At 54.4% G+C, this 56,907-nt stretch carries 56 protein-coding genes and 1 pseudogene (1 of these 57 cut by a window edge); 39 read left to right on the forward strand and 18 right to left on the reverse strand.

Features of this window, described 5'->3' with window-relative positions; all coding sequences use genetic code 11:
• The 3 genes from SPI6313_RS22480 to SPI6313_RS17255 all read left to right on the forward strand — a co-directional run.
• The gene (locus tag SPI6313_RS22480; protein ID WP_139276489.1) for an IS1 family transposase occupies positions 1–105 on the forward strand (it extends 724 nt beyond the left edge of the window). Within the gene, positions 1–105 belong to an annotated coding region that runs on past the window's edge; the region does not span the whole gene.
• Positions 105–1,145: an RNA-guided endonuclease InsQ/TnpB family protein gene (locus SPI6313_RS17250; RefSeq protein WP_072622104.1), complete on the forward strand. Its 1,041-nt coding sequence runs from the start codon at positions 105–107 to the stop codon at positions 1,143–1,145. The genes SPI6313_RS22480 and SPI6313_RS17250 overlap by 1 nt, the downstream gene beginning before the upstream one ends.
• An 87-nt stretch (positions 1,146–1,232) precedes the next feature.
• Positions 1,233–1,787, forward strand: a complete 555-nt coding sequence (locus SPI6313_RS17255) for a Uma2 family endonuclease (protein WP_072622105.1) — start codon at positions 1,233–1,235, stop codon at positions 1,785–1,787.
• A gap of 9 nt (positions 1,788–1,796) precedes the next feature.
• On the opposite strand, the gene SPI6313_RS17260 is transcribed toward SPI6313_RS17255, so the two are convergent.
• Positions 1,797–2,204, reverse strand: coding sequence for a Fur family transcriptional regulator (locus SPI6313_RS17260; RefSeq protein WP_072622106.1), 408 nt, complete (start codon positions 2,202–2,204; stop codon positions 1,797–1,799).
• A gap of 116 nt (positions 2,205–2,320) precedes the next feature.
• Here SPI6313_RS17260 and purS point away from each other — a divergent pair, with 116 nt between their 5' ends.
• Together purS and purQ are read left to right on the forward strand one after the other, a co-directional pair.
• A complete protein-coding gene (gene purS, locus SPI6313_RS17265; RefSeq protein WP_072622107.1) occupies positions 2,321–2,584 on the forward strand; it encodes a phosphoribosylformylglycinamidine synthase subunit PurS in 264 nt (87 codons plus the stop codon).
• Between the two features lie 48 nt (positions 2,585–2,632).
• The gene (purQ, locus tag SPI6313_RS17270; protein ID WP_072622108.1) at positions 2,633–3,316 is read left to right on the forward strand and encodes a phosphoribosylformylglycinamidine synthase subunit PurQ; all 684 of its coding nucleotides are present in this window, start codon (positions 2,633–2,635) and stop codon (positions 3,314–3,316) included.
• 62 nt (positions 3,317–3,378) lie between these two features.
• Here the strand turns inward: purQ and SPI6313_RS17275 are convergent, their stop codons facing one another.
• Positions 3,379–7,500 (reverse strand): EAL domain-containing protein, encoded by a 4,122-nt coding sequence (locus SPI6313_RS17275; RefSeq protein WP_175551173.1) that lies wholly within the window; start codon positions 7,498–7,500, stop codon positions 3,379–3,381.
• 155 nt (positions 7,501–7,655) lie between these two features.
• On the opposite strand from SPI6313_RS17275, the gene SPI6313_RS23675 reads away from it, so the two are divergent.
• On the forward strand, positions 7,656–7,826 hold the full coding sequence (locus tag SPI6313_RS23675) for a hypothetical protein (protein WP_217650643.1): 171 nt from the start codon (positions 7,656–7,658) through the stop codon (positions 7,824–7,826).
• A gap of 26 nt (positions 7,827–7,852) precedes the next feature.
• Complete coding sequence (locus SPI6313_RS17280; protein ID WP_072622110.1) at positions 7,853–8,179, forward strand: peptidase; 327 nt, start codon at positions 7,853–7,855, stop codon at positions 8,177–8,179.
• Positions 8,180–8,406: 227 nt separating this feature from the next.
• On the opposite strand, the gene glpK is transcribed toward SPI6313_RS17280, so the two are convergent.
• A complete protein-coding gene (glpK, locus tag SPI6313_RS17285) occupies positions 8,407–9,903 on the reverse strand; it encodes a glycerol kinase GlpK (protein WP_072622111.1) in 1,497 nt (498 codons plus the stop codon).
• Positions 9,904–10,061: 158 nt separating this feature from the next.
• Here glpK and SPI6313_RS17290 point away from each other — a divergent pair, with 158 nt between their 5' ends.
• Complete coding sequence (locus SPI6313_RS17290; RefSeq protein WP_072622112.1) at positions 10,062–10,331, forward strand: TIGR02450 family Trp-rich protein; 270 nt, start codon at positions 10,062–10,064, stop codon at positions 10,329–10,331.
• A gap of 58 nt (positions 10,332–10,389) precedes the next feature.
• Positions 10,390–11,562 (forward strand): glycosyltransferase family 4 protein, encoded by a 1,173-nt coding sequence (locus SPI6313_RS17295; protein WP_084669090.1) that lies wholly within the window; start codon positions 10,390–10,392, stop codon positions 11,560–11,562.
• Between the two features lie 2 nt (positions 11,563–11,564).
• Here SPI6313_RS17295 and SPI6313_RS17300 read toward each other — a convergent pair whose 3' ends face one another.
• Positions 11,565–14,243 carry an MGH1-like glycoside hydrolase domain-containing protein gene (locus tag SPI6313_RS17300; protein ID WP_072622113.1) on the reverse strand — a complete coding sequence of 893 codons (2,679 nt, stop codon included), beginning with the start codon at positions 14,241–14,243 and terminating at the stop codon, positions 11,565–11,567.
• A 145-nt stretch (positions 14,244–14,388) separates the two neighbouring features.
• The gene (gene gltB / locus SPI6313_RS17305) at positions 14,389–19,137 is read right to left on the reverse strand and encodes a glutamate synthase large subunit (protein ID WP_072622114.1); all 4,749 of its coding nucleotides are present in this window, start codon (positions 19,135–19,137) and stop codon (positions 14,389–14,391) included.
• Between the two features lie 265 nt (positions 19,138–19,402).
• Here gltB and SPI6313_RS17310 point away from each other — a divergent pair, with 265 nt between their 5' ends.
• From SPI6313_RS17310 to SPI6313_RS17360, 11 genes are all read left to right on the forward strand, one after another.
• Positions 19,403–20,608, forward strand: coding sequence for a phosphodiester glycosidase family protein (locus tag SPI6313_RS17310; RefSeq protein WP_072622115.1), 1,206 nt, complete (start codon positions 19,403–19,405; stop codon positions 20,606–20,608).
• 222 nt (positions 20,609–20,830) lie between these two features.
• Entirely contained in the window at positions 20,831–21,229 is a 399-nt protein-coding gene (locus tag SPI6313_RS17315) for a phosphomannose isomerase type II C-terminal cupin domain (RefSeq protein ID WP_084669091.1), read from the forward strand.
• A 9-nt stretch (positions 21,230–21,238) separates the two neighbouring features.
• Positions 21,239–21,586, forward strand: coding sequence for a HesB/IscA family protein (locus tag SPI6313_RS17320; RefSeq protein WP_072622116.1), 348 nt, complete (start codon positions 21,239–21,241; stop codon positions 21,584–21,586).
• Between the two features lie 107 nt (positions 21,587–21,693).
• On the forward strand, positions 21,694–22,068 hold the full coding sequence (gene rpsL, locus SPI6313_RS17325) for a 30S ribosomal protein S12 (protein WP_072622117.1): 375 nt from the start codon (positions 21,694–21,696) through the stop codon (positions 22,066–22,068).
• An 87-nt stretch (positions 22,069–22,155) separates the two neighbouring features.
• Positions 22,156–22,626 (forward strand): 30S ribosomal protein S7, encoded by a 471-nt coding sequence (gene rpsG, locus SPI6313_RS17330; RefSeq protein ID WP_072622118.1) that lies wholly within the window; start codon positions 22,156–22,158, stop codon positions 22,624–22,626.
• Between the two features lie 147 nt (positions 22,627–22,773).
• Complete coding sequence (gene fusA, locus SPI6313_RS17335) at positions 22,774–24,855, forward strand: elongation factor G (RefSeq protein WP_072622119.1); 2,082 nt, start codon at positions 22,774–22,776, stop codon at positions 24,853–24,855.
• Positions 24,856–24,961: 106 nt separating this feature from the next.
• Complete coding sequence (gene tuf, locus SPI6313_RS17340) at positions 24,962–26,191, forward strand: elongation factor Tu (RefSeq protein WP_072622120.1); 1,230 nt, start codon at positions 24,962–24,964, stop codon at positions 26,189–26,191.
• 94 nt (positions 26,192–26,285) lie between these two features.
• A complete protein-coding gene (gene rpsJ, locus SPI6313_RS17345; protein ID WP_072622121.1) occupies positions 26,286–26,603 on the forward strand; it encodes a 30S ribosomal protein S10 in 318 nt (105 codons plus the stop codon).
• 308 nt (positions 26,604–26,911) lie between these two features.
• On the forward strand, positions 26,912–27,874 hold the full coding sequence (locus SPI6313_RS17350) for a pentapeptide repeat-containing protein (RefSeq protein WP_072622122.1): 963 nt from the start codon (positions 26,912–26,914) through the stop codon (positions 27,872–27,874).
• 18 nt (positions 27,875–27,892) lie between these two features.
• Positions 27,893–28,618 carry a YkvA family protein gene (locus SPI6313_RS17355; protein ID WP_072622123.1) on the forward strand — a complete coding sequence of 242 codons (726 nt, stop codon included), beginning with the start codon at positions 27,893–27,895 and terminating at the stop codon, positions 28,616–28,618.
• A 12-nt stretch (positions 28,619–28,630) separates the two neighbouring features.
• Entirely contained in the window at positions 28,631–28,879 is a 249-nt protein-coding gene (locus SPI6313_RS17360) for a hypothetical protein (RefSeq protein ID WP_072622124.1), read from the forward strand.
• A gap of 18 nt (positions 28,880–28,897) precedes the next feature.
• On the opposite strand, the gene guaD is transcribed toward SPI6313_RS17360, so the two are convergent.
• Positions 28,898–30,229, reverse strand: coding sequence for a guanine deaminase (gene guaD / locus SPI6313_RS17365; protein ID WP_072622125.1), 1,332 nt, complete (start codon positions 30,227–30,229; stop codon positions 28,898–28,900).
• A gap of 101 nt (positions 30,230–30,330) precedes the next feature.
• Here guaD and SPI6313_RS17370 point away from each other — a divergent pair, with 101 nt between their 5' ends.
• From SPI6313_RS17370 to SPI6313_RS17390, 5 genes are all read left to right on the forward strand, one after another.
• The gene (locus SPI6313_RS17370) at positions 30,331–30,798 is read left to right on the forward strand and encodes an EVE domain-containing protein (protein WP_072622126.1); all 468 of its coding nucleotides are present in this window, start codon (positions 30,331–30,333) and stop codon (positions 30,796–30,798) included.
• A gap of 68 nt (positions 30,799–30,866) precedes the next feature.
• Positions 30,867–31,256 (forward strand): hypothetical protein, encoded by a 390-nt coding sequence (locus tag SPI6313_RS17375; RefSeq protein WP_072622127.1) that lies wholly within the window; start codon positions 30,867–30,869, stop codon positions 31,254–31,256.
• 45 nt (positions 31,257–31,301) lie between these two features.
• A complete protein-coding gene (locus SPI6313_RS17380) occupies positions 31,302–32,759 on the forward strand; it encodes a hypothetical protein (RefSeq protein ID WP_072622128.1) in 1,458 nt (485 codons plus the stop codon).
• A 16-nt stretch (positions 32,760–32,775) separates the two neighbouring features.
• The gene (locus SPI6313_RS17385; protein ID WP_245788856.1) at positions 32,776–33,681 is read left to right on the forward strand and encodes a hypothetical protein; all 906 of its coding nucleotides are present in this window, start codon (positions 32,776–32,778) and stop codon (positions 33,679–33,681) included.
• Positions 33,681–34,391 (forward strand): hypothetical protein, encoded by a 711-nt coding sequence (locus SPI6313_RS17390; RefSeq protein WP_139276688.1) that lies wholly within the window; start codon positions 33,681–33,683, stop codon positions 34,389–34,391. The genes SPI6313_RS17385 and SPI6313_RS17390 overlap by 1 nt, the downstream gene beginning before the upstream one ends.
• Positions 34,392–34,443: 52 nt before the next feature.
• Here SPI6313_RS17390 and SPI6313_RS17395 read toward each other — a convergent pair whose 3' ends face one another.
• Together SPI6313_RS17395 and SPI6313_RS17400 are read right to left on the reverse strand one after the other, a co-directional pair.
• Entirely contained in the window at positions 34,444–35,265 is an 822-nt protein-coding gene (locus tag SPI6313_RS17395) for a helix-hairpin-helix domain-containing protein (protein WP_072622130.1), read from the reverse strand.
• A complete protein-coding gene (locus SPI6313_RS17400) occupies positions 35,266–36,714 on the reverse strand; it encodes an AAA family ATPase (RefSeq protein WP_072622131.1) in 1,449 nt (482 codons plus the stop codon).
• A gap of 542 nt (positions 36,715–37,256) precedes the next feature.
• Here SPI6313_RS17400 and SPI6313_RS17405 point away from each other — a divergent pair.
• From SPI6313_RS17405 to SPI6313_RS17425, 5 genes are all read left to right on the forward strand, one after another.
• A complete protein-coding gene (locus SPI6313_RS17405) occupies positions 37,257–38,456 on the forward strand; it encodes a DUF1688 family protein (protein ID WP_072622132.1) in 1,200 nt (399 codons plus the stop codon).
• 200 nt (positions 38,457–38,656) lie between these two features.
• Positions 38,657–39,184 (forward strand): peroxiredoxin, encoded by a 528-nt coding sequence (locus SPI6313_RS17410; RefSeq protein WP_072622133.1) that lies wholly within the window; start codon positions 38,657–38,659, stop codon positions 39,182–39,184.
• Positions 39,185–39,264: 80 nt separating this feature from the next.
• Positions 39,265–40,038: a ZIP family metal transporter gene (locus SPI6313_RS17415; protein ID WP_072622134.1), complete on the forward strand. Its 774-nt coding sequence runs from the start codon at positions 39,265–39,267 to the stop codon at positions 40,036–40,038.
• 79 nt (positions 40,039–40,117) lie between these two features.
• A complete protein-coding gene (gene dps, locus SPI6313_RS17420; RefSeq protein ID WP_072622135.1) occupies positions 40,118–40,630 on the forward strand; it encodes a DNA starvation/stationary phase protection protein Dps in 513 nt (170 codons plus the stop codon).
• A gap of 691 nt (positions 40,631–41,321) precedes the next feature.
• Positions 41,322–41,753: a DUF2267 domain-containing protein gene (locus SPI6313_RS17425; protein ID WP_072622136.1), complete on the forward strand. Its 432-nt coding sequence runs from the start codon at positions 41,322–41,324 to the stop codon at positions 41,751–41,753.
• Positions 41,754–41,781: 28 nt separating this feature from the next.
• Here SPI6313_RS17425 and SPI6313_RS23680 read toward each other — a convergent pair whose 3' ends face one another.
• Complete coding sequence (locus SPI6313_RS23680; RefSeq protein ID WP_175551175.1) at positions 41,782–41,919, reverse strand: hypothetical protein; 138 nt, start codon at positions 41,917–41,919, stop codon at positions 41,782–41,784.
• A gap of 165 nt (positions 41,920–42,084) precedes the next feature.
• On the opposite strand from SPI6313_RS23680, the gene SPI6313_RS17430 reads away from it, so the two are divergent.
• Positions 42,085–42,537 (forward strand): Hsp20/alpha crystallin family protein, encoded by a 453-nt coding sequence (locus tag SPI6313_RS17430; protein ID WP_072622137.1) that lies wholly within the window; start codon positions 42,085–42,087, stop codon positions 42,535–42,537.
• Between the two features lie 29 nt (positions 42,538–42,566).
• Here SPI6313_RS17430 and SPI6313_RS23685 read toward each other — a convergent pair whose 3' ends face one another.
• The 5 genes and pseudogenes from SPI6313_RS23685 to surE form a co-directional block, all read right to left on the reverse strand.
• Positions 42,567–42,710, reverse strand: coding sequence for a hypothetical protein (locus tag SPI6313_RS23685; RefSeq protein WP_175551176.1), 144 nt, complete (start codon positions 42,708–42,710; stop codon positions 42,567–42,569).
• Complete coding sequence (locus SPI6313_RS17435; RefSeq protein ID WP_072622138.1) at positions 42,680–43,168, reverse strand: hypothetical protein; 489 nt, start codon at positions 43,166–43,168, stop codon at positions 42,680–42,682. The genes SPI6313_RS23685 and SPI6313_RS17435 overlap by 31 nt, the downstream gene beginning before the upstream one ends.
• Positions 43,169–43,172: 4 nt before the next feature.
• Positions 43,173–43,814, reverse strand: a complete 642-nt coding sequence (locus SPI6313_RS17440; protein WP_072622139.1) for a tetratricopeptide repeat protein — start codon at positions 43,812–43,814, stop codon at positions 43,173–43,175.
• Between the two features lie 68 nt (positions 43,815–43,882).
• Complete coding sequence (locus SPI6313_RS25190; RefSeq protein WP_342751674.1) at positions 43,883–44,638, reverse strand: formylglycine-generating enzyme family protein; 756 nt, start codon at positions 44,636–44,638, stop codon at positions 43,883–43,885.
• 105 nt (positions 44,639–44,743) lie between these two features.
• Positions 44,744–45,532 (reverse strand): annotated as a pseudogene (surE, locus tag SPI6313_RS25195) (5'/3'-nucleotidase SurE); the annotation flags it as partial.
• Positions 45,533–45,618: 86 nt separating this feature from the next.
• On the opposite strand from surE, the gene pheS reads away from it, so the two are divergent.
• Complete coding sequence (gene pheS / locus SPI6313_RS17455; RefSeq protein ID WP_072622140.1) at positions 45,619–46,611, forward strand: phenylalanine--tRNA ligase subunit alpha; 993 nt, start codon at positions 45,619–45,621, stop codon at positions 46,609–46,611.
• A gap of 154 nt (positions 46,612–46,765) precedes the next feature.
• On the opposite strand, the gene SPI6313_RS17460 is transcribed toward pheS, so the two are convergent.
• Genes SPI6313_RS17460 through SPI6313_RS17470 form a run of 3 tightly spaced genes read right to left on the reverse strand, consistent with a single transcriptional unit; the run spans position 46,766 to position 48,403 of the window.
• Positions 46,766–47,047: a DUF2470 domain-containing protein gene (locus SPI6313_RS17460; protein WP_072622141.1), complete on the reverse strand. Its 282-nt coding sequence runs from the start codon at positions 47,045–47,047 to the stop codon at positions 46,766–46,768.
• Positions 47,048–47,054: 7 nt separating this feature from the next.
• Positions 47,055–47,819 carry a cobalt-precorrin-6A reductase gene (locus SPI6313_RS17465; protein ID WP_072622142.1) on the reverse strand — a complete coding sequence of 255 codons (765 nt, stop codon included), beginning with the start codon at positions 47,817–47,819 and terminating at the stop codon, positions 47,055–47,057.
• Complete coding sequence (locus SPI6313_RS17470) at positions 47,819–48,403, reverse strand: hypothetical protein (protein ID WP_072622143.1); 585 nt, start codon at positions 48,401–48,403, stop codon at positions 47,819–47,821. The genes SPI6313_RS17465 and SPI6313_RS17470 overlap by 1 nt, the downstream gene beginning before the upstream one ends.
• A gap of 33 nt (positions 48,404–48,436) precedes the next feature.
• On the opposite strand from SPI6313_RS17470, the gene SPI6313_RS17475 reads away from it, so the two are divergent.
• The 6 genes from SPI6313_RS17475 to SPI6313_RS17500 all read left to right on the forward strand — a co-directional run bounded on the left by SPI6313_RS17475 (position 48,437) and on the right by SPI6313_RS17500 (position 54,082).
• Positions 48,437–49,540, forward strand: a complete 1,104-nt coding sequence (locus SPI6313_RS17475) for a YihY/virulence factor BrkB family protein (RefSeq protein WP_072622144.1) — start codon at positions 48,437–48,439, stop codon at positions 49,538–49,540.
• Positions 49,541–49,595: 55 nt separating this feature from the next.
• Positions 49,596–50,246, forward strand: a complete 651-nt coding sequence (upp, locus tag SPI6313_RS17480; protein ID WP_072622145.1) for a uracil phosphoribosyltransferase — start codon at positions 49,596–49,598, stop codon at positions 50,244–50,246.
• Positions 50,247–50,322: 76 nt separating this feature from the next.
• The gene (locus SPI6313_RS17485; protein ID WP_072622146.1) at positions 50,323–50,592 is read left to right on the forward strand and encodes a ssl2009 family thylakoid membrane protein; all 270 of its coding nucleotides are present in this window, start codon (positions 50,323–50,325) and stop codon (positions 50,590–50,592) included.
• 56 nt (positions 50,593–50,648) lie between these two features.
• Entirely contained in the window at positions 50,649–50,942 is a 294-nt protein-coding gene (locus SPI6313_RS17490; protein WP_072622147.1) for a YggT family protein, read from the forward strand.
• A gap of 87 nt (positions 50,943–51,029) precedes the next feature.
• Positions 51,030–51,965, forward strand: a complete 936-nt coding sequence (locus SPI6313_RS17495; RefSeq protein ID WP_072622148.1) for an NAD-dependent epimerase/dehydratase family protein — start codon at positions 51,030–51,032, stop codon at positions 51,963–51,965.
• Positions 51,966–52,246: 281 nt separating this feature from the next.
• A complete protein-coding gene (locus SPI6313_RS17500; protein WP_072622149.1) occupies positions 52,247–54,082 on the forward strand; it encodes an ATP-binding protein in 1,836 nt (611 codons plus the stop codon).
• A gap of 443 nt (positions 54,083–54,525) precedes the next feature.
• Here SPI6313_RS17500 and SPI6313_RS17505 read toward each other — a convergent pair whose 3' ends face one another.
• The gene (locus tag SPI6313_RS17505) at positions 54,526–54,885 is read right to left on the reverse strand and encodes a DUF1815 family protein (RefSeq protein WP_072622150.1); all 360 of its coding nucleotides are present in this window, start codon (positions 54,883–54,885) and stop codon (positions 54,526–54,528) included.
• A 405-nt stretch (positions 54,886–55,290) separates the two neighbouring features.
• Here SPI6313_RS17505 and SPI6313_RS17510 point away from each other — a divergent pair, with 405 nt between their 5' ends.
• Positions 55,291–56,892 (forward strand): NAD(P)H-quinone oxidoreductase subunit 4, encoded by a 1,602-nt coding sequence (locus SPI6313_RS17510; protein ID WP_072622151.1) that lies wholly within the window; start codon positions 55,291–55,293, stop codon positions 56,890–56,892.
• The last annotated feature ends 15 nt before the right edge of the window (positions 56,893–56,907 follow it).

Below are 56,907 nucleotides of genomic sequence, written 5' to 3' on the forward strand. Positions count from 1 at the left end.
ATCTGGCAGCACAGTCGCTACAAGAGCACGGCGGCACAACGAGCAGGATTGACTGACCATCGCTGGAGTTGGCAGGATATCCTCTCCTTCCCCACAATAATCTAATGCACTACCGGACAATCAATGCCGCAGGGCGTATCTACAACCATTGTGTTGCCCTCCACAAACGGTACTACCGAATGTGGGGCAAGCACTTGAACTGTGCCCGACTACAAAAACACATCGCCAAGCTCCGTAAACGGAACCCCTGGTGGTTGCAAGTGGGTTCTCAAGCCGTACAGGATATCTGCCAACGGATTGAGAAAGCCTATCAACTCTTCTTCAAGCACAACAAAAAAGGCGTTCACCCGCCAAACTTTAAGAAGACCCGAAAGTACAAATCCTTCACCCTCAAGCAAGCTGGGTACAAATTCCTCGGTGGCAACCGGGTCAGGATTGGCAACAAAGTCTATCAATATTGGCACTCTCGTCCCATTGAGGGCAAGGTCAAGACCGTGACGATTAAACGAACTCCCTTGGGAGAACTGTTCATGATTGTCACGGTAGATACCCTGTCAGAACCCCAAGTCAAAACCGAGACAGGTAACATTGCTGGTTTTGATTTTGGACTCAAGACGTTTCTGACCTGTTCGGAGGGGTTCAATCTTGATGCACCCTTGTTCTTCAAGCAGTCACTCAATGCAGTTCGCAAAGCGAGTCGAGAGTTGTCCCGTAAGCAAAAGGGTTCAGCGAATCGAGAACGTGCCCGATTGAACTTAGCCCGCAAGCATGAAGATATTGCCCATCGACGGCGGGACTGGTTTTGGAAGTTGGCTCACCGCCTGACGAATCAGTTTGATGTGCTGTGTTTTGAAACCTTGAACCTCAAGGCGATGCAGCGGCTCTGGGGGCGTAAGGTGAGTGATTTGGCGTTTCGGGAGTTTCTGCAAATCCTGGAGTGGGTGGCGACGAAGAAGGGGAAGCGGGTGGTCTATGTTGACCGCTGGTTCCCTTCGAGCAAGACCTGTTCAAGTTGTGGTCATATTTTGGAGCATCTGGATTTAGAGACTCGCCATTGGCGGTGTCCCAGTTGCTCGGCAGAGAATGACCGGGATGAGAATGCGGCGATGAATATTAAAGTGGCTGGGGCTTCAGCCATTGGGTGAGGTGATGTCAGACAGGCGTTGCCTGCTATTGCTGTTTGATCCCAGAATCCCCCGTTTTCTAAACGGGGGAGTAAGTCAACCAAAGCCCTGCGTCTCTCCGTCACCCCAACGCAATTTGTAGCTCTGGCCGCCAGCAATCGAGAGTTACAACTGGAGAGAAGCGCCACCGGAGAATTAATCGTGAATCCACCCACAGGCTGGAGAACCGGACAACAACATTGGAGGATTGCCGGAGAATTGTATCTCTGGTGGCGAAATTGTGGTGAACCCGGTCAAGCGTTTGACTCTTCAAGTGGATTTATCTTGCCCAATGGTGCGATTCGCTCGCCTGATGCGTCTTGGATCTGTCAAGAGCGCTGGGATGCCCTGACTGAGGCCCCGCTCCAGACGTTTCCACAGATTTGCCCGGATTTTGTGGTGGAATTCCGATCCGCTTCCGATCCGCTGAAGGAATTGCAAGCCAAAATGCACGAGTATCTAGACAATGGTGCAGCGTTGGGTTGGCTGATTGATCCACAGACTAGAACTGTGGCACTGTACCGAGCGGGTGCAGACGTTGATGTTTTGGTGAATCCGCTGACGTTATCAGGTGAGCCAGTCTTACCAGGCTTTCACTTGGATTTAAACCGAGTTTGGGCTTAAGGGGGCGGGCTACAGGGGGGCGATCGCCTCTTCTTCCTCCTGCCCCTGACAGTCGGCACAAAGTCCGAAAAATTCCAGAGTGTGATAGTACACCTTGAATTGGTGGGAGGCTTGTAATTGGTGTTCGAGTTCATGCACCGGGCATTCTGCAATGGGAATCGAGCGGCCACAATTGAGACAGGTGAGATGGTGCTGATCCTGTTGGACGGGGCTATAGAGGGATTCGCCATTGGTGAGGGTGCGCACTTTCACCAAGCCGTCGAGCTTAAGGCCTTCGAGGGCGCGGTATACCGTCGCGAGTCCCATATTTTGCTGGGTTTGGCGCAGTTCAAGATAGAGGTCTTGGGCGGAAATGGCGTGGTGGAGGGTTTTAAGGAGACGGAGAATTTTTTCTTGGGAGCGGGTGCGGGTCTTCATTCGCTGCGGTTCAGCTTGCGCGGATGCCCTTTAGTATACGAGAAAGCTGAATCCCTCGGAGCGAATCTTCCCGTACCCGAATAGAATGGGGGATGTGCTGTTTTGGTGGGAGTTCCATGGCTCATTTTCAAGCTCGAATCTATGTCACCCTACGCCCTTCGGTGCTTGATCCGGCGGGAGTGGCGGTCTGTTCTGGACTGCATCAACTGGGGTATGAGGCGGTGGAGTCGGTACGGATTGGTAAATATATTGAAGTGGCCCTCGATGCGGTGGATCAAGGGGAAGCGTCCCAGCAGTTAGATCAAATGTGCGATCGCCTTTTGGCCAACCCGGTGATTGAAAACTATCGGTTTGAACTCAACGAACTCGCGTCAACCTAGGCCGCCTCACTCGTTTAGATTCCGCTTTTGTAGGTTGAAACAAAAATCATGAAATTTGGCATTGTTGTGTTTCCGGGTTCTAACTGCGATCGCGATGTGGCCTATGTCACTCGTGATGTCATCGGCCAACCGACGCGGATGATTTGGCATCAAGACACGGATTTGAGTGATCTCGATGTGGTGATCGTGCCGGGGGGGTTTAGCTACGGGGATTACCTCCGCTGTGGAGCGATCGCTCGTTTTTCGCCGGTGATGAATAGCGTCATCAACCATGCCCAACAGGGTAAATGGGTACTGGGCATCTGTAACGGCTTCCAAATTTTGACCGAAGTGGGCTTGCTGCCCGGTGCGCTGACGCGGAATCGGGATTTGCATTTTATTTGCGATCGCGTCCCCCTCAAAATCACCCCCCATCGCACCCCCTGGACTAGTCAATATGACCCCGACCAAGTAATCACCCTCCCCATCGCCCACGGGGAAGGCCGCTACCACGCCGACCCCGACACCCTCAAAGCCCTCGAAGACCACAACCAAATCCTGTTCCGCTACTGTGATCACGAGGGCGCGATCGACGACACCACCAACCCCAACGGCTCCGCCGGCAACATCGCCGGCATCACCAACCCCCAAGGCAACATCCTCGGCATGATGCCCCACCCCGAACGCGCCGCCGATCCAATCCTCAACGCCACCGACGGCCTGGGTTTATTTAAAAGTCTTCTCGCGGCCTAGTCTAAAGCTTAATGGGACGGTGCGTTACGCGGCGATCGCCCTCGGTGACGTTGGCTTGGGGGTTAAAGATTTTTCTGTAAAAAGGTTTCGGCATCGGGGGCGGGCATGGGGCGGGCGAAATAATAGCCCTGGCCGAAGTCACAGCCCCAGCGTTTGAGATAGGCCACCTGCATCGGGGCATCGATCCCTTCCGCCACCACATCCATGCCTAGGATATGGGCGAGGTTGATGATCGCTTGGACAATTTCGGAGTCTTCACCGTCGGCTTTGATCCGCATCACAAAGGAGCGGTCAATTTTGAGGGTATTGACGGGAAATTGATCGAGATAACTCAAAGACGAGTACCCCGTGCCAAAGTCATCAATGCCGAGGAGGATTTGGCGCGATCGCAACTTCATCAGCACCTCTTTCGCTTCTGTGGCATTGTCCATCAGCATACTTTCGGTGATTTCGAGCTTGAGGTGCTTGCTCGCCAACCCTGTTTTTTCGAGGATATAGTCAATCATATCGACGAGGTCGAGTTCTCCCATCTGCCGCCCGGACAGGTTGACATTCATCACTAAATTTTTGGCGGCGGGGTAGTATTGCTGCCATTGGGCGAGTTGGCTGGTGGCGGCTTGGAGCATCCACCAACCCATGGGAATGATCAGTCCCGTTTCCTCGGCAATGGGGATGAAGTGGATGGGGGACACCAGGCCTTTGTCGGGATGCTGCCACCGGATCAAGGCTTCAAAACCGCTGATTTTACCAGAATGCAGGTTCATGATCGGTTGATAATACGCGACAAATTCCTGGCGTTCGACGGCGCGGCGCAGGTCGGTTTCCAGCTCCAAGCGGGCGAGGGCGCGTTGGTGCATGGCGGTGTGGAAGACGGCGTAGCGTCCCTTGCCGAGGGCTTTGGCGCGATACATGGCGGTGTCGGCATCCCGCAGCAGGTCTTCGGGGTAGTTGTAATGGATGCTGTCTTTGGGGGTGTCGGGCAGTTGGCTGAAGGCGATGCCGATGCTGGTTTCGGCGAATACGTCGTAGCCTTGGATGTGGAAGGAGGTGCGCAGGGCGGAATGGATGCGATCGGCGATGGTGAGGGCTTCTTGGCGATCGCTGATTTCTTCGAGCAAGATCGTGAATTCATCACCCCCAAGCCGGGCGAGGGTATCACTGGGGCGCAGATAATCTTCGAGCCGGCGGGCGATCGCAATCAACAGATCATCCCCCACCGTATGCCCTAAGCTATCGTTCACCACCTTAAAGGAATCAATATCCAAGAACAGCACCGCAAACAAATAGCCGCCCCGCCGTCGTGCCCGCCGAATCGTATGCCAGAGCCGATCCATAAAGAGGGCGCGGTTCGGGAGTTCCGTTAACGAATCATAAAACGCATTGCGCCGCAGTTGCGCCTCGGCCATGCGTCGCTCGGTGATGTCGCTACTGATGCCATCAATGCGCACCGGTTGCTCCTGCTCGTCGTACACCAGCCGACTCCGACACAGCAGCCACCGCAGTTCTCCATTGGGGCGCACAATCCGATATTCACATTCACCAACCCCCGTAGATCTGAGGAGATGGAGGTGCTGGGTGAAGCGGGTTTGATCTTCGCCGTGGATCAGGCTCAACCAAAGGCGCGGCGTGGAAAAGAGTTCGGGGAGCGATCGCCCAAACACCACCGCCGCCGCTGGGTTGAAATAAATCGGGGCAAAGGTGTGGGGTTCTGCCGACCACACCACATCTTCAATGGAGCCGAGAATCCCCTCAAGGCGTTTTTCACTGGCGAGCAGGGCTTCTTCGGCCCATTTGCGATCGCTAATATCCACCACCTGCCCCACCTCATGGCTCGGTTGCCCCTCATCGTCATAGACCATCACCACCCGCACCAGGGTATGCACCACCATATTCTGCTGCGAAATAAACCGTTTCTCGATCTGAAACTGATCGATTTCCCCTAAGAGCAATTGTTGGTTAATCGCCAAATCCGCCGCATGATCATCGGGGTGAGTCAGTTCACTGAGATGCAGTTGTTGTAACTGGTCAGCACTGTAGCCCAGCACCGCACAGAGCGCCGGATTGACCTGCTGGAAACGGCCATCCATACCACAGAGGAAAATCCCGATCGGTGCGAGTTCAAACAACAGCCGAAACTGTTCTTCACTTTGGCGCAGGGCGATTTCCGCCTGGTATTGTTCCGTAATATCGGTAATCGACAGCACCGCAGCGGTAATGTTGCCGTGGGCATCCCGCAGGGGCGCACCGTTAATCGAGAGATATTGGCGATCGCCCCGCTCCGTCACCACCGTATGGTGCAGATCAAACACCGGATGCCCCTCCGTCAAAATCGGCGTTACCGGCAGCGCATACCGTTCAATAATCAACCGATTCCCAGGACGGTCATGGGGATCGGCGCTGCGCCCATCTGGGGTGGACGTTTCAGGAATTTCTGGGGTGGAATCCAACCCCAGAATCGCCTCCGCCCGTTCATTGGCAAAGGTTAATTCTCCTGCCTTATTGAGCACAATAATCGCCGCAATACTGGTTTGGAGAATGCCATTCAGTAAATCCCGTTCATTGCGCAGGGTTTCCTCGAATTGTTTGCGCTCGGTAATATCAGTTTGAACTTCAATAAAGTGGGTGAGGGCATTATGTTGATCGTGAACCGGCGCGAGGTTTAATTCCATCCAAAACGGCGTACCATCTTTGCGATAGTAGCGGAGTGTGCCGTGGAAGCCATAGCCTTGGAACCGAGCCAGAGTGATCGCTTGGAGGGTTTGGGGGGTCGTGCCACTGCCGTAGAGGAGGCTAACACTTTGACCGACCACTTCATCGGCTTGATAGCCGGTGATTTGCTCAAAGCCACTGTTGGCGTAGAGAATCGGTTGACCGGGGGCGATCGCATCACTAATCACAATGCTGTTTTGGCTCGAATCAATCGCCCGCTTCATCAGGTTTAATTGTTCCGCCTGGCGATCGCGCTTAATCGCCGTCGTCAAAATATGGCTCACCGCCTGGAGAAACTGAGCATCATCCTCATCAAACTCCCGGAAGCGATCCGTATAAATCCCCAACACCCCATAGGGCGACCCTTCCCCATCAATCACCACCGACACACTACTAATCACCCGATGATTATGGAGCAGCGGCGCTCCCCGAAACCGTGACTCCACCCGTAGATCCTTCACAATCACCGGCTCGCCCCGTTCCAGGGTGTAACCCGATTGCGACGCGGTCGAAGCAGACACCGTGAGTTGACCAATGAGATTTTTTTTCCACCCCACCCCCGTTTGTAACAGCAAGGCATGGCCATTGGCCAAATATTCAAAAATCGCGCAATATTTAACACGCAACGTCCGCGACACCAGCCGCACGGTCTCCTGCATCAAGCTGGCCAAATTCGGGGTCGTGAGTCCCAGTTGACCCAGTTCGGCCAAGGTGGACTGTTGGCGGAGGCGGAGTTTGAGTTGGATTTCGCTACGGTATTGGGTCGTGATGTCTTCCGTGAGCACCATCACCCAATTGGGGGGAATAAAAAGGTAGCGGAGTTGGAGATGGATATCGAGGCTGGCAAAATGAAACGATCGCGTCGTCGGGGTTTTCGTCAGCAAGCATTCCGCCAAATCCTGATGAACAAACAGATAGTCCGAGAGGATCTCTGTGGCTCGCTTTCCCATATTGTTAAGCACCTCCCCGTCGGTGAACGCGATCGCCGCCTCATTACACCCGACAAACAGAAAATCATCCCCCGTATAGCGCCAAGTACAAACCGGAATTGGGAGCTTTTCATACTGCCGCCGAAACTGGATTTCCCGCTCTTGCACTTCTTGGAGCAATGCCGCATAGGCCGTCACTTCCGCCGTGAGTTCGGCGCGGAGATCCTGCGAGTCCTGTTGGACTGTTTGGAGGGATTGATCGCGGATCTGTTGATGGTGTTCGAGTTCTGTCCATTGTTGCCACCAATGCCGAGCGATCGCCCCCATCCCCACCCAGAAGACCGCACTGAAACTCACCACCCCCCGCACCGGCAGCGGCATTGGCTCCAGCCAGACCATCCCACAGCCCACCAACGTCACACCCACACCCAGCCACCACAGCCCCATCACCCCACGGCTCAGGAGAGCAGAGGAGTGCGACACTGGCAAATCCGCAGGAGCGAGAGTAGACGGTAAACGTGGTTGTGAGGATGATGTCTGTTTCATGGTGCGCATCCCAGGGGCAGTCAGCAAACGCAAAACAATACATTTGTTTTTTCTAATGGACACTGTGACTGTTGATATCGAGAGTCTTTCGCGGTGCTGCCTACCCTTGATTGTGAAGTAAGGCATTCTGCCCACAGTAAGGTGAAATCCTGCCTTTGATTGAAATGCTGCGTGCTGGGCTACGGCTGTTCCACCTGATGACAGTGCCAGTGGAGGCGTGCATTGACGGCGATCGCACCCTTCACCATAACTGTTTAATGATTCCCCATACGTCCTACCCTCTAGTTTCCTACACTCCCCACCTCCATGCCATTAAATTAAATTAACGAAGATTCTTTTGTACAGATAACCCATGGTTTTTCGACGGACTGTTCGCAACGCCCATCGTACCCTTGCCCCGATTATCCTAATTCCCTTCCTGATCACCGCCATCAGCGGTATTTGCTACCGCCTCGGCAAAAGTTGGTTTGGCCTCTCCCGTGACCAAGTCCATTTTCTGATGGTGATTCATGAAGGCGAATACCTCGGCAAATTTTTAGAGCCTATCTATGTGCTCCTCAACGGCATGGGTCTGTTATTCATGGTTGGCACTGGCATCGTCATGGTGTGGTCAAGCCTCAAACCCAAATCTCCCCAAACCCTCACCCCCCCGGCTGATCCCGAACCCCGTGAAGATTGACCCCTAGTGTAGTGACATGGCTAAAATAGTACATTAGGACAGAGTGGGTTGGGTGGCTAAAATTTAGACTATCAAGGTATCTGACAATCTGCCGTAACTCACTGATTAACGTGTGTCGTGATACTAGGAGAATTTTTACGCCAACAGATTAATACCAGTAGCACGATCCAGCGGCAACCGGAGCAGATGGGGGCGCAACCTGGGCCAAAACTGCGCCCCCATCTGTTTTAGTTTTCGATCCAGTTTTTCGCCCGACTGACGGCCTTTTGCCATTGGGCAAAATTGGCCTGGGCTTCGGCTTGACCTTCGCCCGGTTCAAACACTTGCTCCACTTGCCGTTTGCTGAGGAGTTCGTCGTAATCACCCCAAAACCCCACCGCCAAACCGGCCCCAAAGGCTGCCCCTTGAGCCGTTGCATCGAGGATAACCGGTCGCTCGACGGGGATACCGAGGACATCGGCTTGGAACTGCATCAGCCAGTCATTTTGGGATGCGCCGCCGTCTACTTTCAGTTGGGAAATGGGTTCGTTCGCGTCTTGGTTCATTGCATCGACCACTTCTTTCACTTGGTAGGCGATCGCCTCTAGCACCGCCCGCACCATGTGGGCCTGCTGGACTCCGCCCGTAATCCCTTGGAACGAGGCCCGCGCATTCATATCCCAATGGGGCGCACCCAACCCACTCAAAGCCGGCACAAAAAACACCCCGTCCGTATTGGGCACAGACCGCACGATCGCATCCGTTTCCTGCGCAGACTTAATCAGTTTCAACCCGTCCCGCAGCCATTGAATACAAGCCCCGGCGGTGAACATCGCCCCTTCGAGGGCGTAGTTTGTCTGTTCAGGTGTAGTCCAAGCCACCGTAGACAGGAGTTGATGGCGCGATCGCGCCAACTCCGTCCCCATCTGCGCCACCAAAAAACACCCCGTTCCATAGGTGCATTTCAACAACCCCGGCGTATTGCACCCATGGGCAAACAGCGCCGCCTGCTGATCCCCAAAAATCGCCGCGATGGGAACCGCTGCCCCCAACAACGCCGGATCACTGTGCCCAAACTCCCCCATACTCGGCTGAATCGTCGGCATCCAGTGGGGCGCAACATCAAACAGCGCCAGCAAATCCGCATCCCATTCCCCCCGCGCCAAATTCATCAACATCGTGCGGCTAGCGTTGCTGTGATCCGTGGCGTGGACTTTATGTCCGGTCAAATTCCACAAAATCCAAGTATCAATCGTCCCTGCGAGAATATTTTCCGGCTTCACATCGGGGCGATTGTCCTTGACCCAATGGTGCAGCCACGCCAGTTTCGTCGCGGAAAAATAGGCATCCACCACAAGGCCCGTGCGCTCTTCGATGAGACTCGCTTGCCCCGATGCTTTTAATTGTTGACAATGGGAGGTGGTGCGGCGGTCTTGCCAGACGATCGCCCGATGCAGGGGTTTTCCCGTCGTCTTATCCCACAGCAAACAGGTTTCCCGCTGCACCGTCAGCCCCATCGCGGCAATCTGGGAGGCAGACACATCCTGTTCCGCCAAAACCCGCTTCATCAAAATTTGGGTATCGCGCCAGATCTCTTCGGCATCATGTTCTAACCAGCCCGGTTGGGGATAATGTTGAGTAAATTCTTTATAGGTTTGGCCTGCGATCGCCCCCTCATGATTAAACAAAATCGCCCGATTCCCCGTCGTTCCTAAATCAATCGCGAGGACATAATCATGTGTCATAGTCTTAGTTCCAGTCACAGCTAACCCCCCAAGGGGCTGTGTGCCGAATGTATCAAATCCTCTCCCCCTCTGGGTCATTGCCGTGTGATTTTGTTGGAAAAATTTTCCAAAGCGAGAGTGATTCTGTTTACAATCAAGGCGATTTCCGATCGGACAGTATGGCCAAAAAACAAAAATTTCCTCATCTTTTAGGCTCCAAATGGACGGCCAAACAGAAAACCTTTGGCTGGCGACATTTCCAAGTCCAGAACCGCAAAACCGAAGGAAAATGGGTTTTTGCTGAACTGGTGTCCTCCTGCGATCCTACGGTGCGGTTTTGGATTAATGCCAAACAGTTGAAGGACGATCGCAGTTGGACAGCGGGCTGGACTCCCCTCAATCAACTCCAAGATCTCAACCAACCAGACCCGGATTGGATCGAATCGTGAGACAGTTTAACGTGAAGGTGTGGGGCGAAATGATGGCGGGAGTGGTGAGAGGGAAACGATGACGATCGCATCCCTGTTTTATCTATCGGCGGGGACAATGCCGTCGCCCGTGGCGAACGAGATCCAAGCGGTGAAGATGGCCCAGGCCTTCGCGCCCATGGTGAAGCGGTTTGAATTGATTGTCAGCGGCAATCTGCGATCGTGCCTCGGCCTAGAGCGAGAGTTCACCGCCCGGTTTAACCAGTGGTATGGGGTACGAGTGCCGTTTACTGTGACGCGGATTCCGTCGCTCACCTGGCGCACGCCGTTTCCGTTCCCCGAAGGTTCCTATTCACCGCGTAAATATCTCCGCTGGGCGATCGCCTATTGTCAGCGTCAACAGCCCACGGTGGTCTATACCCGAACGCCCTATCTCGTTACGCCCTTGCTTGCCGCCGGATTACCCGTTGTCCTCGAATTTCACGAACCGATCACGCCGCAGATCCTCGCCTCCCCTCTCCTCCAACACCCAAACCTAATCGCCATCGTCACCCTGGCCGACGAGTTGCGATCGCACTACATCCAGCAAGGTTGCGATCCGGCCAAGATTTGCATTGCCCCCAGTGCCGTAGATCTTGCCCCCTTCATCCCTGCACAACCCCAAGCCATCGCCCGCCAAGCTCTCAACCTCGCAACGAATCAACCCATCGCCCTCTACGCCGGCAACCTCTACGACTACAAAGGCATCCCGACGATTTTGCAGGCGGCAACCCAGTTGCCCCACTGTCAATTCGTTCTCGTTGGGGGTCAAACCAAAGATGTGGAGCGGGTGCGATCGCAAGCCCTCCGCCTCGGTCTGCACAACCTCCAAATCACCGGCTACAAAACCCAAGCGGAACTCCCCCCCTATCTGTTTGCGGCGGATCTGCTCCTCTTGCCCACCAGCCAACAGTGGAAGCTAGCCAGCACCACCTCCCCCCTGAAACTCTTTGAATACATGGCAGCGCAACGCCCCATTATTGCCTCAGATTTGCCCAATATTGCCACGGTGTTACGCGATCGCCACAATGGCCGCCTGATTCCCCCCGATGATCCCGATGCCATGGCCGACGCGATCCGGGCTTTGTTGGCTGATCCTGTCGCTGGGGACGCGATCGCCGCCCAAGCCTGGCAAGATGTGCAACACCACACCTGGACGCAACGCGCCGCAACAATTTTGCAATTTATCAGCGCACGCCTGTCGCAGTCGTGACGTTAAAGCGAGTTATATTCCCCGGTTTGTTGGATTAATTTGGCAATTAAGCCCGTCCACCCCGTTTGATGACTGGCCCCAATTCCAGCGCCATTATCACCATGGAAATATTCAAAAAAGAGGATCAAATTATGCCAGTGGGGATCGGTTTGGAATTTTTTCGTGCCGCCGTAGATGGCGCGGTGGCCGGTGGCATCGTTGCGGAAGAGTTTGATCAGACGCTGGGATAGTTCTTGAGAGACCTCCCACAGGTTGAGCCAACGCCCTGAACCGGTGGGACATTCGACCTTGAACGCATCGCCGAGGTAGTGGTGGAACTGTTGCAGGGACTCGATCAGGAGATAGTTAACAGGCATCCACACCGGGCCGCGCCAGTTGGAATTCCCCCCAAACAGGCCGCTGCTGGATTCGGCGGGTTCGTAATCGACGCGGTGTTCCTGGCCATCAACGCTGAAAAGGTAGGGGTGTGCGTGGTGATGGCGGGAGAGGGCACGGATACCGTAGTCGCTGAGGAATTCGGTTTCGTCGAGGAGTTTTTGGAGGATGCGGCGCAGTTTGTCGGTGGGTTCGAGGCGATCGCGCGTTACATAACACAACGCCAACATCCGCCGTGCCCCCTGGCCCTTGCTTTCCATGCAGGCGACGTTGCGCTTCAGGGTGGGGCGATGGTGGACGAACCATTCTAAGCGGGCTTTGAAGTTGGGCAGTTGATCCAGTAATTCGGGTTCGAGGGTGGTGACGGCAAAGAGGGGAATCAGGCCGACGAGCGATCGCACTTTCAACCGCATCGATTCACCGTTGGGCAGGTTCAACACATCATAGAAAAAGCCATCCTCGTCATCCCATAATGAGGTGCGATCGCCCCCCAAATGATTCAGCGCATCGGCGATGTAGATAAAATGCTCAAAAAACTTCGTCGCCATGTCCTCGTAGACGGGATTCTCCCGCGCCAATTCCAGAGAGATGGTGAGCATATTGAGGCAATACATCGCCATCCAGCTTGTACTGTCGGCCTGTTCAAGATAGCCCCCGGTGGGCAACGGCGCACTGCGATCAAACACGCCGATATTGTCCAAACCGAGAAAGCCTCCTTCAAAAATATTGTTGCCGCTGCGGTCTTTCCGATTCACCCACCAGGTGAAGTTCAGCAGTAATTTTTGAAAAATACGTTCGAGGAAGGCGCGATCGCCTGTCCCCTTCTGCTTGCGTTCCATTTGATAAACGCGCCAGGTGGCCCAGGCATGGACGGGGGGATTTACATCACTAAAATTCCACTCGTAGGCGGGGATTTGACCGTTGGGGTGCATATACCATTCACGGGTCATCAGATCCAGTTGCGCCTTGGCAAAGTCCGGGTCAACGAGGGCGAGGGGCAGACAGTGAAACGCCAAATCCCAGGCGGCAAACCAGGGATATTCCCAGGTGTCCGGCATCGAGATGATCTCGTTGCTGTCGAGGTGGGGCCATTTGTGGTTACGACCCTGGGCACGTTCGGGGGCGGGGGGAGTGCGATCGCCTTGGAGCCAGCGGCTGACATCGTAACGATAATATTGTTTACTCCAAAGCATCCCGGCGAAGGCTTGGCGTTGGATGTTGCGATCGTCGTTGCTGAGGGCCTTGGGCATCAGGTCGTAATAGAACTGATCCGCCTCGCGCTTGCGATCGCCCAAAATCCGATCAAACTCACTCCCCAAGGGATCACCCGCCTCAGTCCAATCGGGCCGGAGCCGCAATTTCACCACCTGCTGTTGGCCCGCGCCAAGCTCAAGGCAATACTGGGCGGCGGCTTTTGTGCCAATCTGGTCAGGATTCACCGCATCCGCTTGGCCCTGAATCACCGCATCGTGAATCCCATCTTTACAATAGGGCCCGGTGTTGGGGGTCTCAAACAGCCGCTCAAAATTCGTCTCATTTTCGGTAAATAACAGCGGCGGCTGATCCTGGCAGTAAAGCCAATAGTTGCCGAGGTCGGGGTGTTGGGCTGCGATCGCGCTGGGCTGCTCAGTAGTCCCGCCCATGGCTTTTAACTGGGGTTTGTGTTGCTCCTCTGACCAAGACCAAGTATTACGAAACCACAGGGTTGGCAAAAGGTGCAGCGTCGCGGGTTCTGGGCCGCGATTGCTGACCGTGATTTGAATCAAAATATCGTCTACATAGGCTTTGGCGTATTCCACCTGCACATCGAAATAGCGGTTTTGGTCAAAAATGCCCGTGTCGATTAATTCATATTCGAGACCATCTCGACCGCGATCGCGATTTTCCTGCACCAGATCGCTGTAGGGAAATTCAAGCTGCGGATATTTGTAGAGAAATTTTAAATAGGAATGAGTGGGGGTGCTGTCGAGGTAAAAGTAATATTCTTTAACGTCTTCGCCGTGGTTGCCCTCGGTTCCCGTCAGGCCAAAGAGGCGTTCTTTGAGGATTGGGTCGCGCCCATTCCACAGGGCTACGGCAAAACAAAGCCGCTGTTGATCGTCACAGATGCCACCGAGGCCGTCCTCGCCCCAACGGTAGGCCCGCGATCGCGCCTGCTCATGGCTGAAATAGTCCCAGGCCGCCCCATCATGGCTATAATCCTCGCGCACCGTGCCCCATTGCCGCTCACTCAGATACGGTCCCCAGGCTTTCCAGGGAATGGTAGCGGATTGAGTGGCCCGAAGCCGTGCAAGTTCAGGATTCATGGTTTTTTGTACAGTGAAAGAACAGGAAATAGAGCCGTGGCGGCGTTATGTGCCTGTTTTTACCATAGCCTTTGAGGGATGGGCGATCGCAACAATCCTCGTGTCATGGCTCTGCCATGACACGAGAGGATGAGAGGATGAGGGCTTACACCGAGGCGAGATCCGGTGTTGCCGTTGCCGAGGCTTCCGGGCTATCGGCTTCCGAGGGGGGAACCACTTGCCAGAATTGCGGTAGGTAGGTGGCCCAATCGGCGAGGATTTGCTTCGCTTTCGGGCTATTCGTCCGTTCCGCGTGGGCGGTGATCATCGCCTTGAGTTGGGCTTCGCCGGCGGCGGTGCTGACCCGTTGGATTGTGACAATTTCCGGATTCACTTTGGCGGCAAACGTGCCCGCTTCATCGAGGAAATAGCCCAAGCCGCCGGTCATCCCCGCGCCCACATTCCGACCCACAGACCCCAAGACGACAAGGACACCACCGGTCATGTATTCGCAGCAGTGATCCCCCGCACCTTCGATCACGGCTTGGCCTTTGGAGTTGCGGACTGCGAACCGTTCCCCGGCGCGACCGTTGATGTAGACCGTGCCGCCCGTTGCACCATAGAGGCAGGTGTTCCCAATGATCGCGTTTTGGGCGGGGTCGTAGGTGGCCGCAGCGGGGGGCGTGATCACGATTTCGCCGCCGTTCATGCCTTTGCCGACATAGTCGTTGGCTTCACCGATCAGCCGTAGGGTCATGCCGGGGAGGTTGAACGCGCCGAAACTTTGGCCCGCCGATCCGGTCAAGGTGAGATGAATCTGACCCTTGAAGCCATCATTGCCGTACCGTTTCGCCAGTTGCCCCGCGATGCGAGCGCCGACGGTGCGATCGGTGTTGACGATCGCAATGGTTTTCTCCACTGTGCCATGATTGGCGATCGCCTCCTGTACCGCTGGATCGGCCAAGAGGTGATCCTCTAAAACATCACCATTGCTATGGACATCATCATGCTTGAGCCAATCGCGATTTTGGGACACGGGCGGCAAGGTGAGGCAGGCCATGGTTAACCCTGCGGTTTTCGGGGAAGTCGCCGCCGTCCGTTGTACCAACAGATCCGATCGCCCGATCAATTCCTCCAGGCTGGTATAACCCAAGCGGGCGAGAATTTGCTGCACTTCAGCGGCGATGAAGTAGAAGAAATTCACCACATTGTCCGGTGTACCGGGGAAGCGTTTGCGGAGGCGTTCCTGTTGGGTGGCGACCCCAACGGGGCATTGGTTCGTGTGGCAAACCCGCGCCATAATGCAGCCTTCGGCGATCATCGCCACGGAACCAAAGCCGTATTCTTCGGCCCCCATCAACGCGGCCACCACCACATCAAACCCGGTTTTAATGCCGCCATCGACTCGTAACAGGACGCGATCGCGCAGTTGATTTTCCATCAAAGAGCGATGCACTTCCGTGAGACCCAATTCCCACGGCGCACCCGCATGTTTGATTGAACTGAGGGGAGATGCGCCCGTGCCGCCGTCGTGGCCGGAAATTTGGATCACGTCGGCGTTGGCTTTGGCCACCCCGGCGGCGATCGTGCCGATGCCGATTTCCGCCACCAGTTTCACGGATACCTTGGCGGTGGGGTGAATTTGGTGGAGGTCGAAGATCAATTGGGCCAGGTCTTCAATTGAATAAATATCATGGTGGGGCGGCGGTGAAATCAAGGGCACACCGGGCTTGGAGCGGCGCAGCATGGCAATATATTCGCTCACCTTCGGGCCGGGCAGTTGACCCCCTTCACCGGGTTTTGCCCCTTGGGCCACTTTGATTTCCAGTTGTTGACCGCTCATCAAATATTCCGGTGTGACCCCGAAGCGACCCGACGCGATCTGTTTAATCGCGGAGTTGGCGCGATCGCCCTTTTTCAACCCGTTTAAATGGCTGAAGGCCTCGGAGTTCCCCGCTGCATCCACATCATCAATGGTGATGAACCGCAGCGGATCTTCGCCCCCTTCGCCAGAGTTGGATTTACCACCGATTCGGTTCATGGCGATCGCGAGGGTTTCGTGGGCCTCCCGCGACAGGGAACCGAGGGACATTGCCCCGGTACAGAAGCGGGTGACGATGGATTCAATCGACTCCACCGCTTCGAGGTCGATGGCAGGGCGATCGCTTTTGAATTCGAGCAAGTCGCGCAGGGCGGTCACGGGCCGCTCTTCGAGTTGCTGCATGTAGGTGGTGTAGTGATCGTAGCTACTATCAATCAAGCCTTTGGCCGCGTTGCCCTCGGCGGCCATGGTGTTAAAACTGCGTACCGCCTGATGCAGTGCCTTCGCCATTTGGGGCGAGTTCATGTGATATTCACCGCCCGGCTTGAAGTTGACAAACCCGTAATTTTCCAGCTTTTTACCCTGCAATTCCGGGAAGGCGCGACTGTGGAAGGCGATCGCTTCTTGGGCCAAGTCCGTCAGATTCATGCCGCCGAGTCGTGAGGTCGTCCCCGTGAAGGCCAGATCAATCACTTCCGCCCCTAAGCCGATCGCCTCGAAAATCTGCGCCCCATGATAGGAAGCCAACAGCGAGATCCCCATTTTGGACAGGATTTTGAGAATCCCCGCTTCTAAGGATTTGCGATAGTTGGTTTGGGCCGTTTCTAGGTCAATTTTGGGCAGTTTGCCTTTGTCCATCATGGTTTGGGTTTTGGGGTCGTGCCACCAACTGCGCACCGTTGCCAAGGCGAGATAGGGACAAGCCGCCGACGCACCAAAGCCCACCAAGCAGGCGAAATGGTGCGTGCTCCAACATTGGGCCGTATCGACGATCAGCGAGACTTTCAACCGTTGGCCGGTGTGGATCAGGTGTTGATGAACCGCACCCACGGCCAGGAGGGGCGGAATATAGGTTGTCGTTGCACTGATAGCGTGATCGGTGGCGGTGCGATCGGTGGCGGTGCGATCGGTGGCGGTGCGATGGGTGGCGGTGCGGTCGGTGGCGGTGCAGTCGGTGGCGGTGCGATCGCTCAAAATCAAAATCGCGCAACCATCCCGTACCGCTGCTTCAGCTTGCTCACACAGGTGATGGATTGCCCGTTTGAGTGCATCAGGGCCAGCGGTAATCCTGTACAGGGTTGAAAGCTCCGTAACCGCCAACTCAGAGTCCCGAATCGCCTGCAACTCACCATTATTGAGCACCGGACTTTTAATCTTGAGCACCACATTATCCTTCGGCTCCGTTTCGAGGAGATTCCCCCGTTCGCCGAGGAACATATTCAATGACATCACCAAACTCTCCCGCAACGGATCGATGGGCGGGTTCGTCACCTGGGCAAAACGTTGTTTGAAATAGTCATAAAGCAAGCGCGGCTTGCTCGACAACGCCGCCAAGGGAATATCATCGCCCATACAGAAGGTCGGCTCCTTCCCCTGTTGCGCCATCGCAAGCACCACCATGTCCACATCCTCAGCGGTATAACCAAAAGCGGTTTGCTGCTGGAGCAGATCCGGGCCGGTCAAGGCGGGTTCTTGGCTAAAGTCGGCGCGGGGGATTTGGGTGCGGTGCTTTTGCATCCATTGACCGTAGGGGTGGAGGTGGGCAATCCGCTGTTTAATGTCCCAGTTGTGGAGAATTTCGTGGGTTTCGAGATCCACCGCGATCATCTGACCGGGGCCAAGGCGGCCTTTTTCGACGATATCCGCGTCGGGTAAATCGACGACCCCGGCTTCGGAGGCGACAACAATATAGCTATCTTTGGTGATGCTGTAACGGGCGGGGCGGAGGCCGTTGCGATCGAGGGTTGCGCCGACGGTTTTACCATCGCTGAACACCAAGAGCGCGGGGCCGTCCCAGGGTTCTTGGATGCTGCTGTAGTAGTTATAAAAGTCGGTGATTTCCGGGTAGGCTTCGAGTTCCGGTTGATTTTTATAGGCTTCGGGAACCAGAATCATCGCCGCTTCAAAGGGGGTGCGGCCCGTGCGCACGAGTAATTCCATCACACTGTCGAGGTTGGAGGAATCACTGTTGGCGGGGTTGACGATGGGGGTGAGTCCGGCGAGGTCTTCGTGATGCCAGCCTGCGGATTCGAGGCTGCTTTCGCGGGTGCTCATCCAGTTGATGTTGCCGAGGAGGGTGTTGATTTCGCCGTTGTGACCGAGGATGCGCATCGGTTGGGCCAGGAGCCATTTGGGCATCGTGTTGGTGCTGAAGCGGCGATGGTAGACGGCGAATTTACTTTTATAGAGGGGATTGACCAAATCTTGGTAGAACTGGCCGAGGACTTCGGCGCGTACCATGCCTTTGTAGACAATGGTGCGGCAGGACCAGGAGCAGACATAGAAATCATCGGCGAGTTCTTTGCCGACACGACTACGGGCGACATAGAGGCGGCGATCGAGTTCGTCGCCGCTGAGGTCTTTGCCGGTGACCATGATTTGCTCGATGCGGGGCAGGTTAGCGCGGGCTTGGCGACCAAGGACTTCGGGGTGGGTGGGGACGACGCGCCAACCGAGGACGGTGAGGCCTTCGGAGGTGGCGATCGCTTCGACAAAGGAGCGGCGATTATTCGCTGACACATCATCTAAGGGGAGAAAGATCATCCCTACACCGAGTTTTTCCGGGTCGGGCATGGTGATGTGGTGCTCCTCAAACCAGGCTTGGAACAGTTCCCACGGAATCCCCGTCATCACCCCCGATCCGTCGCCGGAATCATAGTCAGCACTACAGCCCCCGCGATGTTCAAGACACCCCAACGCAATTAAAGACTGTTCAATCAGGCGATGTTCAGCAGCATCGCGGGTATTGGCGATAAATCCGACCCCGCAGGCATCGCGCTCGTTGACAAGCCAGGGTTGACCGGGATAGGGATGATGGGGATCTGTGGTAGAAACGGGAGATAGATTACAGTTCGGCTGCATCGAGTGATCCATGGGTGACTACAGTGAAAAATAATGATGATTGTTCTGGGACTGGGGGTAATCCAATTGAATCACCGGCCCTGTCCAGATAGACGGTTAAGCCGCTCCGAATTAACTTAGATGGAATGGGGGTCTACCCCAAAGACGATCTATAACAGAAAACAATGGGGCTGCGAATGGACTGGTAAGTCTCCAGTCAACACAGATAGCGATCGCAATTACATCGTTTCTTAACGATGGCTTGACAATTATTATAGGCAACTCGTTCCTTGGCAAGATGGATCAACAGACACAACATCGTCGGGTTAACGCCATAAAAGGCATTGGGTATCAAATCAGTTGCAGTGCTGCCCTCCTGCTGCTCGGCTTGGGGACTCGTTCCCTACCCGCTGCTGCTGAGGCGATCGCATCCTCTCCCCCGCTGCAATTGGCCCAAGTCGATCACGCTACCTTTCAACCGGAAGACACCCGCTGGGAACAGGGGATTCGCTGGGAAAAACGCTATGTGGTGTTAGGGGGCGATCGCTTTCCCGTCTTCTCCCTCGAATTCGCCGCCAACAACCCCCGCGTTGCCCTCCGCCCGATCTGGAGCAACCCCTACACCATGGAAGGCACCAGCTCCATCGTCGAGATCGGCCGCCAGTGGGGAGCCTTTGCCGCGATCAACGCCGGATTTTTTAACCGTAACAACCGCCTCCCCCTCGGAGCCGTGCGCCGCGATGGCCGGTGGTTTTCCGGCCCGATTTTGAACCGGGGTGCGATCGGCTGGAACGACCAAGGCAACATCAAAATCGGTCGCCTCACCCTCCAAGAAACCCTCACCACCAACACCGGCCAACGGTTCTTCATCTCCCACCTCAACAGCGGCTACGTCCAAGCCGGCATCGCCCGCTACACCCTCGACTGGGGCCAAAGCTACCGCCCGATCACCAACAACGAAATCATCATCTACGTCGAAAACAACCAAGTCACCGAACATTACGCCGGCGGCACAGCGGGTCAAACCCCCTTTCCCCTCCCCCAAAACGGTTACATCCTTGTGATCCGGGCTGGCAGTATCTCCCGCGATCAACTGCCCCCAGGCACCACCGTCACCCTCACCAGCACCACCAACCCCAGCGATTTCGGCAACTACCCCCATATTGTCGGAGCGGGCCCCCTCCTGATCGAAGGCGGGCGCGTCGTGTTGAACCCCGAAGCCGAAAAATTCAGCACCGCCTTTGCCCAACAATCCGCCTCCCGCAGCCTGATCGGAACCACCTCACGGGGGACGATCATGCTCGCCGTTGTTCACAATCGCCAGCGGGGCCGGGGGCCGTCCCTGCGCGAATTGGCCGCCCTGGCCCAACGCATGGGCATGACCGCTGCCCTCAACCTCGACGGTGGCAGTTCTTCATCTCTCTACCTTGGCGGGCATTTGGTGGATCGTCCCCCCGCTGGTGCGGCACGGGTTCACAATGGGATTGGCGTGTATCTTCCCTAGGCGGATGAGGTCTCGTGCGATCGCGACGCTGAATGTGAGCAATTGGTGAAAAAAAGCCCCCCGTTTCGTAAAGACTTGTTAGGGTTTGGGCCGGATTTTAAAAATCATCCCAGTATCCCAAAAGTCATTTGCTAAGGTGAAGTGAAATATGTGGCTTGTTCACAAGACTCTCGATCCGCATCCCTTTAACCGTCCAATAGTTTAATTTTTCGTGAGGCAGTTATGGTTCAGCTTCAAGATGCCAACGTGACCGTTCCATCCACCGCACCGGCTGCGCGGGATGATTCTCCCCAACGTCCGTGGGGAACATTTACCGTACTCGAAGAAGGCTCTCGCTACAAAATTAAGCGGATTGAAGTGAAGCCGGGACATCGCTTGAGCCTACAAATGCACCATCACCGCAGTGAGCATTGGATTGTGGTGTCGGGGACTGCCAAGGTGACCTGTGGGGATCAGGTGACGATTTTGGGCAGTAATCAATCGACCTATGTGCCCCAATGCACACCCCACCGTCTCGAAAACCCAGGGGTGATTAATCTGGTGATTATTGAGGTGCAAAATGGGGAATATCTCGGCGAAGATGATATTATTCGCTTCCAAGATGATTACAAACGGAGTTAAGTCCCGCCGATGATTACCTTGACCGCAGCGGCTGCCCAGGAAGTCCGCCGCCTGCAAATGTCCCATAATCAAGCCAATAGTACGTTACGGCTCACGGTGCAACCGGGGGGCTGTGCGGATTTTGTCTATGGGTTGGAGTTGGTGGCTACGCCGATTCAAGGGGATCATTACTGTGTCAGTGCAGGCATTGCCATGACGGTGGCGGGAGAGAATGTCGCGATGGTGTCGGGGTTATGTTTGGACTATACGGAAGACTTGATGGGGGGTGGGTTTCGCTTTGATAACCCCCAGGCGGTGCGCACCTGTAGTTGTGGGCATTCCTTTGCGATCGCGCCTGACCTTGGATCTGGCATTTAACGCCCCCGGAATCCCGTCAGTCGCTTGACACAGTTTTGCGGATTTGGATATGATGGGAGACTGTCACGTCAACATCAAGAACCATCACGAGGCAGAACGTGTAACCTATGCCAACCATCCAGCAACTGATCCGCACGGAACGCTCCGTTGCGAAAAAGAAAACCAAGTCCCCCGCCCTGAAAGAATGTCCACAGCGGCGCGGTGTCTGCACACGGGTTTACACCACCACGCCGAAGAAACCGAATTCGGCGCTGCGCAAAGTCGCACGGGTGCGGCTCACCTCTGGGTTTGAAGTCACGGCTTACATTCCCGGTATTGGCCACAATCTCCAAGAACACTCCGTTGTGCTCATTCGCGGTGGACGGGTCAAAGACCTCCCCGGTGTTCGCTACCATATTGTGCGCGGTACATTGGATGCAACGGGGGTTAAAGACCGTCGCCAAAGCCGTTCCAAATATGGCACCAAGCGACCCAAAGCCTAATTCCGGGTCGGTGTTGTTGCCCCATGGGGCGATCGCGCCACCCGCTCATCCCTGCAATACTTTAGACCTGCACTATCAGAATTCACTATGTCTCGTCGTAGAGTCGTCAAAAAACGTCCCGTCCCCCCCGATTCTGTCCATAACAGCCGCCTCGTCAGCATGACCGCTCGGCGGCTGATGCGTCACGGCAAAGAATCCCTGGCCTATCGACTGATTTACGATGCCTTCGCGATCATCAGCGAACGCACCGGCAGCGATCCCCTCGAAGTCTTCGAGCAAGCGATTCGTAATATTACCCCCCTCGTCGAAGTGAAAGCACGCCGGGTTGGGGGTGCTACCTATCAAGTGCCGATGGAAGTGCGCCCTAACCGAGGCATCACCCTCGCACTCCGCTGGCTCGCCACCTACTCCCGCTCTCGTTCGGGTCGCACCATGGCTAGCAAGCTGGCGAATGAAATCATGGATGCTGCCAATGAAACCGGTGGCGCGATTCGCAAGCGCGAAGAAACCCACCGAATGGCGGAGGCCAACAAAGCCTTTGCCCACTATCGCTACTAAAGCCCCGTTTGGGAAAGAGATTCTTCTCACGCCCTCTTTCCCGGATTGCGGTGTAGCGATCGCCATTCAGGCATTCAGGCTACTTTATTAGTTAGTACTCAGTTACATTCACCCATTGACTGGGTGTAACCGTTCAGGAGGTCTATTGTGGGACGAGCTATCCCGCTAGAGAAAGTTCGTAATATTGGCATTGCCGCGCATATTGATGCGGGCAAAACCACCACGACCGAGCGCATTCTATTCTATTCCGGTATCGTCCATAAGATCGGCGAAGTTCACGATGGCAACGCTGTCACCGACTGGATGGAGCAAGAACGCGAGCGGGGGATTACCATTACCGCTGCGGCGATCAGCACCGACTGGAAAGAGCATCACATCAACATTATTGACACCCCCGGCCACGTGGATTTCACCATTGAGGTGGAACGCTCGATGCGGGTTTTAGATGGGGTGATTGCTGTTTTTTGTTCCGTGGGAGGCGTGCAGCCGCAATCGGAAACCGTTTGGCGACAAGCGGATCGCTACAACGTACCCCGGATCGTCTTTGTGAATAAGATGGATCGCACCGGCGCGAATTTCTTCAAAGTCTATGAGCAGGTGTGCGATCGCCTCCGCGCCCTCGCCATCCCGATTCAAATTCCCATCGGCAGCGAAAACGACTTTCGCGGCATCGTTGATCTGGTCAAAATGCGGGCCAAACTCTACACCAACGACCTCGGCACCGAAATCGAAGATGTAGACATTCCCGCCGAAGTCGCCGCCCTGGCCCAAGAGTACCGCAGCAAACTCCTCGAAGCCGTTGCCGAAACCGACGAAGTTCTCCTCGAAAAATACCTCGAAACCGAAACCCTCAGCGAAGCCGAAATTCAGCAGGCCCTCCGTCAAGGAACCCTCACCGGTACGATTGTCCCGATGCTCTGCGGCTCGGCGTTTAAAAATAAAGGCGTGCAACTGCTCCTCGATGCCGTTGTGGACTATCTCCCCGCTCCCACCGAAGTCCCCGCCATTAAAGGGCTGCTTCCCGATGGCACAGACGGCGATCGCCCCGCCGACGACAAAACCCCCCTCGCCGCCCTCGCCTTTAAAGTCGCCGCCGACCCCTTCGGCCGCTTAACCTTCCTACGCATCTACTCCGGAGTCCTCGCCAAAGGCAGCTACGTCTACAACTCCACCAAAGACAAAAAAGAACGAGTCTCGCGGCTGATTATCCTCAAATCCAACGATCGCATCGAAGTAGACGAACTCCGCGCCGGTGATCTTGGAGCAGCGATCGGCCTCAAAGACACCATCACCGGGGATACCCTCTGTGACGATGCCCAGCCCATCATTCTGGAATCCCTCTTCATCCCAGAACCGGTCATTTCCGTCGCCGTCGAACCCCAGACAAAGCAGGACATGGAAAAGCTTTCCAAGGCATTGCAAGCCCTTTCCGATGAAGATCCCACCTTTCGGGTCAGCATTGATCCCGAAACCAATCAAACCGTGATTGCGGGGATGGGTGAGCTGCACTTGGAAATTCTTGTAGACCGCATGTTGCGGGAATACAAGGTGGAAGCGAATGTCGGTCAACCCCAAGTGGCTTACCGGGAAACCATTCGCCAAGCAGCCCGTGGCCAAGAGGGCAAATTCATCCGACAAAGCGGCGGCAAAGGTCAGTATGGCCACGTCGTGATCGACCTCGAACCCGCCGAAGAAGGCAAAGGCTTTGAATTTGTCTCCAAAATTGTCGGAGGAACCATTCCCCGTGAATACATTGCCTCAGTGGAGCAAGGGATCAAAGAATCCTGCGAAACTGGTATCTTGGCCGGGTATCCCCTCATTGATGTCAAAGTCACCCTTGTAGATGGTTCATATCACGACGTGGATTCATCGGAAATGGCCTTCAAAATTGCCGGGTCAATGGGGATGAGGACAGCGGTTAACAACGCCAAGCCCGTCCTCCTTGAACCCATGATGAAGGTCGAAGTCGAAGTCCCCGAAAACTTTTTGGGGGATGTGATGGGTGACCTCAACGCTCGCCGGGGTCAGATTGAGGGGATGAATGCTGACACGGGCATCGCCAAAGTTCTCGCCAAAGTTCCCCTTGCGGAAATGTTTGGCTATGCCACAGATATTCGCTCCAAAACCCAAGGACGCGGCATCTTTTCGATGGAGTTCAGCCACTACAGTGAGGTTCCCAACCATGTGGCTGAAGCCATCATCGCTAAAAACAGGGGAACCATTTCATGATGGATACAGGCTAGGGCCGAGGATGGCCAGACAAGAGGTCACGATCGGCCCTAAAATGTGAAATCAGCTCAGGAACGCAAACTTAGAGATAAGGAACGACTAATCAATGGCACGCGCAAAATTTGAACGCACAAAAGACCACGTTAACATCGGCACGATTGGCCACGTTGACCACGGTAAAACCACATTAACCGCTGCAATCACGATGGCATTAGCCGCAACGGGTAAAGCCAAAGCCCGAAACTACGCCGATATCGACGCAGCACCGGAAGAAAAAGCACGGGGGATTACGATCAATACCGCCCACGTGGAATATGAGACGGACAATCGTCACTACGCCCACGTGGACTGTCCTGGACACGCTGACTATGTAAAAAACATGATCACCGGGGCGGCTCAAATGGACGGGGCTGTGTTGGTGGTGTCCGCTGCCGATGGCCCGATGCCCCAAACCCGTGAGCATATTTTGCTGGCGAAGCAAGTGGGGGTTCCTAACTTGGTGGTGTTCTTGAATAAGAAGGACATGGTGGATGACGAAGAACTGCTGGAGCTGGTTGAACTCGAAGTGCGTGAACTGCTCAGCGACTACGACTTTGACGGTGACAATATTCCCATCGTCGCCGGTTCTGCGCTGAAAGCAGTCGAAGCGTTGACAGCAAACACCAAAATTGCCAAGGGTGAAGATGAGTGGGTGGATCAAATTTTGGCGTTGATGGATGAAGTGGATAGCTATATCCCTTCACCGGAACGGGAAATTGATAAGCCTTTCTTGATGGCGATTGAAGACGTTTTCTCGATCACCGGTCGTGGGACGGTTGCCACGGGTCGGATTGAACGCGGTAAGGTGAAAGTGGGTGAAACCATTGAAATTATCGGGATTCGCGAAACCCGTAGCGCCACGGTGACGGGTGTGGAAATGTTCCAAAAAACCTTGGATGAAGGGATGGCTGGGGACAACGTGGGCATTCTGCTTCGGGGTATCCAGAAAGAAGATATTGAGCGCGGTATGGTGTTGGCGAAGCCCAGCAGCATTACGCCCCACACCAAGTTTGAAGGTGAGGTGTATGTGCTCAAGAAAGAAGAAGGGGGTCGTCACACGCCTTTCTTCTCTGGCTACCGTCCTCAGTTCTATGTGCGGACGACCGATGTGACCGGAACCATTGATGCGTTTACCGCAGATGATGGTAGCGAAGCTGAAATGGTGATGCCGGGCGATCGCATCAAAATGACCGTGACCTTGATTAACGCCGTTGCCGTTGAACAAGGGATGCGCTTCGCGATTCGTGAAGGTGGCCGTACCATCGGTGCGGGTGTGGTGTCCAAAATCCTTGAGTAATCTCGGACGATAATGAAAAAGAGCAGAAAAGCTGAACTTTTCTGCTCTTTTTGCCCCCTGATTCTATTCTTTTCCTGAACCTTGAAAACTGAACATGGCTACTATCCAACAGCAAAAAATCCGCATCCGCCTCAAAGCCTTTGACCGCCGCCTCCTCGATACCTCCTGCGAAAAGATCGTGGATACGGCGAATCGCACCAACGCCGCTGCGATCGGCCCGATTCCCCTGCCCACCAAGCGTCGGATCTATTGTTTGTTGCGATCGCCCCACGTGGATAAGGATTCCCGTGAGCATTTTGAAACCCGTACCCATCGCCGCATTATTGATATCTATCAACCCTCATCGAAGACGATTGATGCTTTGATGAAGCTGGATCTACCGGCTGGGGTTGATATTGAAGTGAAGCTTTAAGCGCTCATTCAAAACCGCCAAATCCCTGGTTGACGGACTGGATAGCCCTCACCCCCAACCTCCCAGAGGGCGAGGGGAGCCGATTCATTTTTCCAGTTCCCTCTCCCCTACTGGGGTCTGGCTAATTTTGTCAGTCAACCCGGTCAAATCCTAACGATGACAAAAAACAAGAGAGTTGCTCTCTTGTTTTTTCTGTTCAGAAGATATCCAGGGGCGATCGCCCCCTATGCCCCGCCCTCGGAACCAAGGGGAAATTCTCTAGAATCGGGCTACACTCGTAGGAGATAGAGTGTTGATGGAGAGGTGAGATGGTTAATCAGGTTAATCAACTGTGGCGAGGTGCGATCGCCAGCCTTGCGATCGGGGCAAGCATCAGCAGCATCGCCCCCGTTGCCCATGCCGCCAACCCCTCCCACCTTCAGCAACTGCTCGAAACCAACGAATGCCGCAACTGTGACCTCAGCGAGGCTGACCTCAGCGGCGTTGACCTCCAACGCGCCAAACTCAGCGGCTCCAACCTGATCGAAGCCAACCTCAGCGGGGCAGATCTGCGCTATGCCGACCTCACCGGGGCTAACCTTACCCTGGCCAGCCTTGACAATGCTGATCTTGAATTTGCCGTTCTCGACCGCGCCACCCTCTACCGCGCCAGCCTCGACGCGGCCGACTTGGGCGATGCCAGCCTCGTCCGTACCACCCTCACCCATGCCAGTTTGATCAATGCCAATCTCCAAGGCAGCACCCTGACCACCGCCGACCTTAGCGAGGCCAATCTTGAGGCCGCCAACCTCAGCCGCGCCACCTTGATCGAAAGCAACCTACGCCAAAGCAACCTCAGCAATGCGGATCTCTCCCGCAGCCGCCTCAACCAAGCCAACCTTAGCCTTGCCAACCTCAGCAATGCAGATCTGTCCCGCGCCACCCTGAGTTATGCTGACCTGACCCGTGCGGTGTTGCTCAATGCTGACCTCAGCAATGCCAATTTAGGCGGGGCGATTCTGCGGGATGCCCAGATGAGCAGCGCCATTTTGCAACAGGCCAACCTGCGCCAGGCGAATCTCCGCAATGTTAATCTGCGCTATGGGGATTTGCGACGGGCGGATCTGAGCTATGGGGATTTGCGAAATGCTAACCTATTTGAAGCGGATCTCGAAAATGCCGACCTGACGGCGGTGGAACTGGGAACCGTGATCCTGTGTCGAGCGACGTTACCCGATGCGTCTTTGTCTGATCAAGGCTGTCGGCGACGGGGCGAACTGGAAAATCAGTAGATTGTGTTGGGGGATTTTATGTTTGCAACCTTACGCCAAACGCTGCGCGATCGCACCGCCAAACTCACCCAACGTTTCCGATCCAATTCTGACCCCACCCCACCCGAAGCACCTGTAACTCTCACCACAGAGCCATCCTCTCCGGCTCACCCTGCGGCTTTGACCCTCAAAAAACCCTGGCACGCGCTCCGCTCCCGTTGGCAAACCTGGCGTAATTCAGAAGCAAAGGGATCAGACACCACCTTAGACGATCAATTGGATCAAATTGATCAACAGTTGGAACAGGGCAAAACCGCCAAAATTAAACGCATTTTCCATGACTACATCCGCAAGGCTAAACCGGAAGATGTGGAGCGGATTAACGAAAATATTGGGTCAATGCAGCGCGGCCCGGTGAAGGAAATTTGGTCAAAGGTGGAGGTGTTGGTGCAGTTGGTGCGCGACCCCGAAGCGGCGTGGAAATCGAAAGCGTTGGCGATCGCATCTCTCATCTATTTAATTTCTCCCATTGACGCGATTCCTGATGTGATTCCCATTGGCGGCCTCGTGGATGACGTGGCGTTGATTGTCGTGGTGGTAAGCACCTTAGCGGGTGAAGTGGAAACCTATCTGGTTCGCCAAGCGGAACAAAAAGCCGAAATCGAAATTCGCAAATATAACAACATTGTCCGCATCGCCCTCACCGGCAGCATTTTCGCCGCCCTGATTACCATTGCCGTTAACTACAGCCTCAAACACCTCTAAGCCCTAATCCCTATGCACCCTTACCTGATTTATCGCACCACGTTACTGATTATTTCGGTGTTCGGCGTGGTTAATTTAAGCCGTCAAATCCAACGCCAGCGCGATCGCTACCAAAACCTTCCCCCCGGTATTCAAACCTATTTAAAGGAAAAAGGCTCAACCATTTTTAGCAAACACATCAGCCAACAACGGAGCGCGATCGCCCTCAATGTGTTTCTCCTCATCCTCTTAATTGGCCTCAACGTTTTAAGCTGGGCTTAAGCCCTGATTGATCAAGACCTAGTCCGGCAGGATCACGCGATCGCCCAAAATATGGGTGGCGTGGATGGCGCGATCGTCCCCAAGCATGATCAGGGAGAAGACTTGATCGGCGATCGCCTCTAATTCCGTGGGGATGGTTTCGGGGTTGCGGAATTGAAGGAGAGGGGTGGCGCGGCGATCGAGGACAATGAAGTCGGCTTCCTTACCGGGGTTGAAATTGCCGAGGATGGGGTCAAGGTTGAGGGCATGAGCGCCGCCGAGGGTGGCGAGGTAGAGGGCTTGGAAGGGGGAAAGGGTTTGGCGACGCAGTTGGGCGACTTTGTAGGCTTCGTTGGCGGTTTGGAGAAGCGAGAAGCTCGTACCTGCGCCGATATCTGTGCCGAGGCCGAGTTTCACGGGGCGATCGCGGTGTTTTGCCTGTTCGAGTTTAAACAGACCGCTACCGAGGAACAGGTTTGAGGTGGGACAAAAGGCGATCGCGGCTTCTGTCACTGACAGGCGGGCGAATTCTGCCGGGGTGAGTTGCACCCCATGGGCAAAAATGGAGCGATTCCCCACTAAACCAGCGCGATCGTACACATCTAAATAGCCGTCATGGTCGGGGAAGAGGTCTTGCACCCAGGCCACTTCGTCGGTGTTTTCGGAGAGGTGGGTATGGAGGTAGACTTCGGGAAATTCGGCGAGGAGTTGGGCGGCGACCTGTAGCTGTTCTGGGGAGGAGGTGGCGGCAAAGCGGGGGGTGACGGCGTAGAGGAGGCGATCGCGCCCATGCCATTTTTCGATCAGGGCTTTGCTCTCGTGGTAGGCCTGCTCTGGGGTGTCGCGCAAATTCTCCGGGGCATGGCGATCCATCAGGACTTTACCGGAAATCATCCGCAGGCGGCGGGCTTGGGCAGCGGTGAAAAAGGCCTCGACGGATTCCGGGTGAACGGTGGCGAAAACGAGGGCGGTGGTTGTCCCATGGCGCAGCAGTTCGGTTAAGAAGCGATCGGCCACCTCAGCGGCATAGGCGGGATCTTTAAATTGGGCTTCGGTGGGGAAGGTGTAGGTGTTGAGCCAGGTGAGGAGTTGTTCCCCGTAGGCGGCGATCATTTCCATTTGGGGGAAATGGATGTGGGTATCAATCAGGCCGGGGACGATCAGATAATTGCGGTAGTCGGTGATTGGGAGGTCGGGATCTTGGGCGATGATGTCGGCATAGGGGGCGATCGCTTGAATCCTGCCCGCTGCAATCACCAAAACCCCATCGGGGATGTAGCGCACCGACTCCGCGACTTCGTGATAAAAGGGATCAGCAATCAGATCGAGGAGCGCCCCCCGGATACCCTGGGGTTGAGTTGCGTTGGTCATATCCTAAGCCTGTCAGTTTCTCAAATTCTCAGAAATTATAAAGGCGATCGCCCCCTGGCCTGTGGGACAATGAACCCGAATTTTGACGCGGGGACGGAACAATGGCGGATTGGCTCGTGAAATCAGAACCCACGGTGTACAGTATTGATGACTTAGCCCGCGATCGCATTGAGCTTTGGGACGGCGTGCGTAACTATCAAGCGCGGAACTATTTGCAGCAAATGCAGGTGGGCGATCGCGTCTTCGTTTACCATTCCAACGCCAAACCCCCCGGCCTCGCGGGTCTGGCCGAAGTGGTGGAAACCAACGTGGTCGATCCCACCCAGTTTGACCCCACCAGCCCCGATTACGACCCTAAAGCCACCCCCGACAAACCCCGTTGGTATACCGTCAAACTGGGATATGTGGCGACGTTTGCGAATCTCGTTCCCCTTGACATCTTAAAAGCTACATTTACCCCGGATGAATTCGTCTTGGTGCGGCGGGGAAATCGCCTGTCGGTGTTGCCGATTGAGGAGGCGATCGCCTCCCGTCTCCTCGCCTTAACAACCCTACGCAAGGAAACTTAATGCCCTAGACTATCCCCCCAAAGCCCCCGTGCTATAGTTTTAGGCGTGACTCGTTGGGGAAACTCTACATGGCAGCCAGTGATGAATTTCGGCAGTATCTTAAAGAGGGAAAAGTCGTCGATGCGCTGACCCTTGCCCTCGGTGAAGCCATTGAATTAGAAATTACCACCTGGGTATCCACCGATGACAGTGCCGTGCTGGGGGAACCCTCTCCCGGTGCGAGAATGCGGACGCGGATGAACTTGGTGGATGGGGATATCAATAACGAAGTGGGCAGCCAATTTATCGGCAGCGGCCCCTACACGGAACTGCGCGACTTTCACCTCCAGCAAGTTCAAGAAGGGCGCGACATTATCAAGCAAAACCTGGAAAGTTTGCAGCAAATGTTTGTCCTCTTGGCGCGTACCGTTGATCGGTTGCCCAAGAACACCCGCAATCCATCCCTACCGCCTCAGTAACCATGCTGGTGAGGCATGATCGACAGTTCAAGCAGAGGACGGAACATGGTCGAATCAGAACAGCAAGATCGGGAAACCTTTCAGCAGGTGCTCAAAGCTGGGCGACTCCAAGAGGCGTTTTTGATCGCCATGGGCCAAGCGGTGGAGTTGAACATCACCACGGAAGTAATTCCGGCGATCGCTAGTGCTGAGGCGTTGGTGCATGGGTCGGCTCCGGGGTTGTCGGGCGATCGCCTCCATACCCGGATTGATCTGGTGCAGGGGGATATTGAAAATCAGGTGGGCGATCGCTTCCTCACTGACCAGGACTATCACGAACTGCGACAATTTCACCTCGACCAAGTCGCCACCGGCAGCCGTCTCATTCAAAATAACGTGGAAAACTTGAACCGTCTTTTCACCGTCCTCGGCAACATTTTCAACCCCCCACCCCCCGATCCGGCTCCCACCCTCACCCCCCTCGATTCCCCCGACCTCGACCCCTTCACCCATCCCGACCCTGACCCCTACGGTGATGATCCCCTCGCGGCTCCCCTCGATGACAACGACCTCACCGCCGACCTCTGGGCCGATCATCCCGATCCCCAGTGGGATGATCCACCCATCCCCCCCCTCGCTGATCCACCACTGCCGGACTTGGGGGGCGATCGCGACCCCTTTAGCACCGCCGATGACCTTTGGAATGCCCCATCCTTAAGCTTTCCCACTGACATCACCGCTGCCGCTCCCCTAAACCTTGCCAGCGAACCCGCCTTGATCACGCCTCGCTCTGCACCAGAACCGCCGCCCCTCGACCCCTTCGCCCCGGATCTGCCCAGCCAAACCGATCCCGAAGCCCTCGTTTTCCCGGATCTTGACGCTATTTTTAGTGAAACTCCGGTGGCTCCCCTCGAAGTCATCGCCGATGACCCCGACACCGATGCCTTTTTAACTGAATTTGCCAACGAGGGCGAACAGTTGCGGCCGTTCCCCTCCGATTCCGCTCCAGAGGTTACCCCCTTAGCGCCGCCACCGGCTGACCCTGAATCCCTGCGGATTGAAGATTGGGATGCGTCCTATCTGTATCTGGATGAAGCCGTGTTGCCCCTGACGGATGTTCCCCAGGATGCGATCGCGCCCCATCCCCCCACCCCATCTCCGGCTGCGGTCAGGTTTACCGATGGGTTGAATCCCGACGATGACGAAGAGGATTGGGGCGAATTTGTGGAGTTTGTCGAAGATACCGGTGCAGAACCGGAATTGCGGAATCCCACCCTCGATCCATTTCCGAACGCGACGGATTATACTTCGGTGGTCGAAGAAGATTGGGAAGATTATCGGACTGAGGCGGTGTCTCCGCTCCCGCCGGCTGATGGGGCGAGGGATGATCCCGCTCCGGTAGAACCGTGGGGGGACAATGCCGATGATCCAGAGTTTTCAGCAACGGAACAGGTCTGGGCTGTTGATGATGATCAGGGTGCAGGGCTAGAAACCTGGCAACCGGATGATGAGCCTGAACCTTAACGTTAAGGAGAAAAAAATGACGAATCCGAATGGTGCTCCTCTAGACCGACGGCGATCGCGACGGGCCAACCTGACCACGCCTCCCCTTACCCCAACGCCCACTGTGACTGCAAAACAACCCGCCGATCAAGGTCAGAACATTCTCAAGGACTTTGCGCGATCGCTCAGTGAAGTTCTCATTGATATCACGGCCTTAGAAGTGAATACGATGGTGGTGGAGCGGATCACCGGGGATAAGTTCATACCCTGGGAAATCTATCGCGATCTCTACCGCATTGATGAAAGTTGGCTCTATCGAGACGAACTGCACGAGAGCCTCCGGGGCCGTTATGTGGAATTGCGGCGCAGCCTGGAAATGGAATATGTCCTGCTGATGTGCGATCCGGAATCGGAAATGTTTGACCCCTCCACCCAGGAACAAACCGCAGTCCAGCAGGAACGGTTACGGATTTTGAGTGACCCCAATGCCCCCATTGATGCGCTCCATTCCCAACTGCCCAACCCCTTAAAACCCCACGATCCTAACGAGATGCACCGGGTTCAATCCCTGCTCAATAATCCGAAATTTTCGCGATCGCTCCGCAAAATGAGCGAACTCAAAGCCGGTCTCGACAACCGCAACCGCTCCCTCCAGCGGATGCAACATCTTCATCCTGACCAAGCCCAAGCCGAGATTATGAATGATGTCAAAACCGATATGATCTACGCCCAAACCATCATCCAACTCGATGGCGACGTGATTAACCGCTACAGCACCGACATCTTCAACCATCCCCATCGTGATCTGATCCTCAACATCCATAAAGAAAGCGTCACCGCCGGCGAACAACAATGGCGCGAACTGCTGGGCTTTATCCTCGATCTCGCCCAAAAAACCTTCACTCAGTTGGGAAATGCGTTCTCACGGCGTAAATCGCGCTAATGGTACAGCCACAGGAGAACCCAGTGAGCCAAGGGCGATCGCGCCCTAAGCGGCGGCGTGACCTCATGCTTAAATCCGTGGTGCGTTTAGTGAAAGAACGCACCGCCGAGGATAACATTCTCTATCACGGGGTCACGTTTCACCTTGACCCGGTTAATTTACGCTTGATTAGGATGGCTCAGGCACGGGGTCAACGGTTGCTGATTCCGCGTCCCTTTCTCGCCGCGTTTTTGCGCTATGTCCTGGTGGATCATCGCGGCCAATTACAATCGGCGATTAGTTTTGTCACCTTTTATCCGTTGCAATCCTCAGAAGAGGCGGTGCTAAAAACTGTGATTTCCATCGATGGGGACATCATCCATCAAGTCTGTGCCAGCTGTTTGGAGGATGAAACCCTCGCCCTGACCCTCTCGACTGCCCATTATTGGTTGATTCGTCAGTTATTAGGTCGCCTCACCTTTGAACTGACCGCGTTCATAAATCGTATTGCCTGGGGAATTTCCGGGGGCGTGACGACCCTATATCTGCTGTGGGATGTGCCGGCTTTAATCCAAGGGGATGCGCTGATCTGGGGGCGGAAAGTTGCGATCGCTTGTCTCCTCCCCTGGTGCGCTCAAACCATCCTGCACCGGGGAATCCTGCCTAGGCTCACCCCCCTGATTCGGCAATATATGCTCCGTCGCGTCCTGCAACCCGATCCCACCCGTTAACCTGTCTCACCATTGGGATGATGCCCTAATTGTGGGGATCGCTGCCATGGTTTTAGACCTCAAACAAGTCAGACCATTGATATTTTTGGATTGTATTTTGGGTGATGCCGGGTAGATCCGCAAGTTGATCAATAAAGGTGAAATCTCCCTGCTCTTGCCGTCGTTTTAAAATGGCTTCGGCTTTACTTTTTCCTAACCCCTTCACTTGGCATAATTCCACCGCTGTAGCGCAGTTGAGGTTGATTTTTGGGGTGGTTTTTGGGAGAGAAGGAGGACGAGAGAAAGAGGGTTTTGAGATCGATGTGTGGCCAGAGGTGGCCGGTTGAACAGTGGGTAAAAAAGGGATCAGTTTTGCAGCGATCGCACCCAACGCCCCATCATCTAACGTGATCGGCGGTGGGGTTGTCACCTGATCACGGATTGTCTCGATCGCTTGGCGGAGGTGCTGATTTTCGTCGCGTAGGGCGGCGAATTGAGCCGCGATCGTGCGCTCAAACTGGGCGAAACGGTCAGTCAGATCCGGTGCGGTGGGAGGGTCTGCAATCACGGCTTCAGGAGCAAGGACAGCCCCGCGAAAAAGCTGCACCTGTGTCAACAAAGCCGCCTCCTGTTCCGGCTCTAGAATAATCCCTTGCACCGTCTCGCCCCGCGCTAAATCTAATTCCTTCGCCCGCACCGCTGCATAATATCCCAAGTGATTATCCACCACCTCATAACTTTGCCAATCTAAACGCCGCAAAATCAGCGGATTAATTAACCCTTCCGCCTGCAAAATTGCCTCAGCCGCCTGATCAATGACCGCTGGAGAAAAGTGCGATCGCGCCACCGCCGACTGAATCCGCTTCACCCCCACCAAACTAATTTTAAGTTTCATCTAAGCCAGTTTTCCCATCACTTCAAGGGCTAATGTATTAAACTCCTGCGCTGATTTGGAATTCGGATCATAATCCAACACCGAACGCGGATCAGGCACTTCCCGCCCATCAATCACCCGCACTTGCTCCGCACATTTCGCCAACGGTTCCCGCTCAAAAATAATACTCTCCATCATTTTTAAGCCATAGCGTTCCGTCACCATCTGCATCCGTTTTGGCAAGGTCGAATTCACAAACCGCGCATTGGTCGAAACCTTATTCGCCAAAACCCCCAGCAAATAAATCGGAGCTCGGTTAATATTTTTGCGAAAACTATTCACATCTTTTACTAACCCTTGCACATTCCGTAGTCCTTGGTTCGCAAAGGGTTTTAAATCCGACGGGATAATTAAATAATCCGATGAAATCAACGCATAACGAGCAAACAAATTCAACGATGGCGGTGTATCAATCAACACCACATCATAGTTATCCTGCACATCTTGCAATTTTTGACTGAGAATAAATCGCGCATTTTCTTGACTATTTAACTCATTTTCTGCCCGCATCAAGTCAATATGAGCCGGAACTACATCAATGGGCGGTGTGCAAAAACTAAAGGCGGTTTGGGCTACGGCGGGAATCGGGTAGAGTTCTTCAGAACTTAACACCTGCTGGATATTATTTTCACTGAGGGTCTTACTCAGTGCATCTTCTTCATCGTCAAATTTTGCCAAGCCCACTGCAAAGGTTGTATTGGCTTGACTGTCGAGATCGATGACAAGAACGCGCTGCCCTTGCTTGCTCAACGCAGCCGCGAGATTAACAACGGTGGTGGTTTTACCCACGCCGCCTTTATTGTGATAGATGGCAATAGTGCGCATGGTTTTCGGGATCAATGAAGGGTGAGGATTGAGGGAAACAGAGTAGGTAAACGGTGGCAGAGGATGGGGGGGCGATCGCTTTTTTGGCGGTGGGGGTTTGGCGGGGGCGGGCGATCGCAATTTTCCCATCATCTGCATTTCATCCCGACCAATGATGCTGCGAATTGTCCCCAATTGTGTCTGAACACTAGAACCGCGACATTCAAAAATACGGTGAATTTGGTCACCACTGCGGCTATAAATTTGGAATTCTTTGCCGTTGGTTAACACTCCGTAGGGAATCCAAAGCTGTGTTAAATAATAGGTTAATTTAGCAACAAACGGCCCTAAATGATGGCGGGGGCTTTTCGCTTCGATCAGTAAACTGTAGGGAGACTGATCGTTCCATTGAATCGGTAAAGATTGGGCTGCAAAGATGAGAAAATCAAGGCGAATTTTACCGAGGGTCACCTCTTGATGCCACGCTTCGGGGGCATAACCCAAACTCGGTAGTAGGTATTGAACAATAAACTTGCTTTCAACTTCTGTCTCATTGCGACAGTTTTCTGGGTTAAAAAAGACGGGTAAACCGCCACGATAGGGCATTGCTGTTCCACCATGGACAGGATGATGGGCTGATGGATAAACCCTAGGGTATCAGACCCGGAGCTGCGGAAAAAGCCGGAATGGTGCCCAGCGTTACAAATTGAGGCCAAAGGGGCAGGGTGGATACATCTGTACTGAATAACGCTGGGATAGCCATGGAGGTCGCAGGAGGATCGAGGAGGGATGAAGAGGCGATCGCACCCTGGGATTAATCACAAATTGAGCCTGGATTAATCCCTTCAATTCCCTTCAAGTAAGTTGACTCTCTACGACAGGCTACCTTGGACTTGGCGAAGTTAGTGGGTTTTGCCCCTTCTCGGAGGCAACCCTTGCCAGGGGTTAAAGTCCTGGCGACTGCGATTGAGCGTTTCTTCTTTTTCAAGCAAGGTGCTCAGGCTACGTCCAAACCCCTACAGGATTAGCTCCCACGGGGCGAGGGGCTTCTGAATCTGGACGTGATGATTTCTGAACAAGCTGTATAGTGTGCAATCAAGGGTCTTTGAGTCTGAAACATTCTTGCCGTGCAGCCACTTGCCACACCTATGTCGAATTTAATCGCCTACCTACAAACCCCTGCGGCCATTCGCGCCCAGGCGGAGCAGATGTTTCAACTGGCGCAACAGGATCAACTGAAGCATTTTCGGTATCATCCTGAGGCGATCGCCACGGTCACCGCCTATGTTTTGGCGAATCTCCGCAGTAACTATCCTGGCTTGGATGTGCCGTTTCATAGTCGGTGGCGGCATTTTGAGGTGGGAGGGTGCGATCGCCTTGTCCAACTTCAGACCCTGATCCCTCACCTCTCCCCCCGCGATCGCGTCAAAACTCTTTATGAATTAGCGATCGCCAGTGTCCTGCTCGATGCCGGTGCAGGGCCGAGTTGGCAGTATCAGGAAGCCGACACCGGCCAAACCTGGCAACGCTCCGAAGGATTAGCGATCGCCAGTTTTCGGATGTTCATGGCGGGCGGCTTCAGTAGCGATCCAGAGCATCCCTATCAAGCCGATGCCGTGGGCTTACAGGCGATTACCCCGGAGCATCTCGCCCCCCATTTTCAAGTCACAGAGAATAATAATTTAGTGGGGATACAGGGGCGATCGCAACTCCTGCGCACCCTCGGCCACATCGTCGCCACCACCCCGGATGTATTCGGCAGCAAAGCCCCCCGCCTCGGCAATCTCGTGGATTATCTCGTCCCCGTCGGCATCCAAACCCTCCCCGCCCCCCACATTTTTGCCGCCATCATCACCCACTTTGGCCGCATTTGGCCGGGGCGCTTGGTCTTGGATGGGGTGAATTTAGGCGATGTGTGGTCACATTCCCAGGTGGGGTATGTGCCGTTTCATAAATTGTCCCAATGGTTAACCTATTCATTAATTGAGCCATTAGCCCATTTGGGGGTGAAGGTGACGGATTTGGATCAATTAACCGGGTTAGCAGAATACCGGAACGGCGGTCTCTGTCTAGATTTGGGCTTACTGAGTTTAAAAGATCCAGACCAAGCCGCTCGCACCCATCGCCCCGATTCAGAATTAATTGTGGAATGGCGATCGCTCACCCTCGCTTGCCTAGATCGGATCGCGGCCGGCATTCGCACCCAGTTAAACCAATCCGCCCAAGAACTCCCCCTCGTCAAAATCTTGCAAGGCGGCACTTGGGCCGCCGGGCGCAAAATTGCCGCCGAATTGCGCATTGATGGCCGCCCCCCCCTACTGATCGAAAGTGACGGCACAGTCTTTTAAACGGGACTAAAAACTCGATTCAGAGGGTGAACTTGAGCCACCCTGCATCCATCCCCCGCCTGGTGTGGGTGGGGGATGGGGTGGGCGTGCCTGTGGGTGCAGGTGACAAAATGAGTATTTATACTCATTGTATTTAGTCCTAGATAAGAATTATTCTTAGAAACAAGCAAATCAACTGTTGTTATCCCAAAGGAAAAGACATGGCTGTTATCGAGAAAGTCCCCAGCGTTATATTCAAAACCCGTGTTCGTGACGAATCCATCGACGGCCCGAACCCCTTCCGCTGGCAAGATCGCACCACCGAAGAACTCTTCGCCGGTAAGCGTGTTGTGGTTTTCTCCCTCCCTGGTGCTTTCACCCCCACCTGCTCTTCAACCCACTTACCCCGCTACGAAGAACTCTACGACGAAATCAAAGCCCAGGGCGTTGATGCAGTGATGTGTATCTCTGTCAACGATGCGTTTGTGATGTTCCAATGGGGTAAAGCGCAGGGGGCTGAAAAAGTCTTCTTGCTCCCCGATGGCAATGGTGAATTCACCCGCAAAATGGGGATGCTCGTCGACAAGTCTAACCTCGGTTTCGGCTTGCGCTCTTGGCGCTACTCGATGGTGGTCAACGACTGCACCATCGAAAAAATCTTCATCGAACCCGGTTATGAAGACAACTGCCCTGCTGACCCCTTCGAGGTGTCTGATGCCGATACAATGCTGGCTTACCTCAAAGGCTAAGGTTTAGCATTCACCCAGCATTGACCGATTCCAACAGGGGCGCGTCTGCTGTCTGTTTTCCCAATTCCGACGAGACAAGTATGAACACAATCTGGTTAGGATTTGGTGCAAGTTTGCTCGCCGGGATGGGAACAGCGATCGGTGCATTGCCCGTGTTAGGACTGCAACAGGTGTCTCAGCGTTGGCAGGGTCTGATGTTAGGGCTAGGGGGCGGGGTGATGCTGGCGGCGACTTCTTTTTCGTTGATTGTCCCGGCGACGGAGATCGCTGAGTTGCAAGGCTATTCCCAAGGTGCAGGGGCGGCGATCGCCTGTAGTGGCATTGCTATCGGTGCGGCTCTACTTTGGTGGCTGCATAATCATTTTCCCCATGAACATTTCATCCAAGGGCGCGAAGGCCCAGACGCTTCAGTGGTACAGCGGATCTGGCTGTTCATCATTGCAATTACGATTCATAATTTTCCCGAAGGCCTAGCGGTCGGGGTCGGGTTTGGCGCACCAGAGCTTTACAGTGGTGTGCCGTTGATGATCGGGATTGGCCTCCAGAATTTGCCTGAAGGGTTGGTGGTGGCGTTGGCATTGCGAGAGCTACAGTATTCCGTTGGGTCAGCCTTTGGCATTGCGGCGGCCACGGGTTTAGCGGAACCCCTCGGCGGCTTACTGGGCGCGGGCTTAGTGAGCTTGGGGCAGACGATTTTACCCTGGGGATTAGCGATCGCCGCCGGGGCAATGTTATTCGTTATTGTGGATGAAGTGATCCCAGAAATTGACCGTAAAAGCTGCCGCCAAGAAGGCACTTTAGGCGTAATTGCTGGCTTTTTGGTGATGACCTTGCTCGATATCGCCCTAGGATAACGCCAGCCCCGACCCATTGCTTGGGTGTAATCCCAGGATTTTTAACCTTTATTGACTCACACTTTTGGAGGATTCTCCTATGACTGCAACGATTCCCAGCCAACATACGGCACAACACCATTACGAAACGCGGATTGATTTGGCCGCCGAAGTGCGATCGCCCGTGATCAACATCCTCAGCCAAACCCTGGCCAGCACCCTTGATCTCAAAACCCAAACCAAGCAAGCCCACTGGAACGTGAAAGGCCCCCACTTCATCCAGCTCCATGAGCTTTTTGATGAGTTAGCCGGTGAATTAGAAGACTACGTGGACATGGTGGCCGAACGGATTACCGCTCTAGGCGGCACGGCCCTCGGTACGGCTCGGATCGCCGCATCGGAATCCATTTTGCCAGAATATCCCCTGACGATTAGCGACGGTCAAGCCCATGTGGCAGCCTTGGCGGAACGATTCGCCGCCTATGGCAAACATGTGCGCACCGCCATCGACCAAACCGACACCTTAGGGGATGCCGATACGGCTGATCTCTACACCGAAATTTCCCGCACCATTGATAAGCGCCTCTGGTTCCTCGAAGCCCACTTAGCCTAGTGTCTTGTCTAGCTTAAAAAGGTGAGTTGTTATCCAGAGGGGTGAGCGGAGTCGAACCCCGGAGCACCAGACTTCGACTTCGCTCAGTCTTCAAGTTACTTGCCATCTGAGGCTAGACAGTCCACTAGTGCCGTGCCAGCGGGTGAAGTTGATTCCATGGGGGTTAACTTCACCCCATCGCAATCCTAAATCAGGTCGGGATAGGCAAGGGGCTTAAAGCCCCTTGTTGCTCAAGGCTGAGGGTTTCAAGCTCAAATAGGATTGCGATAGATCCTGAACAATACGATTTCATACAATCCAAGTGAGACAAACGCCTCACTTGGATTGATGATTTTGGGCGGGGTGGAGTGGGAAGCAAGAATCGCGACTTCTCGGCATTTGTGCAAAATCTTTCGGGGTAGCTTCAGAGGGTAAATGCTCTCCGCTGGGAGCTTGACAAAACGTTACAATTCACTCTAGTTCAGCATAACAGGGGCGATCGCACCCTTCAATTGCCCTAAATTACCCTCAACCGCTTGCATAAATCAGACTGTTATGTAGTTCTGATGCAACCCATAAGCAGCCCCAATCTATCCCGTCACTCAAAGGACAGAGGGCAACCCCCCCCGTCGCCGCGTTACGGTGGAACCAACGCTGCGAACTGCAACCATTGCACCATCGCCAGCGATGACAAGAACAATGAGGATACTCTATGACTGCTGTCACCATGAACGCTCCCGAAAAAGCATTTTTAGAAAAAGTAATGCAACGGGCCGACCTGCCTGATATTTACGATGCTCGTGATATTACGCTGGTGGTTTTCCGGACTTTACGGGACATGATGACAACCCAAGCATCAGACCGGGTGCAAGCCGCATTTTCCGACGATGAAATTGCCAATTTGTGGAAAGACGATAATCCGATTGTGGCGCTTCTGAGCCGGATTCGTCCCCCCCTTGACATTGATGCCGATAGCTTTATCCGTCGTGTGTCTCAAGAAGCGGGCTTACCCCGTGGCACGACTGCCAATGGTGCAGTGATTGCCGTGTTCTCAACGGTGCGCGAAGAATTACCCCCCGCTCGTATCCAGGAAATCGCGGCAGTGCTGCCGAGCGGCATCCGGATTTTGTGGGAACAGGTCTAGAGCTTGAATTCTGACTCGATTTTCTGAATCATCGGGACTGTTTTTTCCCGATTGATCCCCAGCGATCGCACTCTTCCGTCCATAGAGTGCGATCGCTTTTTTTGACCGGGGCGCGATCGCGGCCCCGGCGGAATGTGGGGTGACGTTCGGTTTTCTGGATTGTCATTAACGATGCTATCAAGTAATTACGTTGACGGCTGCTGAAACAGTGATAATTTACGGTTTCTTGCCCTTCTGGATTCGGTGTTTACGACTGCGATCGCGCCCCTCCATTTTGCACAATACAGACATAAGCAATCAAGCTGATTTAAGCAATTGGAGGTTACATAGTATGGCTCTCATTCGTTGGCAACCCTTCTCTGATATCGACACGCTCCGCCGTCAAATGGATCATCTTTTTGATGAAGTGACAAACCCAATTCTTTCTGAAACTGCGGCATGGAAACCCGCTGTGGAACTGAAAGATCAAGGCGATCAGTTAGTCTTACGGGTGCAATTGCCGGGCATCAACGCCGAAGATGTGGAAATCAATGCCACCCGTGATGCTATTTCGATTACCGGCCAACGTCACGCCACCCAAGAAACAGATTCAGAGCAAGGAGTGTACTATTCTGAATTCCGCCACGGCCCGTTTAAGCGCATCATTTCGCTACCGATTCCGATTCAAAATGATCACGTCACGGCGGATTTCACCCACGGTATTTTGACACTCCAATTACCCAAAGTCGATGAAGCGATCAACCGAGTGGTAAATGTGAAATTAGGCAACACCCAAGCCTCGTAAAACACAGTCATTCCGCTCAATCTGACGCTTTAATCCAACACAAACCCCCGCTCATTCACTGGGCGGGGGTTTGCGGTGTGGAGGGTGCGATCGCACCCTATCCCCTCAATAGTTGCAGTTTCGGCGGTTTGCCCGGTATTCCCTAGCGGCGATCGCGCCTCTGCTTCAACCACAACACCCCATACACCAGAAGGCCTGACCCCAAGCCCAACACGATACTCCAGCTAAAGGTTGGCCAAGGTTGAGCATTCTCCTGGCCGCCCCAGACACTAGCGGCGGCAGATGATGTCCCAATCCCGACCCCAGCCGCAGCCACAAGATTTTCAATGGCGCGATCGCGCTCCTGTTGGGCCGCTTCAACAATCACGTGCAGCGTTTTAATATGCTGTTCCCGCACCCGTAAACCAGGGCTTAAACTCTCAATATCCTGTTGAATTTGCTCTTGATAAAACGTCGCTTGATTCGTCGCAAAATCATCCCAAAGGGTTAAATCACTCGGTAATGAATACTTCTCACAAAAGCCTTGAATCCGGTTGAGGCGCTTATTATAGGATTTGAGGTTACTTTTAGAGGTTTGCAGTTGCAGAGATAAGCCTTCAATGCCGCGTGTGTGGCGATCGAGGGTTTCCATATTGTCATAGATCTGCGATCGCTGTTTCGTACTGCTTCAAGGCTTTGTAAAGATCACCGCGATTAGCGTAGACGTGAGCAAGTTTGGAATCAAGTTCAATGGCTCTGGTGTAGTCCGCGATCGCTTCTTCGTACCGATTCATGTCAGAGTAGGCATTGCTGCGATTGTAGTAGGCATAGACATCGCTTGAAATTTGATTACTTGAGGACTGATCTTGCTGTAAAAGTGCATTGAGTTTTGCGAGTTCAGTTAACTCTGGGTTTTGCGTGAGTAATTGATTAATAATTGCTTGATCATCTGTTTTTTTCTCAGTATCTAACCCTACCGAAAAATTCTCAACCTGCGGCTCTTCCACCTCACCCCCCAACTCCCGCACCACATCCGCCGCCACCTCACTCAACACCCCCAAATCCGCCCCCACCAATCGCCGCCACTCCGTCATCAACAACAGATCACGCCCCTGCCCCGATCGCACCCAATCCACCAACGCCGCCACCGTTACCCGACATCCCGGCAACTGCTGCAACGCCGCATCACCCCGCTGCCCACCAATCACAAACCCCGCCACCGACCGCAACGCCCCCGCAAAATCCGGGACTTGGGGTTCCGGTTGCTGCTGCTGCTGCTTCCCAAATGGCCACACCATAGACCGCTCCAGAACACTGACATATACTCCCCATAGTGTAACGTTGCGAATTCCCTGAGCAAGGGCGCTTAGGCCATGTCTCCGCAGGCCAGACGCATGCCGATGAAATCGGTGTATTGGTTGTAGGGGTGGAAATGGTAGCGGGCAGCGGAGCGGCAGAGCGTCGCATTGCTATACCAAGAGCCGCCCCGTAGGACGCGATCGCCCTGGGGGGGCGTGTGCAACCACTTCAAACGCAGCGTTGAATAGCTTTGGCGCAACTGCTCATCCCAGATCCGCCCCGTTTGGGGAGCCGCTTGATAGCTACTGTGCCATTGATCGCTGCACCATTCCCACACATTGCCATGGCAGTCATGGAGACCAAAGGCATTGGGCGCAAAGCTGGTCACCGGGGTTGTCCTTTCGCGCCACGGGTTTTGTTCGTCCGCTGCCACCGGGCGATAATTCGCATGATCTGGGCTGAGATGTTCCCCCCAGAAAAACGGCGTTTCTGTCCCGGCTCGGCAGGCATATTCCCATTCCGCCTCCGTGGGTAAACGGTAGAGCTTGCCCGTTTTCAAGGATAAACGGACACAAAATTCCACCGCATCGAGCCAGGTGATATTTTCCACCGGATGATCATCCCCGCGAAAGTGAGCCGGTTCCGGGTTCAACTCGCGGCCGACCTTATCCCACTGGGCCATAATGCGCCATTGGGCTTGGGTGACGGGATATTTCCCGATCGCAACGGGGGCAATTTGAACGCGATGTCGTGGTGATTCTTCTCGATACCCGGTTTCTGCCTTGCTGCCCATCCAAAACTGACCTCCCGGCAATGTGATCATGTCGATGTTGAGGCCAGACGGTAAGACTTCGCACCATTCGTAGGGGTGCTGATCATCATAGTCGGCGGGGTTGGGACTGCGGAGGCTAAACCCTTGGAGGCGATCGCGATTCAGATGCTTCAGTAAGGGCGCATGGCTGAGGTCATATTGCAGGGGGGTGAGGGTGATGTAGTTTTGGCGGATGGCTTCGACATCGGTGGGAATGTCCCCATCAACATAGGCATGAATCGGCTGCTCGACTTCTTCCACGGCTTCCCCCGCCAGCCAGTAGTAGCCCTTACCGCGTGGGTCGTAGCGTTGTTCAAACTGTTCGCGATAGCGCCGCAGCCCTTGGCGCGTGAGTGCGACTCCCACAATGTCCGACTCTGGCACCGGGGGAATATTCACATTCAATAAGGCCGGTTCGGGTAAGGGCACGTCGATCAGTTGGGCAAGGAGTTGCACCGCAAACCGAGCAGCCACGGAAAAGTCTTGATGTTTAAAACTGGTGAGGCTGAAGGCAATACTGGGAAATCCTTCGATCGCACCTTCCATGGCGGCGGAAACAGTGCCGGAATAGAGGACATCGGTGCCAAGGTTCGCACCTTGGTTAATCCCGGAGAGGACAAAATCCGGGGGGTCCTTGAGTAAGGCACTGAGGGCGAGTTTGACACAGTCCGAGGGAGTCCCCGAACAGGCCCAGGCTTGGATGGATTCGTGATAGATATCGGCGACGGGATCAACCCGAATCGGTTGGTGAATGGTCAACCCGTGGCCCGTGGCGGAACGTTCGCGGTCTGGACAAACCACGGTGACGTGATGGCCGGCTTCGGCCAAGGTATTCGCGAGGGTGCGTACCCCGATCGCTAAAATACCATCGTCATTACTAATGAGAACACGACAGGCTTTACTCATGAATTCTCTGCAATCCCCTCTGAAAAATCTTGGCCTCTTGATCGCTACACTAGAAGTCAGGCCAATTACCATCAAAACTATCGTCAATGTCCAATCTAGCAGCCCAACTTCAAGAATTACAGACCGAAGCCGCCAGCGCGATCGCATCGGTTCACGATCTAGCCGCCCTTGAGCAAGAACGGGTTGCCTATTTGGGCAAGAAAGGGAAACTCTCACAGATTTTGCGGGGCATGGGGAAATTAAGCGCCGAAGAGCGTCCGCAAATTGGGGCGATCGCCAATGAGGTGAAGACGACGATTCAAACTGATTTGGAGGCGAGGCGCGATCGCCTCGAACAGGCCCAGATCGCCGCCCAACTGGCCGCCGAAACCCTCGATGTCACCATGCCCGGTGTGGCCCGTCCCCTCGGTCGCATCCATCCCCTCAACAGCATCATCGATCGCGTCATTGAAATCTTTGTGGGCCTGGGCTACACCGTCGCCGAAGGCTACGAAATGGAGAGCGACTACTACAACTTTGAAGCCCTCAACACGCCCCCAGAGCACCCCGCCCGTGATATGCAGGATACCTTCTATCTCCCCGACGGCAACCTGCTGCGCACCCACACCTCATCGGTGCAAATCCGCCACATGGAACAAAACGATCCCCCCTTGCGAATCATCGCCCCCGGTCGGGTCTATCGCCGCGATACCGTCGATGCCACCCATTCCGCCGTCTTTCATCAAGTGGAAATTCTCGCCATTGACAAAGGCCTCACCTTCACCGACCTCAAAGGCACATTAAAAGAGTTTGTTCGGCAGATGTTCGGCGAAGAATTGGCGATGCTCTTTCGCGCCAGTTATTTCCCCTTCACGGAACCGTCGGCGGAAGTGGATGTGCAGTGGGAAGGGAAATGGCTCGAAGTGTTGGGCTGTGGCATGGTGGACCCCAATGTGCTGAAAGCCGTGGGCTATGACCCCGAAATTTACAGCGGCTTTGCGGCGGGGTTAGGGGTGGAGCGTTTCGCGATGGTGTTGCACCACATTGATGATATTCGCCGCCTGTACAGTAGTGATCTGCGTTTTTTAAATCAGTTTTAATGCTGATTTAATGCTGAATCCGGTTCCTGGGCCGATATCGTCCGGCGCGATCGCTGAAACATCGAACCCCCTTGGCCCCCGCAAAGCCGGTGCTGAGGACAATGGGCAGTCCGGACGATTAGATTAGATTGTCGGTTTCGATGGTGCTGAACCCCTAACCCTTTTGGCGGGCTTGTTTGAGCATGGCGACGAGGGTATGGTGGGCATCGTCGGAGTCGGTGAGGGTGTGGTCAAATTCAATACGGAGCACTTCGGTGATGCCGTCAACGGTGGCGTTGAGGGTCATGCCCTGGGGGTCAATATCGACCATTTCGGCGGCTTCGGTGGTGGGGCGATCGCCGTAGACTTGGGCATAGAGGGCGATCGCTTCGGCGTGGTCATCGTTCATGTGGGCACAGATGCGATCGCTAACAGCAGAGGTAAGAGGATCAGCCATGGTGAGATCAAGAAAGACAACGGTTACAAAAATTGAGTATATCGTCTTGGTTGTTGGTTTGCCGGGGATAGGCCAAGGCGGGCCGCTCAATCACGATCAATTCCACCCCCAACCGTTGCGCCACCTGTCGCTTCACATCCTCACCCCCTGCCTGGCCCGATGCTTTCGTGACCACCGCTTCAATGTCCCACTGTTGCCACAGGGCTGTTTCTAACTCGATGCTGATCGGGGGGCGAAGGGCGATAATTCGATCCGGGGAAAATCCAGCCTTGAGGGCGGCATCGAGGGCGATCGCACTGGGCAAAATCCGCACAAACAACCTACTCCGCGCCTGCCACGGGGCAAGATCGGCGAGGTAGCGATAGCCAATGGTGAAGAGAATACGGCGATCGCGCCACCCATCCCCCGCAAGAAATGTCCGCCAATCCGGAACCGGGGTCACGGTCGGATGGGGGTCGCGGGGGAGTGATGGCCGTTCATAGCGGAGATAGGGCAGGTTAAGATCCTGCGCAACGGCGATCGCATTCTCGGAAATGTCCCGCGCATAGGGATGAGACGCATCGACAATGCCGCAGATCCGCTGCTTCCGCAGAAAGGCCGGCATCTGTGCCGCCGTTAATGTCCCGACATGAACCCGATACAGGGGGTGATCAGGATATAACCGCTGAGCTTGGGGGGTGGTGACAGTAATCGCGAGGGGGATGGCATGGGGCAGGAGATGAGTAGCGATCGCCTTACTGTCCGCCGTCCCACCAATCAACCAAATCGCCATCACTTCGAGGTCTGAGGCGGAGGCGTGGCCGGAGGTTTTGGCGCTTCCAACAGGGCGACCACCTCCGGCGACATCACATCCACCGGCGCGATCGAAGCCGATGCCGCCACCGATTCCGGCTCATCCTGCCGAGGGGAGGGGGGCGGCAGCGTGCCACCGCGCAGCAGTGTTAATTGTTCCATCGTGTCACCGATGACGGCCGTGAGGTTTTGGCGGGTGTAGCGGTGGTTTTCCTGTTCGTGGCGCAGGGCATCGAGGGCGCGATCGCGCTCCTGCAACACCGCCACTAACTTCTGCCGCAATTGCTCTTCGTTGCGAATCGGAGCCAATTCAGCGGCAAAATTCGTCGGGTTTTGGGCTGTCGTCTCCGGTGTGGACTGCCCGCCCCGCAATTGAGCCTGAAGCGCATCCTGTTGCGCTTGGGCGATTTTGGCCTCTTCGCGACGTTGGCGAGCCTCAGTATTGTAGAGTTTGCGCCAATGGGTCGCGCTGGCTTGGGCCGCATCGCGATCGCGCTCCGCTTCCGCTAACGCCTGTTTCAGGGTACGAATTTCAGCGAGCCACTGCACCAACTCTTCACTCATTAATTCTTTCCACTCGGTAAGCTATAGGCGATTATGGCGATTATAGATCGTCTCCTCCAACTCCTTCGCCCTCCTGTTGCCAACCGTGCCCACTGTGACCGCAAACCCATGAAACTCCCAGCCTGGATTCGCTTTTTTTACTATCTGCGCTGGCCAGCCATTCGGATCACCACCCATCGCGTTTTTCGCCAACGCCTCAACGGACTCGCCGCAGAAATGGCCTATGGCTCAATGTTGGCACTGTTTCCGACGATCCTGGCCTTTCTCACCGCCATTGGTCTCTTTGAAGACTCAATCCAAGGCTGGTTACGGAATCTGCTGGCTCCCTTTAGGGTGGTTAATGATACCTCGCTGCAAACCGTGCTACGGGATGCGGCCAGTGCGCTGCGAATTGTGGTGCCGGATTTGATGTGGCAACTCCTCAGCAACTTTGTTCAGGAAGTCACAGAGCAAAAAAATGGGGGTCTTTTTTCCATTAGTTTCCTCGCCGCGATTTGGATCGCCTCTTCCGCCCTCTGCACCGCCATGAATGCCTTGGATCAGATTCACCGCATTCCGCCCCGGTTGCGTCGTCCCTTTTGGCAATCGCGGGGCGTGGCGATTTTGCTGACGTTGGGGAGTATTGTTCTCTTGGCGATCGCCGCCTTCTTCGTCCTGATCGGCAATCAATTGATCATCTCCACCCTTGCGATCGTCGAACAGTTTCCCCTCTATCGCGTCAAAGACGGAACCTATCTATTTCTGCGCCTGTGGAGCACCCTCAATCTTCCCTTCGTCTTGAGCCTCGTTGTGGTGGCCTTTGTGTTGATGTATCGCTTAGGCCCGAGTCGGTGGCGACCGGAAACCCCGGTCTTACCCGGTGCATTACTCGCCGCCTGTTCCTGGTTGGGGGTCTCCTGGCTCTTTCAGTTCTACGTGGATAATTTTGGAACCTATAACCGGGTCTATGGCGCAGTCGGAACCGTCATGGTCTTGATGTTGTGGCTCTATCTCACCTCCCTGGTGATGTTAGTGGGCAGTCAACTCAACGTCACCGTCGGGGAAATTATGCGCGCCGACCAAGCCCAATCCATTACCCCCCGCGCTCCAAAGCATCCTCCCGCCAAACCCTCCCACGATCCCCCACCCCATCCGTAGATCCAACCCCAAGAACAGAGTATGATAAATCCTTGGTAAGCTGGCAAAAATTCGCATGACCCTACAGTTGCGTGTGTACGTTCCCGATCATCCCCTCGTCAAGCATTGGCTTGGCGTCGCCCGCGATCATGAAACGCCATCCGTGCTCTTTAAAAGTGCGATGACAGAATTGGGGCGCTGGCTCACCTACGAAGCCTGTCGCCACTGGCTGCCCACCGTCGAAACCACTGTCACCACTCCATTAACCGAGACCGCCGCCACCCTCATCGATCCCCGCGTTCCCATCGCTGTGATCCCCGTGTTGCGGGCCGGTCTTGCCCTCCTCGATGGCGCTCAAACCCTCCTCCCCATTGCCTCCACCTATCATCTCGGCCTCGTGCGCAATGAAGAAACCCTCGAAGCCAGTTGTTACTTGAATAAATTACCGGAGCGCTTTGCCCCGGATACCCGGGTTTTAATTCTCGATCCGATGTTGGCTACGGGCGGGTCAATTATGGCGGCCATGGCGGAAGTGGTGCAGCGGGGCGTTGATCCGGCCAATGTGCGGATTGAGTCTGTGGTGGCGGCTCCCCAAGCTCTGCAAAAGCTCAGTGCAGTCTATCCGAGTTTGACGGTGTACACTGCCATCATTGACGAGGGGTTGAATGAGCAGGGCTATATTGTGCCGGGACTGGGGGATGCGGGCGATCGCTCCTTTGGGACGTAAGCAGCGATCGCGAACCATCACACCCCCAAAAAACCGCAATTAACCCAAGACAACGAGCAACAACGAGGTAAACACAATGAGTCAACGTGATGGATTTACAGGTGGATTTTTACTGGGAACCCTAGTCGGCGGTGTCGTCGGCGGTGTCGTCGGTGCGTTGGCAGCCTCAAAACGGTGGACGGATGATCAAGACGATTCCCCAAATCTAGAGAGCAACGATCCGAGTGACGAAACCATTGAAGGGGCCCGCCGCAGTTTAGAAAGCAAAATTTCTCAACTCAATCTTGCCATTGATGATGTGCGCCAACAGCTTGGCTCAGTGAATGGGTCATCCCCAGAGTCATAGGCTGAGCAACCTTGTACAATATCAAGAACAGTCATTTAGCGAGTGATATTTATTTTATGGATGCCAGTGTGGTTCGAGTTCTCGTCGTAGGACTTCAAAATTTCATTCAGCTTTACAGCATTCTGCTGTTAATCCGCGTTCTCTTGACCTGGTTTCAAACAGCCGGTTGGGCCCAGCAAGTGATGGGTGCGTTGAGTCCGATCACCGATCCCTATCTCAATATTTTCCGGTCTTTGATTCCCCCCTTGGGTGGTATTGATATCTCGCCGATGTTGGCCTTTTTTGCCCTCTCGTTCATTGGGCAATTCATTGTTCAATTGGTGGGCGGCCTGTTGTACAGCTTGGTGTAACGGTGTGCAGCGATGCAAATGAAAAAAATCTCACAGGGTGTGCATGGCTGCACCCTGTTTTGGGGTTAAGACGATTAGGAAAAAGCAATGCGAATTTTAATGATGGGGGGAACCCGATTTATCGGGGTGTCTTTAACGCAGCAGTTGGTGGCTCAGGGCCATGATGTGGTGCTGTTTAATCGGGGCAATCACCCGGTTCCTGTGGCGGGCGTGGAGCAGATCCAAGGCGATCGCAAAGACATCGCCACCCTCACGGCAAACCTTCAGGATCAAGAATTTGATGCGGTTTTTGACAATAATGGCCGCGAGCGCAGTGATACGGAGCCATTAGCAGCCCTCTTTACGGGCAAGGTACAGCATTTTGTCTATGTCAGTTCGGCGGGGGTCTATCTCAAAACCGATCAACCGCCCCACATCGAAGGCGATGCCGTTGATCCCAACAGCCGCCACAAGGGCAAACATGAAACGGAGGCTTATCTCGCGGCCAGTGGGCTACCCTGGACATCGGTGCGGCCGGTGTATATCTACGGGCCGCAGAATTATAACGATGTGGAAGCGTGGTTTTTTGATCGGATTGTGCGCGATCGCCCGATTCCGATCCCCGGCGATGGCATGGCGATCACCCAACTCGGTCACGTGGAAGATCTCGCCGCGGCCATGGTGGCGATCCTCGGTAATGACCAAGCTAAGGGGCAAATTTACAACATTTCCGGCGATCGCTTGATCACCTTTAACGGCTTAGCGCGGGCCTGTGCGATCGCCGCCGGCAAAGACCCCGATCAACTCAAACTCGTTCACTTCGACCCCAAAGCCTTCGACTTTGGCAAAAAGAAAGCCTTTCCCCTGCGCGTGCAACACTTTTTCACCGACACCCACAAAGCCAAAAAAGACCTCCAATGGCAGCCCAAATTTGACCTCATCTCCGGCCTGACCGACTCCTTTCAACAGGGCTACCTCCCCTCCGGACGCGGCAGTGCAGCAGTAGATTTCAGCCTCGATGACACGATCTTGCAGCAGTCCTAGCGCCAGACCTCCAGACCGCGTCGCAACATTCGTCCAGATCGCTACAGGCAAGCGGCTGACGTTGATGGTTCCCACGTTTTGATTGTACTCACCGCTTGGTTTAATGTGATCGACACCCTCAGCGCGATCGCACTGGGGGCATTTTCGTGCGGTAATCTCCGTGTTTCTATTTACGTGTTTATGTCAAGGTACAATTACAACAGATTACAAAGATTCATCAAATTCTGCGGGTAAACTTGCGTAGGATAGGGGATAACAACGCAATTTCTTAGAGATGGGCCATGGCCGCAACTATTCTTGTGGTAGATGATGAACCGACCATGCAGGTTCTCGTACAAAAGTCATTTCGGCGCAAGATTCGCAAAGGTGAGTTGGAATTTATCTTCGCCAACAATGGTGTAGAAGCCCTCGAACAAATTGAACAGCATCCCCATGTTGATGTCATGTTGACGGATATCAACATGCCCCGGATGGATGGCTTAACTCTGCTTAACCACCTGGCCAATCGACCTTCACCGACCCCAAAAACGGTGGTCATTTCCGCCTATGGAGATTTTGGCAACATTCGGGCGGCGATGAATCGGGGCGCGTTTGATTTTCTCACTAAGCCGATCAACTTTGATGATTTGGAAATCACCCTGGAACGCACCCTTGAGCATGTGGCCCAACTGCGAGAACGCAATGAAGCCCTGCGCAAAAGTGAAGCCAACAATCGTGCCATGCTGCTCGCGATCCCGGATCTTTTAATTCGGATTGATCGTGAGGGGAATTATCAAGATCTCCGCAATGCCAATCGCACGAATCTCTACAACCCCGAAGCGACGGTGATTGGCAATAATATTAACGCGGTGTTGCCTCCGGAAATTTCCGGTCAATGGATGCAGTTGGCGGAACGGGCATTGGCCACCGGAGAACTGCAACTGTGTGAATATTCCATTGAAATCAATGGAACCCTCGAACATGAAGAGGCGCGGATCGTGGTGACGGGGGAAGATGAGGTGTTGATTATGGTGCGAAATATTAGCGATCGCAAACGGGCCGAAGCCGCCCTCACCACCGCCAAAGAAATCGCTGAAACCGCCAACCGCGCCAAAAGCTCCTTCCTGGCCAGCATGAGCCATGAACTGCGCACCCCCCTCAACGCGATTCTGGGGTTTAGCCAACTCCTCGGCGGCGATCAATCCCTATCCAACGTCCAACGGGATAACCTGTCAATTATTAAACGCAGCGGTGAACATTTACTGATCTTGATTAACGACATTCTGTCCATGTCGAAGCTCGAAGCCGGACAAGTTGAAACAAACTTCACCGCCTTAGATCTCCACAATCTTCTGCAATCTCTCTACGAGATGCACCGTCCTAGAGCCGATCAAAAAGGACTCACCTTAAGCCTAGAAACCAGTCCCGCCGTACCGAGAGGGGTCAAGAGTGATGACAGCAAACTCCGCCAGATTTTCAGTAATCTGATCGGCAACGCGATTAAGTTCACCGATGCGGGAACGGTCAAGATTCAAGCCGATGCCCAACATCATCCCACCGCCAATGATCCCGATCATATCCTGCTCCATGTCAGCGTCACGGATACAGGCCCTGGGATCGAACCCCATGAAATTGAGCTTTTGTTTGAACCCTTTGTGCAAACCAGTAGTGGCCAAAAATCCACGGAAGGGACGGGATTAGGGCTATCGATTAGTCGGGAATATGTGGGGTTGTTGAATGGGGAAATCCTCGTTGATACCCAAGTGGGCCAAGGGTCATGTTTTAGCGTCAGTTTACCGATGCAACCCTGCTCAGTGCATGACATTTCCAGCCCACCGTCGGCCACTGTCATTGATGAAAAAAATGCCGATGCGCTTTTTTTCAAGACTGCATTGGACGACACCACCAACTTTAAAACCCTGCTGGTTCCCAACGATCTTGAAAACCTGCCGTTGGACTGGATTCAATCCCTGCATCAAGCCGCTCTCACCATCGACAATCAAGCAATTCTGGAACTCCTCGATGAAATCGAGACAACCCATCCCAGTTTTAAGGCGAAAGTGATTAAGCTAATTGATCACTTTCATTTTGATGTGCTCTTAGAATTTCTCCAAGAACGCTATCCCGATACGTTTTAAGGAAATTGCCGCGAATTGTCCTGAAACCTGGATATCGTAACGAGGCTTGTGAAGTGCGATCGCCCCAGGATTCAGGCCCCAATGGGCACGGGAAACCGCTCCCGCCGCCGTCGGGATTGAACCCGTAACCGCCAGCCATGCTGCGGCTATTGTGTTGCGGTGCGATCGCCCGAAACGACGGCCCCATATATGAGAAGCGCCATTCCAATTGGAACGGCGCTCCTTGATATTAACCGGGCTTACTATAGTTAAGGTCTTTATGTGCGAATTGACGCTGACCTCATTTGAATTGCTCTAATCATTACAGGGATCAACGTGATCCCAGAATTTTGTAATATTTTCTTTATTTTCTTAACATTCAGCACCAAATCGTAAAGAGCGAGGCAGCCACACCACAGATCGAGCGCCCCTCAAGCGCTGGGAAAAGGGTGCCATGGCTACCATTAGCGCGGGGGAATTGTCGGCATGGTCGCCGCCACAAGCTGCTCTGGATTGGAGTCCGTATGGTATTTCACCAAGTTAGCGAGTTCTTGGAGTTGGCTAATCGCTTCAGCCCCTTCGAGCTTCATCAATTCGCGATCGTCCCGCATTTCCGTCCAGGTGATGCCGTAGTCCGACACCAAAAATCGAATCAAGTGGTTCTCACCCAAGCTCACCATAAATGATGCACTATTCATCTCACCGCCACAGGTGTAGCACGACGCGAGATAGCCGCGTTGCTCTAGCACCATCGCCAAAGCCTGTAGATTCATCACCAAATCCCGAACAAAGGATCGATGTTGTTGTGCGAGTCGTTGAAACATGATGGAATCCTCCGAATGCCATGTACTTTCTTGGATTTTAATCTTTTCTTAATATTCTGGCGGACTGATGCCGAATGACACAGCTCAGAGAAACGATTAGAACAGGTCGTATTTAGACTAATTCAGTGCTTGAACCCAATGACAGTTGCGATCGATCAACACCGTCTATCTTTATACATAAAATTCCTAAAAAGTCAAATTTATTGTTTTTTTGAGCGAATGTTGGGCATCTGCCGGATTCAACTTGCGGTGATCAACGGCGCAGTCAGGGCGAAATCACGAGATCCAGACGCAGGACATCGGGGTTTCAGCACACCGTTTGAACTTTTTTCCAAATTTTGTTTCAAAACTTAGCAAAAGTTAATACAATAGGAACGTGCCCTGAGTATTTATTCTTATCTCTCCATGTTTACCACTCAAGTGCCTTGGCTCACAACCCTGATTTTGCTGCCCATGGTGGCGGCGATCGCTGTCCCCCTCATTCCGGATAAAGACGGGAAAACCCTGCGTTGGTATGGGTTAGGCGTGGGACTTGTCGAACTCGCCTTAACGGTTTATCTCGCTGCCACCCAATTCGATCGCACCGCTGTGGGCTTCCAACTCAGCGAAACCTATGCTTGGCTGCCGCAGTTGGGGGTGAATTGGTCTGTTGCCGTCGATGGCATTTCGTTGCCGCTGTTGGTTTTAACCGCCTTCGTCAATACCTTGGCGTTGATGGCTGCCTGGCGTGTGAGTCATAAGCCTCGGCTGTTTTACGGGCTGATGTTGGCCCTCTACGGTGCGCAGATGGGGGTGTTTGTCGCCAAAGATTTACTGTTATTTTTCACGATGTGGGAACTGGAGTTAGTTCCGGTTTATCTCTTGATTTCGATCTGGGGCGGGCCCAAACGCCTCTATGCTGCGACTAAATTTATTTTGTATACGGCATTAGCCTCCTTATTTATTTTGGTTGCCGGTTTGGGCTTGGCCTTTTCGGGCGATCGCATCACCTTCGACCTCGCTGAACTGGGTCTGAAAGAATACCCCGCCGCCCTCGAACTCTTCGCCTACGTGGGTTTCCTGATCGCCTTTGCCGTCAAACTGCCCATGTTTCCCGTCCACACTTGGCTCCCCGATGCCCACGGTGAAGCCTCCGCCCCCGTCTCCATGGTGCTCGCCGGGATTCTGCTCAAAATGGGCGGTTATGGTTTGATTCGGATGAACATGGAACTCCTCCCCAATGCCCACAGCCACTTTGCCCCCGTCCTCGTGGTGCTGGGTGTGGTTAACATTGTCTACGGAGCCTTCGCCGCCTTCGGACAAACCAATCTTAAACGCCGCCTTGCCTATTCCTCCGTTTCTCACATGGGCTTTGTCTTGATTGGCCTCGCCTCCTTCACGGAAGTCGGCTTAAACGGTGCGATGTTGCAAATGCTCTCCCACGGGTTGATCGCCGCCGCCCTCTTCTTCCTAGCCGGGGCAGCCTACGATCGCACCCACACCCTGATGATGGACGAAATGAGCGGCCTCGCCCAACAGATGCCGAAAATCTTCGCCCTCTTCACCGTCGCCGCCATGGCATCCCTCGCCCTCCCCGGCATGAGCGGCTTCGTCAGCGAACTGACGGTGTTCCTCGGCATGGCCAACAGCGATGCCTATAGCCTCTCGTTCAAAACCGTGATCGTCTTCCTCTCCGCTGTGGGTCTAATTCTCACCCCGATCTATCTCCTCTCGATGCTGCGGGAAGTGTTCTACGGCGATGGGGCTCCGGCTCCGAAGCAGGACAACTGGTTTAGCGATGCGAACCCCCGTGAAGTGTTTATCGCGGTGTGCTTCCTCGTACCGATTATCGGCATTGGTCTCTACCCCAAACTGGCGATGACCAGCTACGACACCAAAACGGTGCATATTGCCCAAAAGGTAGGGGCGGCTCTGCCGATATTCGCCACGGTAGAACCCCAGGAAATGACCGCCGAGCAGGTTCTATTCCCCATCACTCCAGCCTTGATCGCGCCTCAGCTTGATTAAGCGTTGATCTGAAGC

Source organism: Spirulina major PCC 6313, assembly GCF_001890765.1.
In the GTDB taxonomy this organism is placed as follows: Bacteria; Cyanobacteriota; Cyanobacteriia; order Cyanobacteriales; family Spirulinaceae; genus Spirulina; species Spirulina major.

Coding starts and splice junctions, on each gene's coding strand:
- SPI6313_RS17415 (WP_072622134.1), top strand. CDS start 39,265: ATGAACACAATCTGGTTAGGATTTGGTGCAAGTTTGCTCGCCGGGATG.
- SPI6313_RS17435 (WP_072622138.1), bottom strand. CDS start 43,168: ATGGAAACCCTCGATCGCCACACACGCGGCATTGAAGGCTTATCTCTG.
- pheS (WP_072622140.1), top strand. CDS start 45,619: ATGTCCAATCTAGCAGCCCAACTTCAAGAATTACAGACCGAAGCCGCC.
- SPI6313_RS17280 (WP_072622110.1), top strand. CDS start 7,853: ATGGTTTTTCGACGGACTGTTCGCAACGCCCATCGTACCCTTGCCCCG.
- SPI6313_RS17500 (WP_072622149.1), top strand. CDS start 52,247: ATGGCCGCAACTATTCTTGTGGTAGATGATGAACCGACCATGCAGGTT.
- SPI6313_RS17400 (WP_072622131.1), bottom strand. CDS start 36,714: ATGCCCTATCGTGGCGGTTTACCCGTCTTTTTTAACCCAGAAAACTGT.
- SPI6313_RS17475 (WP_072622144.1), top strand. CDS start 48,437: ATGGCGATTATAGATCGTCTCCTCCAACTCCTTCGCCCTCCTGTTGCC.
- rpsJ (WP_072622121.1), top strand. CDS start 26,286: ATGGCTACTATCCAACAGCAAAAAATCCGCATCCGCCTCAAAGCCTTT.
- SPI6313_RS23680 (WP_175551175.1), bottom strand. CDS start 41,919: ATGACAATCCAGAAAACCGAACGTCACCCCACATTCCGCCGGGGCCGC.
- SPI6313_RS17510 (WP_072622151.1), top strand. CDS start 55,291: ATGTTTACCACTCAAGTGCCTTGGCTCACAACCCTGATTTTGCTGCCC.
- SPI6313_RS17320 (WP_072622116.1), top strand. CDS start 21,239: ATGATTACCTTGACCGCAGCGGCTGCCCAGGAAGTCCGCCGCCTGCAA.
- SPI6313_RS17250 (WP_072622104.1), top strand. CDS start 105: ATGCACTACCGGACAATCAATGCCGCAGGGCGTATCTACAACCATTGT.
- SPI6313_RS17395 (WP_072622130.1), bottom strand. CDS start 35,265: ATGAAACTTAAAATTAGTTTGGTGGGGGTGAAGCGGATTCAGTCGGCG.
- SPI6313_RS17440 (WP_072622139.1), bottom strand. CDS start 43,814: ATGGTGTGGCCATTTGGGAAGCAGCAGCAGCAGCAACCGGAACCCCAA.
- guaD (WP_072622125.1), bottom strand. CDS start 30,229: ATGACCAACGCAACTCAACCCCAGGGTATCCGGGGGGCGCTCCTCGAT.
- SPI6313_RS17310 (WP_072622115.1), top strand. CDS start 19,403: ATGGATCAACAGACACAACATCGTCGGGTTAACGCCATAAAAGGCATT.
- SPI6313_RS17465 (WP_072622142.1), bottom strand. CDS start 47,819: ATGGCGATTTGGTTGATTGGTGGGACGGCGGACAGTAAGGCGATCGCT.
- SPI6313_RS17380 (WP_072622128.1), top strand. CDS start 31,302: ATGGTCGAATCAGAACAGCAAGATCGGGAAACCTTTCAGCAGGTGCTC.
- SPI6313_RS17430 (WP_072622137.1), top strand. CDS start 42,085: ATGGCTCTCATTCGTTGGCAACCCTTCTCTGATATCGACACGCTCCGC.
- SPI6313_RS17470 (WP_072622143.1), bottom strand. CDS start 48,403: ATGAGTGAAGAGTTGGTGCAGTGGCTCGCTGAAATTCGTACCCTGAAA.
- SPI6313_RS17425 (WP_072622136.1), top strand. CDS start 41,322: ATGACTGCTGTCACCATGAACGCTCCCGAAAAAGCATTTTTAGAAAAA.
- upp (WP_072622145.1), top strand. CDS start 49,596: ATGACCCTACAGTTGCGTGTGTACGTTCCCGATCATCCCCTCGTCAAG.
- SPI6313_RS17390 (WP_139276688.1), top strand. CDS start 33,681: ATGGTACAGCCACAGGAGAACCCAGTGAGCCAAGGGCGATCGCGCCCT.
- SPI6313_RS17410 (WP_072622133.1), top strand. CDS start 38,657: ATGGCTGTTATCGAGAAAGTCCCCAGCGTTATATTCAAAACCCGTGTT.
- SPI6313_RS17505 (WP_072622150.1), bottom strand. CDS start 54,885: ATGTTTCAACGACTCGCACAACAACATCGATCCTTTGTTCGGGATTTG.
- tuf (WP_072622120.1), top strand. CDS start 24,962: ATGGCACGCGCAAAATTTGAACGCACAAAAGACCACGTTAACATCGGC.
- SPI6313_RS17275 (WP_175551173.1), bottom strand. CDS start 7,500: ATGAAACAGACATCATCCTCACAACCACGTTTACCGTCTACTCTCGCT.
- gltB (WP_072622114.1), bottom strand. CDS start 19,137: ATGGATCACTCGATGCAGCCGAACTGTAATCTATCTCCCGTTTCTACC.
- SPI6313_RS17485 (WP_072622146.1), top strand. CDS start 50,323: ATGAGTCAACGTGATGGATTTACAGGTGGATTTTTACTGGGAACCCTA.
- SPI6313_RS17290 (WP_072622112.1), top strand. CDS start 10,062: ATGGCCAAAAAACAAAAATTTCCTCATCTTTTAGGCTCCAAATGGACG.
- SPI6313_RS17350 (WP_072622122.1), top strand. CDS start 26,912: ATGGTTAATCAGGTTAATCAACTGTGGCGAGGTGCGATCGCCAGCCTT.
- SPI6313_RS17375 (WP_072622127.1), top strand. CDS start 30,867: ATGGCAGCCAGTGATGAATTTCGGCAGTATCTTAAAGAGGGAAAAGTC.
- purS (WP_072622107.1), top strand. CDS start 2,321: ATGGCTCATTTTCAAGCTCGAATCTATGTCACCCTACGCCCTTCGGTG.
- SPI6313_RS17300 (WP_072622113.1), bottom strand. CDS start 14,243: ATGAATCCTGAACTTGCACGGCTTCGGGCCACTCAATCCGCTACCATT.
- SPI6313_RS17370 (WP_072622126.1), top strand. CDS start 30,331: ATGGCGGATTGGCTCGTGAAATCAGAACCCACGGTGTACAGTATTGAT.
- SPI6313_RS17360 (WP_072622124.1), top strand. CDS start 28,631: ATGCACCCTTACCTGATTTATCGCACCACGTTACTGATTATTTCGGTG.
- SPI6313_RS17295 (WP_084669090.1), top strand. CDS start 10,390: ATGACGATCGCATCCCTGTTTTATCTATCGGCGGGGACAATGCCGTCG.
- rpsG (WP_072622118.1), top strand. CDS start 22,156: ATGTCTCGTCGTAGAGTCGTCAAAAAACGTCCCGTCCCCCCCGATTCT.
- purQ (WP_072622108.1), top strand. CDS start 2,633: ATGAAATTTGGCATTGTTGTGTTTCCGGGTTCTAACTGCGATCGCGAT.
- SPI6313_RS17495 (WP_072622148.1), top strand. CDS start 51,030: ATGCGAATTTTAATGATGGGGGGAACCCGATTTATCGGGGTGTCTTTA.
- SPI6313_RS17460 (WP_072622141.1), bottom strand. CDS start 47,047: ATGGCTGATCCTCTTACCTCTGCTGTTAGCGATCGCATCTGTGCCCAC.
- SPI6313_RS17490 (WP_072622147.1), top strand. CDS start 50,649: ATGGATGCCAGTGTGGTTCGAGTTCTCGTCGTAGGACTTCAAAATTTC.
- dps (WP_072622135.1), top strand. CDS start 40,118: ATGACTGCAACGATTCCCAGCCAACATACGGCACAACACCATTACGAA.
- SPI6313_RS17405 (WP_072622132.1), top strand. CDS start 37,257: ATGTCGAATTTAATCGCCTACCTACAAACCCCTGCGGCCATTCGCGCC.
- SPI6313_RS25190 (WP_342751674.1), bottom strand. CDS start 44,638: ATGATCACATTGCCGGGAGGTCAGTTTTGGATGGGCAGCAAGGCAGAA.
- SPI6313_RS17260 (WP_072622106.1), bottom strand. CDS start 2,204: ATGAAGACCCGCACCCGCTCCCAAGAAAAAATTCTCCGTCTCCTTAAA.
- SPI6313_RS17355 (WP_072622123.1), top strand. CDS start 27,893: ATGTTTGCAACCTTACGCCAAACGCTGCGCGATCGCACCGCCAAACTC.
- SPI6313_RS17385 (WP_245788856.1), top strand. CDS start 32,776: ATGACGAATCCGAATGGTGCTCCTCTAGACCGACGGCGATCGCGACGG.
- rpsL (WP_072622117.1), top strand. CDS start 21,694: ATGCCAACCATCCAGCAACTGATCCGCACGGAACGCTCCGTTGCGAAA.
- SPI6313_RS17315 (WP_084669091.1), top strand. CDS start 20,831: ATGGTTCAGCTTCAAGATGCCAACGTGACCGTTCCATCCACCGCACCG.
- glpK (WP_072622111.1), bottom strand. CDS start 9,903: ATGACACATGATTATGTCCTCGCGATTGATTTAGGAACGACGGGGAAT.